Annotated in this window: 38 protein-coding genes, 18 tRNA genes and 2 pseudogenes; 16 read left to right on the plus strand and 42 right to left on the minus strand. The window is 39.0% G+C overall.

Annotated features, from left to right (window positions below; all coding sequences use genetic code 11):
* Positions 1-183, plus strand: a pseudogene (locus tag QL998_RS10865) (ISAs1 family transposase); the annotation flags it as partial.
* Positions 184-793: 610 nt separating this feature from the next.
* On the opposite strand, the gene QL998_RS10870 reads toward QL998_RS10865, so the two are convergent.
* The 7 genes from QL998_RS10870 to dnaQ form a co-directional block, all read right to left on the minus strand.
* Positions 794-870 (minus strand) — tRNA-Asp (locus QL998_RS10870).
* Between the two features lie 54 nt (positions 871-924).
* A tRNA-Asp gene (locus QL998_RS10875) sits at positions 925-1,001 on the minus strand.
* 37 nt (positions 1,002-1,038) lie between these two features.
* Positions 1,039-1,115: transfer RNA gene (locus QL998_RS10880), tRNA-Asp, on the minus strand.
* A 38-nt stretch (positions 1,116-1,153) separates the two neighbouring features.
* Positions 1,154-1,230: transfer RNA gene (locus QL998_RS10885), tRNA-Asp, on the minus strand.
* Positions 1,231-1,261: 31 nt separating this feature from the next.
* Positions 1,262-1,338: transfer RNA gene (locus QL998_RS10890), tRNA-Asp, on the minus strand.
* 97 nt (positions 1,339-1,435) lie between these two features.
* Positions 1,436-2,806 carry a TIGR03503 family protein gene (locus QL998_RS10895; protein ID WP_290192676.1) on the minus strand — a complete coding sequence of 457 codons (1,371 nt, stop codon included), beginning with the start codon at positions 2,804-2,806 and terminating at the stop codon, positions 1,436-1,438.
* Between the two features lie 9 nt (positions 2,807-2,815).
* Positions 2,816-3,529, minus strand: coding sequence for a DNA polymerase III subunit epsilon (dnaQ, locus tag QL998_RS10900; protein ID WP_076924405.1), 714 nt, complete (start codon positions 3,527-3,529; stop codon positions 2,816-2,818).
* Between the two features lie 68 nt (positions 3,530-3,597).
* Here dnaQ and rnhA point away from each other — a divergent pair, with 68 nt between their 5' ends.
* Positions 3,598-4,062 (plus strand): ribonuclease HI, encoded by a 465-nt coding sequence (gene rnhA, locus QL998_RS10905; RefSeq protein ID WP_007378210.1) that lies wholly within the window; start codon positions 3,598-3,600, stop codon positions 4,060-4,062.
* Positions 4,063-4,216: 154 nt separating this feature from the next.
* Here the strand turns inward: rnhA and QL998_RS10910 are convergent, their stop codons facing one another.
* Positions 4,217-5,002: a class I SAM-dependent methyltransferase gene (locus tag QL998_RS10910; RefSeq protein WP_290192677.1), complete on the minus strand. Its 786-nt coding sequence runs from the start codon at positions 5,000-5,002 to the stop codon at positions 4,217-4,219.
* Positions 5,003-5,055: 53 nt separating this feature from the next.
* Here QL998_RS10910 and gloB point away from each other — a divergent pair, with 53 nt between their 5' ends.
* The gene (gloB, locus tag QL998_RS10915; RefSeq protein ID WP_290192678.1) at positions 5,056-5,829 is read left to right on the plus strand and encodes a hydroxyacylglutathione hydrolase; all 774 of its coding nucleotides are present in this window, start codon (positions 5,056-5,058) and stop codon (positions 5,827-5,829) included.
* A 155-nt stretch (positions 5,830-5,984) separates the two neighbouring features.
* Positions 5,985-7,565: a LysM peptidoglycan-binding domain-containing protein gene (locus tag QL998_RS10920; protein WP_290192679.1), complete on the plus strand. Its 1,581-nt coding sequence runs from the start codon at positions 5,985-5,987 to the stop codon at positions 7,563-7,565.
* Between the two features lie 154 nt (positions 7,566-7,719).
* Here QL998_RS10920 and QL998_RS10925 read toward each other — a convergent pair.
* The 10 genes and pseudogenes from QL998_RS10925 to QL998_RS10970 form a co-directional block, all read right to left on the minus strand.
* Positions 7,720-10,753, minus strand: a pseudogene (locus QL998_RS10925) (TonB-dependent receptor).
* A gap of 440 nt (positions 10,754-11,193) precedes the next feature.
* Positions 11,194-12,156 carry a class 1 fructose-bisphosphatase gene (locus tag QL998_RS10930; RefSeq protein WP_290192680.1) on the minus strand — a complete coding sequence of 321 codons (963 nt, stop codon included), beginning with the start codon at positions 12,154-12,156 and terminating at the stop codon, positions 11,194-11,196.
* The gene (fbaA, locus tag QL998_RS10935; protein WP_290192681.1) at positions 12,153-13,235 is read right to left on the minus strand and encodes a class II fructose-bisphosphate aldolase; all 1,083 of its coding nucleotides are present in this window, start codon (positions 13,233-13,235) and stop codon (positions 12,153-12,155) included. Before fbaA ends, QL998_RS10930 begins: the two co-directional genes overlap by 4 nt.
* A 14-nt stretch (positions 13,236-13,249) precedes the next feature.
* Positions 13,250-13,867: a bifunctional 4-hydroxy-2-oxoglutarate aldolase/2-dehydro-3-deoxy-phosphogluconate aldolase gene (gene eda, locus QL998_RS10940; RefSeq protein WP_290192682.1), complete on the minus strand. Its 618-nt coding sequence runs from the start codon at positions 13,865-13,867 to the stop codon at positions 13,250-13,252.
* A gap of 230 nt (positions 13,868-14,097) precedes the next feature.
* Positions 14,098-15,030, minus strand: coding sequence for a sugar kinase (locus tag QL998_RS10945; RefSeq protein ID WP_290192683.1), 933 nt, complete (start codon positions 15,028-15,030; stop codon positions 14,098-14,100).
* Between the two features lie 74 nt (positions 15,031-15,104).
* The gene (locus tag QL998_RS10950) at positions 15,105-16,412 is read right to left on the minus strand and encodes an MFS transporter (protein WP_007585328.1); all 1,308 of its coding nucleotides are present in this window, start codon (positions 16,410-16,412) and stop codon (positions 15,105-15,107) included.
* Between the two features lie 2 nt (positions 16,413-16,414).
* On the minus strand, positions 16,415-16,759 hold the full coding sequence (locus QL998_RS10955; RefSeq protein ID WP_002962963.1) for a cupin domain-containing protein: 345 nt from the start codon (positions 16,757-16,759) through the stop codon (positions 16,415-16,417).
* Positions 16,760-16,764: 5 nt separating this feature from the next.
* On the minus strand, positions 16,765-18,981 hold the full coding sequence (locus tag QL998_RS10960; protein ID WP_290192684.1) for a heparinase II/III family protein: 2,217 nt from the start codon (positions 18,979-18,981) through the stop codon (positions 16,765-16,767).
* Between the two features lie 5 nt (positions 18,982-18,986).
* Positions 18,987-21,245, minus strand: coding sequence for a polysaccharide lyase 6 family protein (locus tag QL998_RS10965; RefSeq protein ID WP_290192685.1), 2,259 nt, complete (start codon positions 21,243-21,245; stop codon positions 18,987-18,989).
* 148 nt (positions 21,246-21,393) lie between these two features.
* Complete coding sequence (locus QL998_RS10970) at positions 21,394-22,272, minus strand: NAD(P)-dependent oxidoreductase (protein ID WP_290192686.1); 879 nt, start codon at positions 22,270-22,272, stop codon at positions 21,394-21,396.
* Between the two features lie 647 nt (positions 22,273-22,919).
* On the opposite strand from QL998_RS10970, the gene gloA reads away from it, so the two are divergent.
* The gene (gloA, locus tag QL998_RS10975) at positions 22,920-23,321 is read left to right on the plus strand and encodes a lactoylglutathione lyase (RefSeq protein WP_024594782.1); all 402 of its coding nucleotides are present in this window, start codon (positions 22,920-22,922) and stop codon (positions 23,319-23,321) included.
* A 283-nt stretch (positions 23,322-23,604) separates the two neighbouring features.
* Here the strand turns inward: gloA and QL998_RS10980 are convergent, their stop codons facing one another.
* The 7 genes from QL998_RS10980 to QL998_RS11010 form a co-directional block, all read right to left on the minus strand.
* Complete coding sequence (locus QL998_RS10980; protein ID WP_010555328.1) at positions 23,605-23,871, minus strand: DksA/TraR family C4-type zinc finger protein; 267 nt, start codon at positions 23,869-23,871, stop codon at positions 23,605-23,607.
* Between the two features lie 322 nt (positions 23,872-24,193).
* Positions 24,194-24,269 (minus strand) — tRNA-Glu (locus QL998_RS10985).
* A 90-nt stretch (positions 24,270-24,359) separates the two neighbouring features.
* A tRNA-Glu gene (locus QL998_RS10990) sits at positions 24,360-24,435 on the minus strand.
* A 90-nt stretch (positions 24,436-24,525) separates the two neighbouring features.
* A tRNA-Glu gene (locus QL998_RS10995) sits at positions 24,526-24,601 on the minus strand.
* Positions 24,602-24,694: 93 nt separating this feature from the next.
* Positions 24,695-24,770, minus strand: a tRNA-Glu gene (locus QL998_RS11000).
* A gap of 144 nt (positions 24,771-24,914) precedes the next feature.
* A tRNA-Glu gene (locus tag QL998_RS11005) sits at positions 24,915-24,990 on the minus strand.
* 37 nt (positions 24,991-25,027) lie between these two features.
* Positions 25,028-25,103 (minus strand) — tRNA-Ala (locus QL998_RS11010).
* A 1,260-nt stretch (positions 25,104-26,363) separates the two neighbouring features.
* Here QL998_RS11010 and QL998_RS11015 point away from each other — a divergent pair.
* The 8 genes from QL998_RS11015 to QL998_RS11050 all read left to right on the plus strand — a co-directional run bounded on the left by QL998_RS11015 (position 26,364) and on the right by QL998_RS11050 (position 29,639).
* Positions 26,364-26,439: transfer RNA gene (locus QL998_RS11015), tRNA-Val, on the plus strand.
* 153 nt (positions 26,440-26,592) lie between these two features.
* Positions 26,593-26,668 (plus strand) — tRNA-Val (locus tag QL998_RS11020).
* Between the two features lie 161 nt (positions 26,669-26,829).
* Positions 26,830-26,905, plus strand: a tRNA-Val gene (locus tag QL998_RS11025).
* Between the two features lie 153 nt (positions 26,906-27,058).
* Positions 27,059-27,134: transfer RNA gene (locus QL998_RS11030), tRNA-Val, on the plus strand.
* 48 nt (positions 27,135-27,182) lie between these two features.
* Positions 27,183-27,258: transfer RNA gene (locus QL998_RS11035), tRNA-Val, on the plus strand.
* 32 nt (positions 27,259-27,290) lie between these two features.
* Positions 27,291-27,366 (plus strand) — tRNA-Val (locus QL998_RS11040).
* A 61-nt stretch (positions 27,367-27,427) separates the two neighbouring features.
* Positions 27,428-27,503, plus strand: a tRNA-Val gene (locus QL998_RS11045).
* Between the two features lie 489 nt (positions 27,504-27,992).
* The gene (locus QL998_RS11050) at positions 27,993-29,639 is read left to right on the plus strand and encodes a tetratricopeptide repeat-containing response regulator (protein WP_290192687.1); all 1,647 of its coding nucleotides are present in this window, start codon (positions 27,993-27,995) and stop codon (positions 29,637-29,639) included.
* A 4-nt stretch (positions 29,640-29,643) separates the two neighbouring features.
* On the opposite strand, the gene msrB is transcribed toward QL998_RS11050, so the two are convergent.
* The 10 genes from msrB to QL998_RS11100 all read right to left on the minus strand — a co-directional run bounded on the left by msrB (position 29,644) and on the right by QL998_RS11100 (position 41,534).
* Positions 29,644-30,084: a peptide-methionine (R)-S-oxide reductase MsrB gene (gene msrB / locus QL998_RS11055; RefSeq protein ID WP_024600689.1), complete on the minus strand. Its 441-nt coding sequence runs from the start codon at positions 30,082-30,084 to the stop codon at positions 29,644-29,646.
* Between the two features lie 145 nt (positions 30,085-30,229).
* Complete coding sequence (locus tag QL998_RS11060) at positions 30,230-30,670, minus strand: hypothetical protein (protein WP_024600688.1); 441 nt, start codon at positions 30,668-30,670, stop codon at positions 30,230-30,232.
* 2 nt (positions 30,671-30,672) lie between these two features.
* Complete coding sequence (locus QL998_RS11065; RefSeq protein WP_076924847.1) at positions 30,673-31,191, minus strand: DUF2919 domain-containing protein; 519 nt, start codon at positions 31,189-31,191, stop codon at positions 30,673-30,675.
* Between the two features lie 10 nt (positions 31,192-31,201).
* The gene (gene ligA, locus QL998_RS11070; RefSeq protein WP_290192688.1) at positions 31,202-33,220 is read right to left on the minus strand and encodes an NAD-dependent DNA ligase LigA; all 2,019 of its coding nucleotides are present in this window, start codon (positions 33,218-33,220) and stop codon (positions 31,202-31,204) included.
* A gap of 80 nt (positions 33,221-33,300) precedes the next feature.
* Positions 33,301-34,068 (minus strand): cell division protein ZipA, encoded by a 768-nt coding sequence (gene zipA / locus QL998_RS11075; protein ID WP_182196770.1) that lies wholly within the window; start codon positions 34,066-34,068, stop codon positions 33,301-33,303.
* 74 nt (positions 34,069-34,142) lie between these two features.
* Positions 34,143-37,544, minus strand: coding sequence for an AAA family ATPase (locus QL998_RS11080; RefSeq protein ID WP_290192689.1), 3,402 nt, complete (start codon positions 37,542-37,544; stop codon positions 34,143-34,145).
* A gap of 68 nt (positions 37,545-37,612) precedes the next feature.
* The gene (locus QL998_RS11085) at positions 37,613-38,344 is read right to left on the minus strand and encodes an RNA methyltransferase (protein WP_290192690.1); all 732 of its coding nucleotides are present in this window, start codon (positions 38,342-38,344) and stop codon (positions 37,613-37,615) included.
* 76 nt (positions 38,345-38,420) lie between these two features.
* On the minus strand, positions 38,421-40,457 hold the full coding sequence (locus tag QL998_RS11090) for an FUSC family protein (RefSeq protein WP_182196762.1): 2,037 nt from the start codon (positions 40,455-40,457) through the stop codon (positions 38,421-38,423).
* A gap of 10 nt (positions 40,458-40,467) precedes the next feature.
* Positions 40,468-41,325 carry an HlyD family secretion protein gene (locus QL998_RS11095; protein ID WP_182196759.1) on the minus strand — a complete coding sequence of 286 codons (858 nt, stop codon included), beginning with the start codon at positions 41,323-41,325 and terminating at the stop codon, positions 40,468-40,470.
* A 5-nt stretch (positions 41,326-41,330) separates the two neighbouring features.
* Positions 41,331-41,534: a DUF1656 domain-containing protein gene (locus tag QL998_RS11100; RefSeq protein ID WP_024600681.1), complete on the minus strand. Its 204-nt coding sequence runs from the start codon at positions 41,532-41,534 to the stop codon at positions 41,331-41,333.
* A 234-nt stretch (positions 41,535-41,768) separates the two neighbouring features.
* Here QL998_RS11100 and QL998_RS11105 point away from each other — a divergent pair, with 234 nt between their 5' ends.
* The 3 genes from QL998_RS11105 to QL998_RS11115 are packed head-to-tail and all read left to right on the plus strand — an operon-like array spanning position 41,769 to position 44,295.
* Positions 41,769-42,878 carry a YjgN family protein gene (locus tag QL998_RS11105; protein WP_182196757.1) on the plus strand — a complete coding sequence of 370 codons (1,110 nt, stop codon included), beginning with the start codon at positions 41,769-41,771 and terminating at the stop codon, positions 42,876-42,878.
* A gap of 9 nt (positions 42,879-42,887) precedes the next feature.
* Positions 42,888-43,910: a M48 family metallopeptidase gene (locus QL998_RS11110; protein ID WP_182196754.1), complete on the plus strand. Its 1,023-nt coding sequence runs from the start codon at positions 42,888-42,890 to the stop codon at positions 43,908-43,910.
* Positions 43,897-44,295 carry a DoxX-like family protein gene (locus tag QL998_RS11115; protein WP_182196752.1) on the plus strand — a complete coding sequence of 133 codons (399 nt, stop codon included), beginning with the start codon at positions 43,897-43,899 and terminating at the stop codon, positions 44,293-44,295. Before QL998_RS11110 ends, QL998_RS11115 begins: the two co-directional genes overlap by 14 nt.
* Before the next feature lie 53 nt (positions 44,296-44,348).
* Here QL998_RS11115 and speB read toward each other — a convergent pair whose 3' ends face one another.
* The 7 genes from speB to QL998_RS11150 all read right to left on the minus strand — a co-directional run bounded on the left by speB (position 44,349) and on the right by QL998_RS11150 (position 51,867).
* Complete coding sequence (gene speB, locus QL998_RS11120; protein WP_007583987.1) at positions 44,349-45,272, minus strand: agmatinase; 924 nt, start codon at positions 45,270-45,272, stop codon at positions 44,349-44,351.
* Between the two features lie 3 nt (positions 45,273-45,275).
* The gene (gene speA, locus QL998_RS11125; RefSeq protein ID WP_290192691.1) at positions 45,276-47,189 is read right to left on the minus strand and encodes a biosynthetic arginine decarboxylase; all 1,914 of its coding nucleotides are present in this window, start codon (positions 47,187-47,189) and stop codon (positions 45,276-45,278) included.
* 257 nt (positions 47,190-47,446) lie between these two features.
* The gene (locus QL998_RS11130) at positions 47,447-47,794 is read right to left on the minus strand and encodes a hypothetical protein (RefSeq protein ID WP_290192692.1); all 348 of its coding nucleotides are present in this window, start codon (positions 47,792-47,794) and stop codon (positions 47,447-47,449) included.
* Positions 47,795-47,996: 202 nt separating this feature from the next.
* Positions 47,997-48,329 carry a YnfA family protein gene (locus QL998_RS11135; RefSeq protein ID WP_197185880.1) on the minus strand — a complete coding sequence of 111 codons (333 nt, stop codon included), beginning with the start codon at positions 48,327-48,329 and terminating at the stop codon, positions 47,997-47,999.
* 62 nt (positions 48,330-48,391) lie between these two features.
* Positions 48,392-49,261, minus strand: coding sequence for an MYG1 family protein (locus QL998_RS11140; RefSeq protein ID WP_076924838.1), 870 nt, complete (start codon positions 49,259-49,261; stop codon positions 48,392-48,394).
* A 280-nt stretch (positions 49,262-49,541) separates the two neighbouring features.
* A complete protein-coding gene (locus QL998_RS11145; RefSeq protein WP_290192693.1) occupies positions 49,542-50,003 on the minus strand; it encodes a GNAT family N-acetyltransferase in 462 nt (153 codons plus the stop codon).
* A 187-nt stretch (positions 50,004-50,190) separates the two neighbouring features.
* Positions 50,191-51,867 carry an EAL domain-containing protein gene (locus QL998_RS11150; protein ID WP_290192694.1) on the minus strand — a complete coding sequence of 559 codons (1,677 nt, stop codon included), beginning with the start codon at positions 51,865-51,867 and terminating at the stop codon, positions 50,191-50,193.
* Positions 51,868-52,150 lie beyond the last annotated feature (283 nt).

Here is a 52,150-nt window from a genome sequence, read left to right on the forward strand (position 1 = left end):
GATGAATCGAGAATACGCAAACTTCAAGGGCCATTAATGTTTAATGTAATGCGAAAGATAGCCATGGCGCTTTTTAAACAAGATGCATCTAAGTCAGCAAGTATGGCGAGGAAAAAGAAAATGGCAGAGCTAGACGATGATTACCGCTCAACCCTGCTAGAGTCTGGGATTAAAATGCGCTAGCCGTGCTTGATGGAGTAGTTTATCGTTAGATTGTTTAAATAATTATACAGTTTGGTATAACAGGCAGCTCTGACATCTAACCAACCCTAAAAGCTCTGTATTGATTAAATACCCTTAATTCATCTCTATGCTCATGCAAAAACTTAAACCCTGTCAAGAGCTCTACAAGTACAACACTATAAAGTTAATGACTATACCAATTAGCAATAATACTTAGAGCCTGCCTAGCAGTGTTAAAAATCTCTGGTATACGACTGCATGGATGCAGGAGATAGAGCAATGCAGGATCATTTGCCGAAAACAACTAAATAACGAATTATTCCTTATTATCGACATGCTTTTCTTACATCAAAATAGATTACTTAATTAAGCGAATTGGGGTTAAACCTGGCGTTAAGCTAACTGCGGTAAAAGTTACGAGAAGAGAGATACAGCGCAATGCAGAAGCATTTACCCAGAGCATCGGCAGATTGATATAGGTATTGATACGGATAATAAGGAATATTAGCAGGTTCGTGCAAGGAATGTGTTTGATAGCTGATAGCCAAAGAATGTTTACTAAATTATTTAATCAAGGATTTTATAAGCTTGTTATTGAGGAAATAACAAGTGGCGGAGTGGACGGGACTCGAACCCGCGACCCCCGGCGTGACAGGCCGGTATTCTAACCAACTGAACTACCACTCCGCAGTGGTATGTGCATGGGGTAATGCACTTACTAATTTTAATCATGATATCAAATGGCGGAGTGGACGGGACTCGAACCCGCGACCCCCGGCGTGACAGGCCGGTATTCTAACCAACTGAACTACCACTCCGCAGAGATATCATTATACTTGTTATTACTTAATTTGTTGGCGGAGTGGACGGGACTCGAACCCGCGACCCCCGGCGTGACAGGCCGGTATTCTAACCAACTGAACTACCACTCCAGCATACAAATTTTGTAATATAACATTATTTAAATAGTTGGCGGAGTGGACGGGACTCGAACCCGCGACCCCCGGCGTGACAGGCCGGTATTCTAACCAACTGAACTACCACTCCAGCGCATATTTAATCTGTTATTTTTTCTTATTGGCGGAGTGGACGGGACTCGAACCCGCGACCCCCGGCGTGACAGGCCGGTATTCTAACCAACTGAACTACCACTCCATATTTTCGTTGCTGTTTAGGTCTCCCTGACAGCGGCGTGAATAATACGAACCAACCCCTATTTCGTCAAGGGCTTTTTTGTTTTTTTATAGGTTTTTTAGTCATCTGTCATCGAAAGGTTTAAAATTTCACCTGATCTGTCATTTTTTGAGCCATTTTTACCGACTTGATTTTTTTCTGTGTCGGCAACATCACCTTCACTTGTTTTCTTTTTCTGTAAAAAAGGCAGCTTCACTTTAAATTTAATCGGTTTTTTCTGAACAAATATACGAATTAACAACCAACCGAGTAATAAAATAAGCGTATTGCAGCCTACAATTAAACTAATAATTGTAGATGTGGCCATTTTTTCTTCAACGGGTTCATTCTCAATCATTTCATCTGGGGTAATAATCGTTGCAGGATCAATTTCGGGCACCGCTTCTATAGGTCGTTCTATCTCAAATTTGTACGTTGGTAGCGTTGCCATAAATTCGCGGCCATTAATATTAGTCCCAAAAACTGACAGCTCAACGCTATATCTACCCCAATCATAATTTTTAACACTAAGTTGTCGTGAATCTTTAGCAGCAGCATCTATGGTAAACATTTGCTCTTCGTTATTGGGATAGTAGATTTTTCCCTGGATGATGACTGTTTCTGGCTTAACAATACTTGGGTCTATATTTATAGTTAACAGATGCTCGTCTGTGTCTTGCTCTGCTAACGCGACTTCGGTTACAAAAGGCGGCTCGTGCACTTCTATTGTATTTTGCACGATGCGTCGCTGCAGCAGTGGTGTTGCCACGTAAAGTTCTGGAGTCCATTCACCCGCAGGGAAATCTAAAGTAAACTCGCCCGTAAATACACCATCTTTAGGGCGCTCATCAAATCCACGTCCATCGTCTTTAAATTCCGCTACTTCTTGAATGCCTGCGCCAAAGTTAGCAAAGTTTTCATTGTTAGTACTTACAAAGTCGACATTAAGGCTCACAACATCTCTAAATAGGTTTGTATTAATTGGCTCACCGTCATTTAGTATTTTGCCAGTGATTTTTATTGTCTCCCCTCTAAACAACATTGAAGGAAGAGGCTCTGCCTCAAGAGATATCTCGCCTAATACGACTATTCGGCTGTCGGGCAAAATACTGCCTATGACTTGCCAAGGACCTGCCATAGGTTTTTTTATGGTTACTAAATCGTAGCTGAGTTCGTCAAACCAATCTAAGTTAGGGTTTTTAACAGAGTCAGCAGCAAAGTACTTACTGCCATCGGGCCTCACTAAAATAACAGCAGGTGCACCTGATTTTCTAAAAAAAAGCAGTGTTATTTCATCTATTTTGCTATCTATGCGAAAACGATTATCAAGTAAAGGGATCTCATTTTGATGCCCATCGCGCTTGAGCACTTCTACTTGTTTTACGCCATATGCATTGCCAGTAAATAAAGTAGCTGCACATAACGCTGTTACAAAATACATCGTTTTCATTAAATCGCCTTATTCAGCGCGCCAGATACATTGGCCGCCTTCTTTATTTACAAGATCCAATCGTGCCTCGTGTGCGCTTTGCTCAGCGTCACTTGCTCGCAGAACAACTAATGGGGCTCTATCACTATTTAAACGCTTTATACCGCCCTTCTGTTGCTCGCTGCCGTCATCTTTGTTTTGATTCAAATTCAACTTTGTTTGACCGCCCGTCATGGCAAGGTAAACATCGGCTAAAATCTCAGAATCCAGTAGCGCGCCGTGAAGCGTTCGTTTACCGTTATCTACATCGTAACGACGACATAATGCATCAAGGTTGTTCTTTTGACCTGGATGCAAGTCACGCGCCATTTTAAGCGTGTCGAGAACTTGACAAAAAGTATCTGTTTTAGGATAACCCTGATTAAGCAACGCAAATTCGTTATCCATGTGGCCAATATCGAACGGCGCGTTATGAATAACTAACTCAGCCCCTTCAATATAGTCGAAAAACTCTTGGGCAATTTGATGAAACAACGGTTTATCACGTAAAAATTCGTTAGTGATACCGTGAACGTCTATCGCTTCTTCTTCACTTGGCCGTTGTGGATTTATATAAACGTGAAAGTTATTGCCTGTTAAACGGCGATTTACTAACTCCACACACCCAATTTCTATAATACGGTGCCCTTGTTTAGGGTCTATGCCGGTGGTTTCTGTATCTAAAACTATTTGTCTACGTGCCATATCGAATTTAGCCTGATTCTGGTATCTTTCTATAATCACTTTATTGTACATAAGATCAAGGTAAAACAGTGCAAAAAACCGTAGAGATTTACACCGATGGCTCATGTTTAGGTAATCCAGGCCCCGGCGGTTATGGTATTTTTATGATTTATAACGGCCACGAAAAAGAAATGAGCCAAGGTTATAAACTCACAACAAATAACCGAATGGAAATGCTCGCGGCTATTGTAGCCCTAGAATCACTCACTCGAGAATGCGAAGTAAATCTAACAACCGATAGCCAATATGTTAAGCAAGGTATTGAATCGTGGATCACTAACTGGAAAAAACGTGGCTGGTTAACATCAGCTAAAAAGCCGGTTAAAAACGTCGATTTATGGAAACGCCTAGATAAAGCCTGTAGCGAGCACAATGTAACCTGGAAATGGGTTAAAGGGCATAGCGGCCATAAGTACAACGAAATAGTTGACGATTTGGCGCGCGATGCCGCTGGTAGCAAAGATTTACTAGAAGATGTAGGCTACCAGCCTTAATTAGCTGTTGTTACACCAATTTTATTAAAAACATGTTCATTCTATCGCATTAAATAACTCACTAACTGCGTTAAAAATGATTCATATAGAACAACTATATGTCACAATTTTCGCCTTGTTAATGTGCTATTTTCTTAGCGCTATAATAGATCACTTATTTAATGTAATTGGTATTATTTTCTTGGTCGCACGTTTTGTAATGCTGCTTTGACGTTTGTCTAAGCCCTGCCCCTTTTACTGGTGCAAACTGCGGCCTAGCATGCCACTTAGGTTTTATTGGCGTAAGTGGCGCAACTCTTTTTCGTGCCACCAGCATATAAACACTGCCCATTGGTTTTAAATACTGCTTCGCAAAAGTACGCCAAAACTCAAACCTTGATAGCCTATTACCTCTTGCCAGTGATGAATAAATAAAACGTTCATCACTTACAATTTCAAAACCAAGTAAGTTTAGCCAATCTTTAACCCGTGCGGGTGTAAAAAAGCGCCCTGTCCACGGTAATTTCTGACCACTAAAAGGCAACATTTGTGCAAGTCCGCACAAACTAAATGGATTAAAGCCAGTCACTACTATATAACCACCCGGAATAAGCGTGCGATGTGCTTCTCGTAAAATGTGATGTGGGTCTGAATGATACTCTAAGCAATGGCTTAGTATGCAGGCATCAATACTGTGCTCGTAAAATGGTAATTCGTCTATGTCAGCGACTACCCCGGTGTAAGGCCCAGGCTCTGCAACACACACTTGGTGTTTAATCGTACTTATACTTGTGTTTAATTCGCCACTTAAATTACCTAGCTTAAGCATATGATAGCCAAACATACGCGGCAGCCACTGCTCCATCTTACGTTCAATATCTGCACGCAAATAATCCCCATGAGGAAACTGCTGCCACGACAGTGGTTTGGGTCCTTCTTGAAAACTAAGGGCTGGTTTCATTTTTTGAGCTCGTTATACTATGCGATAAGTGTCACTTTATAGAGCAATTTACCATGGTGCAAGTCAAAGCAATTAAAGCCTTTTCTGATAATTACATTTGGTGTTTAACTACCGATAATAGTAACCAAGCATGGGTAGTCGACCCTGGCCAAGCACAGAGCGTATTAGCGTATCTAGCTGAGCACAAACTAACGCTTGATGGTATTTTAATTACGCATCATCACTACGACCACACTGATGGCGTAGCTGCATTAGTTGACGCCTATCCAGATATATCGGTTTATGGCCCCGCAAATAGTCCATTTAAAGGCATTACTCACTCACTTACTGATGGTCAAAGCATCAGTGTGCTTAATATTTACTTTAATATTTTGGCAACTCCTGGGCACACGCTTGATCATATTTGCTATACAAATGATGAACTTGCTTTTACAGGCGATACATTGTTTAGCGGTGGATGTGGGCGCTTATTTGAAGGCACGCCAAAGCAAATGTGGGAATCGTTTAATAAACTAAGAGAGCTGCCTGCAAGCTGTAGTGTGTATTGCACCCACGAATACACGCAAGCTAATCTTGCCTTTGCCAAAGCGGTTGAACCACGTAACCCAGAACTACTCGCGTACAGTAAAAAAGTAGATGAATTACGCAGTAATAACCAAATCTCCCTACCCACTTCTATTGGACAGGAGCTAAAAATAAATCCATTTATGCGTAGCGATTTGCCAACCATTACAGAGTTAGTGCCAGAAAAATTCATCTCGGTTACAAAAAACAATGAACCTTGGGGAAACTTTGCTAGTCTGAGACAGTTCAAAGACAATTTTTAATGCACAAACTAATACTTTAATATTTATTTTATTAGAATCATTAACTTAAGATATAGTGATGATTCTATTTCTGCGTTTTAAAAAGTCATTAAGTGGCAATGTTAACTCATAACAGGTAGTATTCGCCGAGTTTTTTACCCGATGTATTGGTATTTATGAATAAATCTCCCCTATTAGTAGCCTTGGCGTTAGCGCTAAGTGGTTGTCAAACTGTGGCAACTCTAGACTCAGACTCTCAAGTCGCCACGCAAGCAAACCAACAACTCGAAGGCGCAAGTCCTAACGACATTAACAATGCATTGATGGTAAACGCACAATATCAGCAAGTTGACCCTGATGAGCAAGAAGCTCCCGTATTTGATGATGTATGGGAGCGAATTCGCTACCAACTTTCTATCGAAATACCGCAAAACCGCCCTGTTGTTACTGAACGTAATTATTACGCTCGCCACCAAGCCTATTTAGATCGTATTTCTAAACGTGCAGAACCTTACTTACACTTTATTGTTGAGGAAGTAGAAAAGCGCGAAATGCCAATCGAAATTGCACTACTTCCTATTGTAGAAAGCGCATTTGACCCATTTGGATACTCTAATCGCAGTGCGTCGGGCATTTGGCAGTTTATGCCTGCAACTGGTGAGCGATTCGATTTAAAACAAAACTGGTGGTACGACGGTCGTCGCGACATCGTGCAATCGACTCGCGCAGCACTTGACTACTTATCGTATTTACATAAAACACTTGAAGGCGATTGGCTTAACGCGATTGCTGCTTATAATTCAGGTGAAGGGCGCTTGATGCGCGCTATTAAAAAGAATCGTAAAAAGCATTTACCTACCGATTTTTGGTCTCTTGATTTACCAAGTGAAACAACAGCCTACGTACCAAAGTTATTAGCACTTGCCGATTTATTAAAACGCTCAGATGATTTTAACGTTACATGGCAACCAGTAATTAATGCACAAGTGGTTGAAGTGGTTGATGTTGGCTCGCAAATAGATTTAGCGCTTGCTGCTGATATGGCTGATATGACGCTTACTGAGCTATACAGATTAAACCCTGGTTTTAATCGCTGGGCAACTGATCCTAATGGCCCTCATTCTTTATTATTGCCTGCTGATAAAGCAGAGGAATTTAGTCAAAAACTAGCAAACACTGATGTTAAAAACAGATTACGCTGGCAGCGTTATATTGTGGCTCGAGGCGACAGCTTATCGGTAATTGCCAAAAAGTTTACAACAAGCTCAAGCGCAATCCGATCGCTTAATAAACTCAAATCAAATACGATTAAAGTAGGCCAAGAGTTATTAGTCCCGCTTACTGATGGCGCTATAAATAGCGAACATTTACCAAAGCAGATGCGTTTAGCTGCTAATAAAGCAACTCGCACAAAGCTTTCGCACACAGTTAAAAGTGGCGACACGTTATGGGACATTAGCCGCGAATATGACGTAACTATGGATGAGCTGGCTAAATGGAATAAGCTAAAGAAAAACTCTGTACTGCGCCTAAATCAAAAACTAACTGTGTATAAGTCAGCTAATAAACCACAAGCAACGGCAAGCACCAACCGTACTATTACATACAAAGTACGCCGAGGTGACTCACTTGCACGTATTGCGTCTAAATTTAATCTAAGCGTTAACGAAATTATTAAGTGGAATAACTTAGCCGGTCAAAAATACTTACAACCTGGCCAAAAGCTAAAGCTTAAAGTAGATGTCAGAAGTAGTTAATACCAATTTTATTAAAAAACATAATCACCCTATCGCATAAAATAGATTCCAAATAGCTCACTTATTTAATGCAATTGGTATAATTCACTACTTAATACACACTAAAAAGGAGCGCATGCGCTCCTTTTTAGTGTGTATTAAGCTAAAACAACAGTCACAGCTTGTAGCTTAAACCTAAGAATAAGCGTGGGCCGTAGTCATTCACCTCACCAAGGTTACCTTCAACAAAGAAATCTTGTGATTTAGGTGCGCTGAACAAATTAATTGCTTCTGCTTTAACTCTGAAGTGCTCATCGATTTTGTATGATGCGCGCATTTCCCACACACCTACGCCATCAACATAACGAAGGTCGAGTACCATTTGTAGTATATGGTTGGAAATACTCACTACGATATTTGTAAATAACAGCAGTATCAAATCCACCAATTTGGTAGTACAGCTGGCTGCTAAATACATGCTTTGAGAAACCAGGTACTGAAGCCGACTCAATAATACCGTCAGTTAACTGTGTAGTATTACCATCTACGTCAGTCTCAAACGTATCGCCGTATAAGCTATCTTGGAACTCAAAATCAGTGTCTGCATAGTTGTAACCAAATTTCATACCGATGCCATTATCCCAGCGGTAAGAAAATGAAGCTTCAAGACCTAATATTTCACTGTCCTCGTCTGATGTAACAGAGTTAGTAATTGGTAATGAAACTGTTTCACCACCAACAGTAAAATCTTCAATTACTGTTTGCTGCTGAAAGCCGCCGTTGAACTGTTTGTAGTATAAGCTTAACGCTAAGATTGAATCTTCGTTAGGGTACCATTCAAATGCAGCATCGTAGTTCCACGACATAAGCGGTTGAGTATCTGGGTTACCAGAACCATTTACACCCACTAATAAATCGCTGATTGAAGTTGCTGTACCTTCTGTATCTTCTTGGAATGTACGGCTGTAACCTAAATCAGATGGATCTGCGCGTGACATACCACGGTATATACCAGCTCGGAATAAAATATCTTCACTGTAATCAATAACTAGGTTAAAACTTGGTAAATACTTAGTGTAGTCACCACCGCTTTTTATTTTATCCAATGAACCATTATCAGATTCAACCAGAGAAAGTACACCGGTATCACTTGTTACAACATCAAAGCTATTTCTAAAACCAATCGAAGTTACTTCTGTGTCTACAATACGAAGACCAAAGTTACCGCGAATGAATTTACCAAACATTTCAGTATCGTAATTAGCCATTAAGTACACTGATGTTGTTTTTTCTGTTACATCAATTGTACCTGCATTTTCATATTCAACTTCTGGGTAAGCAAACACACCATCAGCGTTAGAACCAGCTACAGCTTGTGAGAAACATACGTTGTCGTATGTAGCCCATGATGAACCTGTACCGCTATCTACAACGTTACCGTCACTATCAACATTTGTTACAATATCGCCATCAGATACACTCGATAAAAAGCCTGATTCTGGAAAGTCGATTTGACAACCTTGTAATACGTCAAGCGCTTCAGTACCAGAGTCTAGTGTAAATTCGTTTCTTGAACCGTTACCTTGGCTACCACCATACTGTAGGAACGTCATTTCAGATGTTCTAATACCACCTTGTACACTGGTGAAAACGTTACCATCTAGCGCATAGTCAAAATCTAATCGCGCTGAGATAACTTCGTTTTCACGAACATTTTCACGGTCAAGTCGCGTTCTTAGGCTATCTGTAAAGTTTGAAATATCCGTTACATCAAAATCTGTCAGTGTGAAATGAGGGATCTCATCACCCATATCCCAAGAAAAGAAATTACGACCTGATGTTCTACCGCGGTTAGATATTTGAAGTTCTTCACGTTCAGTTTTTGAATATGCTAAATCTAGGTCAACAGTTAATCTATCAGTAACTGTATGTTCTATATTTATGCCGTAACCTTGGTAGTTTTCTTCACGAGAAAATTGCTCACCCGCTGATTCAATGCGCTCTTCACCTTCCCAGTGCAAAATACCGCCTACATCGTTAGTAACAAGTGTTGGACCTGTTACACCTGGTGTGGCACGTTTTTGTAAAAAGATTAAATCGTGGCGTGCTTCTTGTTGTGTTCTATCTGAAATTTGCGCATCAAAGTTAACATCCCAATCAGCTGAAGGTTGGTATTGCAGTGCAAAAAACATTGCATCACGCTCATCTGATGTCTCGTTTTGACGGTAGCTTCGGCTACTACCAGTCCAAGCATACGGAGTACCATCACTTACTGCTTTGCCCGTTTCAGGATCAATTTCTGTATCGTAACCTTGGTTGCTACTGCCACTAACTTGGTCTTCACAGTCGCCTGCGCTGCTACGGTAAAAACCTTCATTAGTATTATTTGGATCGTTTAAACAGGCCCATAATGAAGAACCTGATGGGCTAGAGCTTCTGTATTCAGCTTCTGGTTGGCTAATATCTTGGCGCTGTACACCAAAAGACACACCAACGGCTTGGCCGTTATCAAATTCAAACTGGTCAACATAACTAAACGTGCCACGGTAACCAGCGTCACTTTGAAGTGAGTTATCTACATTACCTTCATCAGGGTTGTAGTTTAATTTAACCTCTGCAGATACACGTTGTTTGCCAAAATCAAGTGGAGTTATAGTTTCAAGTGCAATAACACCTGCAACACCACCTTCAATCATTGAGGCATCTTGCGTTTTATATATCGCTACTTTTTTTACAAGTTCAGAAGGAAACTGCGAAAAGTTAACTGAGCGGTCACCACTACCATTAGTCGCTTCACGACCATTAATGTGTGTTGCGCTTAAAAATGGACCAAGACCACGAATAGTGATTTCTGTTGCACCACCGTTTTCACGGTGAGATGCAGCACCTGTAATTGATTCCAGTGCTTCACCGATAGACAGTGCTGGTAAATCACCAATATCTTCAGATGACAGGCCATCAACTACCGTTGTTGCTTCACGTTTAATTGCTATTTGGTCTTGTATCGTTCTACGTGTACCTGTAACACTAATTATTTCAACGTCTTCTTCAACTTCTGTCGCTTTTCCCTGATCTTCCTGTGCGCTTGCTGTAAATACGCAAGAACTTGCCATACCTGCGATGACCGCTGTTCTTACCCATTTTGCAACTGGGCGCATTGCAAACTGCCCTGTTGTAGAATTATTGTTATCTCGTGACTTCAACGACATTTGAATTCTCCGCTGGTTGTTGTTGTGTGATTTTAGTGTGTTAGCTTGTTATGCTGATGTATATTTTATGTGACCTTTGACATTAATATACTTAAACCCAGCACGATGATCAACCAATTTTAGATTTAAATATTACCAATAGGTATACCAATTATCACTTGAAATTATTACCGCGGTGTCAGATAGGTTTAAAGCGAAGAATACTAATAATTGAGAACAAGGAATGATTAGTAAAATTAAATCAAATAAACTAGGTACTCGGAGCTAATAACACCCAAGTTTGAAGGATTAATTAATGCTGTTACTTAATAGGTATTTAAGAAATTAGATTCTGATACCGATTGAGTAAGGGAAGTGGATATTAGGAATGCGTTAGATAAATTGTTAAAAAGTAGGGGTTATTATCTTGCCCCTACTTTATTTATATACTAAGTGATGCTTTATAAAATAGCGTTATTATAAAACTCTACAGGCTCATTTGAGCCCAAAACAACAGGCACACGTTGATGCAAGCTAGTTGGCGCAATATCTAAAATACGCGTTCCTCTAGAGGTTGCTTTACCACCTGCGTTTTCAACTAAAAGTGCTAACGGGTTTGCTTCATAAAGCAGTCTTATTTTTCCGTTATCGTTACCACTGCGTTTATCTTGCGGATACAAAAATAACCCGCCTCGGCATAATATACGATGAACGTCGCCTACCATCGCTGCATTCCAACGCATTGAGCTTTTTTCAAAGCTTTCACAAGTGTAAAGCAATTTATCAAAATACACTTGTGTCGGTTCGTCCCAATAACGGTAGTTAGCCATATTAACGGCAAATTCACGACTTTGCTCAGGCACATTCAATTGCTTATTTGTCAGTAGATAACCGCCATGTGTTGAGTCTAATGTATAGCAACGTGTTGGACCGCCAGTACTCATTACAAGTAATGATGAAGGGCCGTATAACACATAGCCTGCACATACTTGATTTACACCAGGCTGACTAAATTGCTCGTCGCTGTCGAAGGCAACATCATCACGGGCTAAGTAAATAGTAAATATAGTGCCTATTTGACCATTAACATCGATATTAGAAGAGCCATCTAATGGGTCAAAGGCAACAATAAACTTACCTTCAGGATGACCACCTACTGCATGATCTTCTTCTTCTGATGCAACTGAGCGTACGCTGCTATCGTCAAGTAGTATGTCTTTAAGTAGTTGGTTTGCGATTACATCCAACTTTTTTTGAACTTCACCCTGAACATTTTCGTTAAGGGTTGAGCCTAAAACACCGGCTAATTCACCCTGACTTACTCGAAAAGCAATTTCTTTACTAGTCGCTAAAATTGTGCGAATAAGTAAAATAAGATCGGTATCTACACCGTCTTCTTTCAATACTGTATTTAATCTTTTCATGCGCTATACCTATTTACACAATTTAGATCGTCAAAGCATTGCTCTAGTCTTGCAACCATACTTTGCTCTGAATGACGCAGCCATACGCGAGGGTCGTAATATTTTTTGTTTGGCTTATCTTCCCCATCAGGGTTACCAATTTGCTCTTGTAGGTATGCTTGGTTATCTTTGTAGTAGTCTAAAATACCTGTCCAACACGCCCACTGCGTATCGGTATCAATATTCATCTTAACTACGCCATAGGTTAAAGACTCTGCAATTTTATTGTACTCAGAACCACTACCACCATGAAACACAAAATTAATTGAGTTGCTTGGTAGATTAAATTTCTCTGATACGTAAGCTTGTGAATCTCTTAAAATAGTTGGTGTAAGAACAACGTTACCCGGCTTATATACACCGTGAACATTGCCAAAAGACGCTGCAATTATAAAGTTAGGGCTAATACGGCTCAAACGTTCGTAAGCAAATGCAACATCTTCAGGCTGAGTATATAAAGAAGAGCTATCTAAGTGTGAGTTATCAACACCGTCTTCTTCGCCGCCCGTGCAACCAAGTTCAATTTCTAGAGTCATACCTATTTTTGCCATACGCGTTAAATAACGTTCACAAATTTCAATATTTTCTTCTAAAGACTCTTCTGAAAGATCAATCATATGCGAGCTAAACAGTGGTTTGCCCGTCAGTTCAAAGTGTCTTTCACCTTCATCAAGCAAACCATCAATCCAAGGAAGTAGCTTTTTAGCTGCATGATCAGTATGAAGCATTACTGCCACTTCATAATGTGCTGCCACTGAATGTACATATCTTGCAGCACTTACCGCCCCAAGCACTGCTGATTGTTGCTCTGGTAAAGATAAGCTTTTACCACAAAAAAATTGAGCTCCACCATTAGAAAGCTGAATAATAACGGGCGAGTTTTTCTTTTTAGCAGCTTCTAGCGTCGCATTTATAGATGTTGTACTAACAACATTTACCGCTGGCAAAGCATATTGATTAGTACGCGCATGCTCATACACAGCACTTACTTCATCGCCAACGATTACGCCTGGCAGTATTGTTGGGGCTAAATAATTCATTTATGCAATCCTTTCTATTTTAAAGCCTGGATACAAGAATCGGTAATTGCTTGCCAGTTTTCTTGCTCAACCCATTCTTTCTTCGCTATCCAAGTACCGCCAACGGCGAATACATTATTTAAAGAAAGATAGTCCATTTTGTTACTTTCGCTAACACCGCCTGTAGGGCAAAAGCTGACTGCTCTAAATACTGACGATACAGCTGATACAAAAGGTGCTCCTCCGGCAAGCGATGCCGGGAATAATTTTTGCTCTTCAAAGCCATATTCAAGCGCCATTAAAATATCACCTGTGTTTGATACACCAGGAAGTACCGGTACATTACATTTAGCAAGTGCGGCAAGTAATACAGGAGACACAGCTGGCGTTACAATAAAGTCAGAACCCGCTTCTAGTGCTTGATCTAAAATTTCAGTATTTATTACCGTACCCGCACCTACTTTTAGCTCAGGCACTTGTGCCTTAATAGCTTTTAATGCTTCTAAAGAAGCTTCTGTTCTTAGCACTACTTCAACTAAAGTAAGGCCGGCGTTAGCCATAGCTTTCGCTATTTGAACACCTTGCTCTGGCGTATCAGCTTGAATTATAGGTAGCAGTGTTTGTCCTGACATAAGTTCAGAAAAGCGAGTCATAACGTTGTTCCTTTATAAAAAAGTAATGCGGCCGAGGTATGGCGGCCGTTAATGTTAAATTATTTTGTTATACCAATTGCATTAAATTAATGAGCTATTATAGCGACAAGAAAATAGCTCAATAACAAGGCTAAAATTATGATACATAGTTGTTCTATATAAATAATTTTTAACGTAGTTAGTGAGTTATTTAATACGCTAAGGTGATCATGTTTTTAATAAAATTGGTATCAGATCCCAGCTTTAACCATTGCTAGCTGAAATATATCTTTTGGAGCAATAGCGCCTGGCTGTTGTATAACAGCACCTGCTGCTTTTGCAGCAAGTTGTACAGCACTTGAAATTGATTTATCAGATAAACGAGCACCTAAATAAACACCGTTAAAAGCATCGCCTGCTGATGTAGTATCTACAACATTTGTTACCGGTATTATAGTGTGGCTTTGAAGGGTCTCGCCCTCTTTTGTCACTACCGATTCAGGGCCATTTTTAACAACAATTTCTTCTATTTGGTAAGGTTTTAAATATTCAACAACCGCTTCTACGCTATGTACGTCATAAAGTGTTGTTAAATCTTCAACGCCAGGTAGGGTAATATCTGCAAGCGTAAAGGCTAAATGATATTGCTCTTTAGTTTCCTCTACACTATTCCACAAACGCGCTCTGTAGTTAGGATCAAAAACTATTTTAACTCCAGCATCTTTGAGCTGCTTTACAACTTTCCAAAATTGCTCACGTGCACTTTCTTCAATTATTGCTAATGAAATTCCTGAAAAGAAAAACATATCACCTTGGCTAAGCTGCTCAAGTGCATCAGCATCTAAAAAATCAACAACCTTTTTAGCTGCAGAATCATTGCGCCAATAAATAAAGCTACGCTCACCATGCTCATCGGTTTCTATGTAATACATGCCAGGTACTTTGGTATCGTGAGCAAATACGAGCTGTGTATTTATTTCTTCACTTTCAAAGCGTTCTAGCATTTTTTTACTTAAATTATCTTGACCTAAAGCCGTAACAACCGAAGTAGTAACCTGTGGGAAGCAACGCTTTAAATACACTGCAGAATTATAAACATCGCCTGCAAATGATTGGTGTAGTGTTGCCGCGCTCATAGTCCTAAGCTCGACCATGCATTCACCGATAAAGTAAATATTTTTCATCTTGGAAGTTACCCTATGTAGTTAACTGCTATGCGCTTATACAAAACATGTTGGCATAGCAGTTATTATCTAGATTATTGAGGCTTTTTAAGAGGTTCTATTTTTGGAATTAAAATCCAAACAGCTGCCATTGCTATAATGGCTAAAGAAGCACCAATAACAAATGCTGGTGTATAGTTACCATCAGCAGTAAGAATAGGCACAAGCGATGTAAGGCCTACAGCACCAAGTTTTGCCGCCATACCAGAAAAACCTGATAATGTACCTACAGCTTTTTTGCCTAACAAATCACTTGGTAGTGTTTGCACATTACCAATTGCAGTTTGAAAACCAAATAAAATAACAGCCATAATTAGTACCGCTGTCGTTGGTCCGCCAGGGTTAGCCATTGCAAGTAACGCTGGTAGCATAATTAAACAGCCCAGCGTAATAGTTAACTTACGTGTTTTATCAGTGTTCCATCCGGCTTTAAGTCGATTTTGTGCCAGTAAGCCACCAAACCATGCACCAAACATAGCGCCAACATAAGGAACCCAACCGTATATACCAATAGACTTAACATCCATGCCGTATACTTCGTTTAGGTAAATAGGTATCCAAAAAACAAATAACCACCAAATAGGGTCAATCGCAGCAGAGGCAATAATTACACCCCAGCTTTGCTTGCGAGAGAGTAACTCGGCAGTAGACGGGTTATATTCTTCTTCATCTTCGCCAGTCACATCGCCATTATCATCAACACGTCTTTGACCTGTTAAGATATATTCACGTTCTTCGGCAGTAAGCCAAGGGTGAGAGCTAGGCGGCGCTTTAACTAAAATTAACCAAGGCACTAACCAAAGAAAACCTAATACACCAACAAAAACAAACACCATTTGCCAGCTAAAGTAGATAGTTAAGTATGCAATTAAAGGAATCGCAATAATACCGCCGATAGCAGCGCCAGAGTTAAAAATACCCTGTGCTAATGCACGCTCTTTAGTTGGAAACCATTCAGCATTACCTTTAGCTGCGCCCGGCCAGTTACCAGCTTCGGCTACACCTAAGATTGCGCGAAAAATACTAAGGCTAAGTACACCTTGTGCAAATGCATGGGCAACGGTTGCAATAGACCAAACACCTATCGATAAAACAAAACCGAAGCGGGTACCCACCCAGTCAAATATTTTACCAAATATGGCCTGACCAAATGCATAAGCAAATACAAACACAATTGAAATATTAGCGTATATTTGTTTGCGTTCTAATGCTGATTCATCAGGGAATAAATCTTCAACAATATCAGGCCAAAGCACGCTAAGTGCTTGACGGTCGATATAGTTAATAATGGTAGCTAGCGCAATTAGCGCTATAACCCACCAACGTAAGCCTTTAAGTTGCATAATTAATCCTCAAGAAAGTCTTCACGCGCTGGGCTAAAGGTATCAATCAGGATTCCGCCTGTTGGGCAGGTAGCTCCATGATCAGCAAATGGTGGGATTAAGCAGCTATCACCCGGTTTTAAGATTTTAGTTACGCCATCAATGTTAAAGTGAAATTCACCTTCAACAACATACGTTACTTGAGAATGTCTGTGAGCATGGTTATAACCAATAGCCCCTTTCTCAAACCAAATTTTAACAGCCATTAGCTCTTCGTTATAACCTAGCATTTGACGTTTTAGACCATTTCCTAAATCTTCAATTTCAGTCTCGTTGCCAAATGAAAAGTTTGCGCTTTGCTTTTGCATCCTATTTACTCCTGATTATTGTTCATCATATAAACGGCTAATCGGCCATTTAAAGTGAACTCTTTATTTTGATAATTGAATGTGTTTTTAGCTGATGTTGGTGCTTTATTAATAGCCACTAAATATGACTTGCCTTTAATATCAAGTTCAACAAGTGTTAAATCGCCCTGCTGACTATATTCAAGCTTTGTAACTCTACTAACAGCTTCTAAGGTATATTCTTTACTTGGATTATATTCACCGTGAGGCTCTAATACTGATATAAATTTATGATGCTTTTGACCCTCAACGCGACGAATAAAACCGTTTTCGTTGCGTAAATTAAAATCAGGGTCATTTGCGCCTATTTGGGTAAACAAGAAAGACTCACCACCTTTAACTAAACTCGTTTGCGTATAAAAACGACCATTCTCGTTTAACCACGTTACTTTAGCTAAACCACTTTGAGGTTGCGCTTGAGCTTTAAGCCATAGATGCTGGTAGCCATTTTTAGTACCTAATGCAGCGAGTTGTGTTGCATTCGCTTTTAGCTCAAAGCTGGTATCTATAAGCTGACCTTTATAATGCAAAGGCAAGTCAAGCTGATGCGCTTTATTTGCTGCAACATCAAATATATCAAGTGCAACTGTGCTTTGTAGTTCAGGTAAGTTAATAAGTGCAAGCGTACGTTCAAGATCAACGCCTTTATAAGCTGTGCTTATTTCGCCACTTGAAACCGTGCCATATTCATTTGTTTCAAAGAAGTTAAGCGTTGGGTAGTTATTATTACCTACTTCAACATTTGCATTAAAATGTGTTGTTTCGTCAACCACTACCGTATTGTGCGCAACAGTGTGTTTAGCGTAAGTTTCGTTTTCAAGTAAATAACGACCGCCGTATTTAGCTTCTACATTTAAAAAACGTGCTGCGCCATAATCAGATACAATTTCATTACCGTGGTCGTAAAACTGCCATGTTAGTTTATCAAAATGACCATGACCTAAACCTTGTGCAGCAGGTTTAAATAGTAGAGCTTGATCGCCACCTACCTGCGTTCTCATTACCACTAGAGCACCTTGTTTACCGTCATTACCATCGCCGAAAGCAACTGATTTAAACGAATAAGGTTTTGCCATGTTGTTATCAAGTGCTTGAGCTACTTTTAGTCCATCACCAGAGAGGATTATTTGGTCTTGTTGCTTAGCAATATCTAAATAACCTGCATCGTTGGTTAAACCGTATGCCGCAGTTACACCATTTACTAACTCAATGGTATCGATACCTTTACTTTTTATTGCATCGTTAATTGGGAAGAACAAACCGTTGTAGCTAAGTTGAATCGTCGTATCAATCGCTTTTAATAATATGCCATCGCGATATTCAAAGATTTTTCGTTGTGGTTCGTTGTTTTCAATCGCTTTAGCAAACGTTACAAATGGTAATAGTGCAAAGCGTTGATAGTAAGGACCTTCGTTATAGTAACCTTGTGGTGAAAACAGCATCTCTAGCTGCTTAATAAAGCCACCTTTACCCGACTTTTCTAAATCGTATAATGATTTTTCTACCCACTCAGGTTCACCTAATACATACCCTGCCATGCCAACACCCGCTGTTGCCCATGTTCCATGGTTATGTACTTTATTAAATGTAGAAGGCTGGCCCACTGATGTGAACAACGAAACAGGACGTAGTAAGTCATTTTCAATTTTTTTAATGTTATCGGCATTTAAAGAATCATGAATTAGATCATATGCTTGTATTGTGTACACAAGCCACATTGCTTCATTTAGGCTTTGCCAAAAAAACTTACCTGGATTTTGCGAATCCATTTTACGTTTTGGATGCAGACCAAGCGTTGGGTATAATTTTGCATACTCAAGCAACATATCACGTACATAATTTGCGTATTTATCATCTTGGCTTAATTGATAAATAATGCCCGCATTGTACATAAGTTGGTAATTTTTCTTGTGGCGTTCATGTGTATAACCACCACCGCCGTCTTTTGGAACTGGCACAGTGATAGGCTGTGCAATTTGCTCGTCAACTTGTGCTTTTAGCGATTCAAACGCGTTAGCAAACTTTGTGCTACCGTTGCTACTAATTGCTTGGCGCATTTGCTTAACATCATCAGTAGTAATTACTAAGTTTGGGTGCGCTGCATGCGCACCCAATGATGTAAGTAATGTAAGTGCAGCTACAGCAGCTATTTTAAAACCTGTTTGGCATTTTAATAAGTGCATAGTATTTACCCTGCCTTATTTAAAATGTTGTTATTTTTTAATACTGCCGTATGCGGGCCTTTAACTCTTAGTTCTTTAACACTTGGTGCTTTAGTTTCATCAAATGTATTGTTTGAGATTTCAGTTTTAGGCTCGCCTACTGTGTGCTCTACAACAATAGGAGCAGTTTTAACAAATTTATTATCTTTGATACTAGTAACCTGAACACCGTGAACATAAATGCTCGCTTGCTCTTTATTACGCTTACCAAAGCCAATATTATTAAGCGTGTTACTCGTCATTTCGAAATGAGGACCAAATGTACTTTCATCTGAACCACCACGGTAAAGCTTAACTATGCCGCCTTCTACATCGTTAAATGTATTATTATTTACAATGACGTATTCCGCGTTATAAACACCTAAGTCTTCAATTTCAGTATTTAGACGTAAAATGTCACCTGTTACTGTATTAAAGGTATTACCTGTAAGAATAATTTCATCAGCCATTGCACCTTTACCAGTGATAAAGAAATGGAATGAATGATTAATATCTAAAGCATTCAACTCAGAGTTAGTCATTACAAAGCGATAATTATCAACCATACCCCATTTTTGCGTACGAACAATGCTGTTCCCTATTGCATCTGGCGCGTTTTCACCTGAAATTGATAAGCCATCTAGTTTTAAGCTGCCGCCATCATGTATTTCAAATAATGTAGAGCGTTGAAAAGTAAGTTTAGACTTGCCGCTTTGCTTCGCTTTAATTGTCAACGTTTTATCAATTTTAACCAGTTTAGAAACATCATACTGGCCAGGCGCTAGTTCTAGAACATCGCCCGACTCTGCATTATCAATAGCGTCTAGTAATGCACTTACATCAGCTTTAACAGAATGTGTTTTACCAGAATCAAAATCAACTAAGGCAGGTACTTTTGCATACCAGCTAACACCGGTATCTTCTTTTTTCAGCACTTTTAAATCGCGCTTTGCACCTACATTTAAACTTTTAGATGTTGGGTAAAGTAGACCATTACTTGCTTTTTTAAGTGTGATTTTTTCTTTCTTTACACCGTACATTAACTCAGAAATCACTTTTGTATCAGCAATGTTGTTACTTAGTACCAACCCACTTACATCATCAAATGTTGTAAATGGCTGTTCGCCATCTTGATTTATGATTAAGTTGTTTTTCATTACGCTATTTTTTGGGGCTGCGCTACGCTCAACATCGCTACCTGCAGCAAGTTGAATATGACGCACATTTATAAATGTGTTGTTTTCAATCGTCGCATTTTCTACTTGGTGATAACGATTAATAGATGAATTTGGAACGCCGTTCATCACAGTAAAACCACTGCCAAAACGATAGCCTGTTAGGCCTTGTAGGTAGTTATTTCTTACAATTTGATCTTTATTGATAACACGGATACCACCTGTGTGATCAACACCATTACCAATGAAGATATTTTCTTCTATAAGATTGCCGTTACCATGGCGCAGCGTTAATGTACCGCGCGCTTCATAAAATACGTTATTACGAAGGATGTTTTTACCTGACTTAACCGAAACAATTTCTACTTCACCATTGGTACGTTCAAAGTAATTATTTTCAACCAATGTATGCGAATCAGTTAGTGAGTAATGGCTTGTGCCAATACGTAGGGTTTCACCACCGTTAGAACCAAAAGTAGGACGGTAGCCAAAATAGTTGTTGTCTATGCGGTGATAGTTTTCCTGACTTGCTTGAGTGTTTAAACGAACAGCAACTGTCACACCTTTATTTCGTTTGCCAACTAAATGACTATGATCAAAGCGGTTATGTTGTCCATATAATGCAACCCAATAATCAGACTCTCGTTTGTCTGGATTACTGTAATTATCGATTACTGTTTGAGTAACTCGTGAATTGTAGGCTAATTCATTTTTATTTTTACGAAACTCTATTACAGCTGAGCTCGGTGTGTAGCCGTCTTTAAATACTAAACCTGAGGCTTCAAGGTATTTACCTGCAAGTCTTAGGTTCGATTGACCCGATAAAATTACTTTACCGTTAGTTTCAGCAGTCAATAAAATAGGAGAGTTTTTTGTACCTTGGCCTTCAAGTAGGATTTCGAAGTCAGACCAAGTACCATTTTTAAGTACTACTTTGTCGCCAGCAACTAGATTAGCTGCGATATCATTAAAAGCTTGTTTACTTTCTACAAAATAATCTTTGGCCGATATTTGTGTGGATATGCAACCGATGAGAACTAGACTAAGCTTTATTGTGTTAATCAAACGCATAGTTAACTCTTTTTCGTTGTGACTGAAAGTAGTGCTTCATCAGAATTTAAAAAAGCTGACATTGCACAAAGACTTTAGTCAATTGGTGTCATGTGTGTTAAAGCGCCTTAAGCCAAAAGCTTAAAGCGCTCAATAAGGTCGAGAAGTATTACTTTTCTAGCTTTTTGAAGTAATCAAAAATTTCAGGAACGTTACCTTGACCCATACCAGCGTCAAACGCTGCTTGTAGGTTAGCTGATGAACCTTCAGCGATTTTTGATTCAGTACCTAGGTCTTCTACCATTTGTAGGAAGTAGCCTAAATCTTTGTTTGCATTAGCAATCGAGAAACCAAGGTCGCTAACATTATCAACTGCATAGTTTTTACAAAATTGCATAAACGGTGAATTAGATGGACCAGTCGACATGATGTCAAAAAGTTGTTGACGGTCAACACCAGCAAGCTCTGCAACTGCAAATGCTTGTGACATAGCACATACTGTAGTCATGCCCATGAAGTTGTTGATAAGCTTAGTTGTATGACCTGCACCTAGCTCGCCAAGATGGAAAACGTTTTCACCTTGATCTTCTAGTACTGGTTTAACTTTATTGAATGTATCAATATAGCCTGCAGCCATGATGTTTAAAAGGCCGTCTTTAGCATGTGCTGGTGTACGACCAAGAGGAGCATCAATCATGCCTGCGCCTTTAGCTGCTAAATCAGCACCAATTTTTTTAGTAGATGATGGAATAGAAGTACCAAAATCAACTAGTACTGCACCTTGTTTAATACCCGCTAGGATACCGTCTTCTGCATAAATGATTTTTTCTACAACGGCAGAAGTTGTAAGACAAAACATAACAATATCTGAACCTTCAGCTAGCTCTTTAGCAGTGCTTGCTGTTTTTGCGCCTCTAGCGACACATGCTGCAACCGCATCTTTGCTAAGGTCCATAACAATTAGCTCATAGCCTTTGTTTTGTAAATTTTCGGCCATGTTGCCGCCCATTAAGCCTAAGCCGATGAAACCGATGACTGGTTTTGACATGAATAACTCCTAAATATGTGGCGCATACTTTTATAAGAACAAGTAAAATCTACTTTAAAATACGCTGTGTCTTTGTTTCAATTTGTAGAGTAACTTTAAGCTTGAGTTATTTATAAATTAACCTGTGCAAAACGTAACTCTGATTAATTACCAATACATTGTATTCACTCAAACCAAGCAACTTACCAATTGGCATGCAAAAACTGTATTACCACACGCCTTTCTTGTCAACCAATAAGTTAACCAAGTAAATCCCATATTTTTACAAATTACATACAAATTAATTTAATATCAATTAAAAACAAAGAGTTAGATATCACAAACCTAATCAGACATAGGTTAACTTTTGTTGAACAATTAGTAGCTTTTTTTATACTAATAGGTTGACCAATAATTGAGTGTTCTTTATTTAAATATGCAAAATTCAATAAAATGGTTCATTAATTGGTAATTTACAATTGATGTTATTGGTAAAATTATAAAGACCATACGCCAACAGCTTCCAACTCTAAATGGTATTGAGGTTGTGATTTGTACGTAACGCCTACATATATAGCTAATACATATAACCCCCCTAAAACGCGCTTAATAATAGCGCTTAATTAAAAATACCCTAAACTTTGAATAAATAACTAAAGGAACTAAAAATGCGTTTATTACATACTATGCTTCGTGTAGCCGATTTGGATAAATCAATTGCTTTTTATACTGAAATATTAGGTATGAAAGAATTACGCAGAGCTGATAACAGTGAATACAGATACACTCTTGCCTTTGTTGGATATGGCGACGAAGCAGATAACACAGTATTAGAGCTAACTTATAACTGGGACGAGGATAGCTACGACCTAGGTAATGGATATGGTCATATTGCTATTGAGTTTGATGATATTTACAAAGCATGTGCAGATATTAAAGCAGCTGGTGGCAATGTAAGCCGTGAACCAGGGCCTGTAAAAGGCGGTACTACTGAAATTGCTTTTGTAAAAGACCCAGATGGCTATGCAATTGAGTTAATTCAGAAAAAAGAAGACATGAGTAAATTTTAAATTACTTAACAACCAATTCAAGTAATAACAATTTGCTTAATGACAATCTGCTTATATATGGGGTCTATTTAACGTTAAGAAAATTACGCTAGAACTAGGCAAAAATTTTTGTATCTAGTTGTTCTAAATAAAAATTTTTAACGACGTTATAGTGCAATTTAATTCGTTAAATTGATTAAAGATTTATGCTGGTTGGTATAACTATGGAGGGGTTTAATTTTATATATTGTTCAAATATTTATGCAGGTTGGTATTAAATAAAAAGGTGCTTTTCAGCACCTTTTTAACGCAACTGACTATCTTTACTGCCACGTCTATTAAACGATTTAGCGCTAGCACCATTACCTTCTATTGCAGCTTGGCATACAACACAGTAGCGCACTCCTGGTAACGCGAGCCTTCGTGCTTGTGGGATTTTCTCATCGCACTCATCACATAACTCTGCACTTGCGCCAGATATTAAATTGCTTCTTGCATACTGTACGGCATCATTAACACTCGCATCAATTTGATCTTGAATTGCACCGTCTCGTGCCCATCCACTTGCCATAAATCCTCCTAATAAAGTTGGATGTTTAAATTTATGCTACCAAATCGAATCTTTATAAGTACTGAATGTTTTTGGATTTTTGGATTTTTGGATTTTTGGATTTTTGGATTTTTGGATTTTTGGATTTTTGGATTTTTGGATTTTTGGATTTTTGGATTTTTGGATTTTTGGATTTTTGGATTTTTGGATTTTATCTTAATAACACTACACTTCCCTATTAAAAAACAAGTAATTGGCGTCCTCAAGAGATTAGTACTCTTGATAACGTCGTGTATAGAGAGTGCGGTGTCACACTGCTTTATACAGTACTTAAAATAGTAAGTGGCGTCCCCAAGGGGATTCGAACCCCTGTTACCGCCGTGAAAGGGCGGTGTCCTAGGCCTCTAGACGATGGGGACACATAAATGTGTCACTAGGACAACTGAATTTTTAGACTCGTTTCAGACGAGCTTTCTTAATAACACTACACCCACTATAAAAATAGTAAGTGGCGTCCCCAAGGGGATTCGAACCCCTGTTACCGCCGTGAAAGGGCGGTGTCCTAGGCCTCTAGACGATGGGGACACATAAATGTGTCACTAGGACAACTGAATTTTTAGACTCGTTTCAGGCGAGCTTTCTTAATAACACTACACCCACTATAAAAATAGTAAGTGGCGTCCCCAAGGGGATTCGAACCCCTGTTACCGCCGTGAAAGGGCGGTGTCCTAGGCCTCTAGACGATGGGGACACATAAATGTGTCACTAGGACAACTGAATTTTTAGACTCGTTTCAGGCGAGCTTTCTTAATAACACTTCACTTCCCTATTAAAAATAAGTAAGTGGCGTCCCCAAGGGGATTCGAACCCCTGTTACCGCCGTGAAAGGGCGGTGTCCTAGGCCTCTAGACGATGGGGACACATAAATGTGTCACTAGGACAATTGATAAGTTTAACTCACATCATGAGCTTTAAGGTAATTGCGTTTAATACAAGTAAAGACTCGAGCTTTAATTGTGACGCTATTTTCTCGGTAAAACCGCCTTTAACTAATAAAAGCTAAGTGGCGTCCCCAAGGGGATTCGAACCCCTGTTACCGCCGTGAAAGGGCGGTGTCCTAGGCCTCTAGACGATGGGGACACAGAAAACTGCTACCCTAGGACAAAACACTAATTTTTGGTGGAGCCATGCGGGATCGAACCGCAGACCTCTTCACTGCCAGCGAAGCGCTCTCCCAGCTGAGCTATGGCCCCAACTTAATCAATACCCGTCGTGGTAAACACATCGTGTATCGCTTAGTGCGGGGCGCATTCTATGCACCACCCAAAATAAAGTCAACAGTTTTTTACCTAGCTTTATTTAAATGGTTTAATTTTCAACAAACTGGCTATCAAGCGTGCTAAAAAATACAATTTGAATAATATTCTAGCCCTACTGCTTATAATAACATCACTATATCGCAGCGAATACTCAACAACACCCTACTCCCCCTAATTAATACAACGAAACTACATCAAAGCAAAGATATACATTTATATGCAAATTAAACTTATCTAAAAACTACCAATTAAGGCCCCGCCAATCGCCTTAATCTTTTAAAAGTTATAATTACTTATAATAACCAAAGTTTAAATGTGGGTTTGAGAGTGCCCACAGCCTTCACTCGCTTAATAACAAGCGTAGCTCGTACTGAGAAAAGTCGGTTATTGTTTGAAGAACATTTTTTAAAGAGCATTGTAGCTTCGTAATTCTATGTACAAAACTTTAGCTATGTGTGATTTATTTAGAGCATGTTGACCTTTGTGGATTGAAATTTGTTCAATCTAGGGGCGATTTAATCGCGGCGCGAGGTTTGTAACCTAGTGGGCTAAGTAAAAACCGAGCAACAAAGAGTAATTATCCCTGGGCAGAATCCTTCGGGCAGCGCATGTCTGGTCTTTATTCAGCGTTATCGCCTATCTATGGGGAGTAACCAGACGACATCGGCTCTGCCTTGTCTAAACACCTAACATACTGCTGCAAATTTAACCTCGATAGATCAACACGCCCTAGTCTTAACCCGAAAGGCTGTTAGTGAGGAGTGCGTCTTTCGAATTGGCTAGGTTGGCTTATAAAAAATAAAACAAGTACAAAAATAAAGTTTAGAGTATTGTAAGTATCATTCGTTTGGGGAAGTTTAAATTAAATTCATTTTTAAAGGCCAACTCTATTAGCTAAATAACTCGCCCTAATATTAATCCATCTGGATTATAATCCTAAAAACGACTCCAATAAAAAAACAATGAGTATCGTAAAACTAAATTTAAGATTAATAGAGTTATAATTCCTGCTCACTTTTAGGTGCTTAATTGAACTGCCACCTTGAATTTGATGATAAAATAGACTTCCAAAGTATCCTATTGTTTATAAAATCTTCACTCAGTACATTTTTATCATTCAAGTGTTGACACATTTCCAACTCTATCTATAATAGCGCCCCACAACAACGCAGCAATGTGATGTTGTTTAGATGTGGGTGATTAGCTCAGTTGGGAGAGCATCGCCCTTACAAGGCGAGGGTCACTGGTTCAAGTCCAGTATCACCCACCACTTTTTAATTAAAGTGTTCACATCTAAATTCTATATGGGTCGTTAGCTCAGTTAGAAAAAAGAGAGCATCACCGCTACTTACAAGCAACGGCGAAGTTCACTGGTTAAAGTCCAGTACTATTTATTTTAATAGTAGCGTTTTAATTTATATGTGGGTGATTAGCTCAGTTGGGAGAGCATCGCCCTTACAAGGCGAGGGTCACTGGTTCAAGTCCAGTATCACCCACCACATATAAAACCTATTACTATATTAATAGTCGTGTTTTAAAATTGTAATATGGGTCGTTAGCTCAGTTACAAGAAAAGAGAGCATCACCGCCTTTTATAAAAGATGGCGAAGTTCACTGGTTAAAGTCCAGTACTATCTATATCGGTAGTAGCATGTAATATGGGTCGTTAGCTCAGTTGGGAGAGCATCGCCCTTACAAGGCGAGGGTCACTGGTTCAAGTCCAGTACGACCCACCATTTTTTAAATGGTGCATATTACAAAAAAATCTAAATGGGTCTTTAGCTCAGTTAGAAAAAAGAGAGCATCACCGCTATTTACAAGTAACGGCGAGGTTCACTGGTTAAAGTCCAGTACTATTTATTTTAATAGTAGCGTTTTAATTTATATGTGGGTGATTAGCTCAGTTGGGAGAGCATCGCCCTTACAAGGCGAGGGTCACTGGTTCAAGTCCAGTATCACCCACCACATATAAACCTATTATTATATCAATAGTCGCGTTTTAAAATTTAATATGGGTCGTTAGCTCAGTTGGGAGAGCATCGCCCTTACAAGGCGAGGGTCACTGGTTCAAGTCCAGTACGACCCACCATTCCTAGAATGGTGCATATTAAAATGTAATTTGGGTGATTAGCTCAGTTGGGAGAGCATCGCCCTTACAAGGCGAGGGTCACTGGTTCAAGTCCAGTATCACCCACCAAATAACATCAAGCGGTTAATTGATAATAAAGAATTAAATAACAGGCATACCTATTATATGTGGGTGATTAGCTCAGTTGGGAGAGCATCGCCCTTACAAGGCGAGGGTCACTGGTTCAAGTCCAGTATCACCCACCACATATAAATACCATTAAACTACTTCTCTAGTAATAACTCTTCCTTCTCATATTAAACACATTTACAAACTTTATAAAAACTCAATATATAAATCGCATTTAATAAAGAGCATCCCCACTCTTTACAAATAATGGCGAGGGTCACTGGTATCAAGCCAAGTAATCACCCACCACATATAAATACCATCAGACAACTTCTCTAGTAATAACTTTTTCCCATATTAAATACGTTTAACTCCTCTTTTTACCTTAAATACATTTCATATTTTTATTAAAATCTAAATTACCATATCAAAGCACTCATCAAATATAGCGTTTCCATTTTACTTATTTAGTTTTTAATTATGCTATTCGGCTCATTACTTTCGAAGTTAGATAAACGTATTAGGCAAAGTTAAGTACCTAATAAATACAGCTATCATTTAAATTCCCTTGTAAGCAGTTAAACTGTTGATTATAGTCTGTGTTAAATACAATTACGCTTAAGCCAATGCCAACTAAGATTTATTCAAAAGCCAAAATACTTATAGTCGAGGAGCAACCACTTGCCCAAAGCTATATGAAACAATCGTTAGAAAGGCTTGGCTTTCGGCAGTTGCGCTTTGCCGATCATGCAAACTCTGCAAAAGATCAGTGTTTAAGTGAAGAGTTTGATCTAATAGTTTGTTCATTTAACTTAAATAAACACCAAGATGGCTACCAACTTTATGAAGAGCTACGTGTAAAACATCTTATAAAAAGCTCGACTGGCTTTATCTTCATCTCAGCAGAAACAAGTGGTTCACTAGTTCATAGTGTTCTTGAACTCCAACCTGATGACTTTTTAGTTAAACCTTTTACAGTGCAAGAGCTCAAAATACGCATTGAACGAATTTTAAAGCGTAAAAACGACTTACAAACAGTGTATTCATTAATTGATGATGGTAACGATTCAAAAGCTATTAAATTTATTGATACCGCTCTAGATAAAAAAAACAGTAATTACAGCCCTATATTACTTCGCCTAAAAGGTGATGCCTTACTTCGTTTAAAACGAGCTCAGGATGCAAAAGACTTTTTTAAGTCTGTTCTCGACATTCAAAAATTTGCTTGGGCAAAAGTAGGCTTAGTAGAGGCACTTATAGCGAATAACGAACATATTTTGGCGCAGCGAATGCTCAAAACAATGTTAGAGCGCCAAGAAACTCGTTTAGTAGCCTTGGATTTGTTGGGCCGATTAGAAATAAAGCTAAATCAGTTTGAGCTAGCACAAGAGTTTTTGAGCCAAGCCGCGGAAATTGCACCGCGAAATATCACACGTCAAAAATCGCTAAGTAATGTCTCGCTAATTAATCACGACTATGAAAAAAGCTATTTAACTCAAAAAGATATTGCCACCTTCGCAAAGCACTCCATACACGACCACCCCGATGTATATTTAAATGCAGCACGTGCAGGTATCGACTTTGCGCTAACGACTGATCAAACCGATCAAATTCAACGAATTTCTAGGCAAACTAATCAATACATTAATGATTTAAAAAAACAGTTTCCTAATAATACAAACCAAGCTCAAATTGATGTACTTAATGCACGGCTTCATTATTTAAAAGATGAGCACCAAAAAGCGAAAAAGCTAATTGAACAGCTTGATGATGACGATACTCATATCCGATCGGTTGATGGCGCACTTGATAAGGCAAAAGCATTTCATGAACTGGGGTTTCATCAAAAGGCGCAAACCTTATTTACACAAATAATTACCCACTGTGAAAGACACCCTGCAGTTAGCGACACAACCTACTTGCGTTATATTCAGCAGCAACAAAGTGAGCGACGCGATATTAAAATGGGGCCGAAAGAGCTTAATAACCATGCAGTTAATCAATTTAATAAAGGCCAATTAAATACTGCGCTAGAAGCTTTTACACAAGCGTTTAGAGTCATGCCTCGTAATCAAAGTATCGCACTTAATTTATTACAGTGCCTATTTGATTCAACCAAGCAATCAGGTAGTTCATTTAATATGGAACTTGCGAAAAGATGCTACGTCCTTCTTGATAAAGCTAAATTACAAGCAGATCAGACGCAGCGTTTAGATAAGATTTTGCACATAGCAAAAGAAATGAATTTAGATATTCAAAGCGCTAGTAAATAAAATATTAGAGCTTTTTCATTGATGCGGCATTAACGCAATAACGTAAACCCGTTGGTAATGGACCATCTGGAAAAATATGGCCTAAGTGCGAATCGCACACGTTACAAACCACCTCTATGCGCTCCATACCATGGCTTGTATCGCTTACATAGCCAATCGCTTCAATTGTCGCAGGTTGCGTAAATGACGGCCAACCAGTACCGCTATCAAACTTCTCATCAGCATCAAACAATAGATTATCACAGCAAATACACACATACTTACCAGGCTCAAGTAATGTACAACTACCCGAGCTATCTGGGCGCTCTGTTCCCTTTTTACGTGTTACGTAATATTCATCTTCTGATAATTGCATCCGCCACTGCTCGTCAGTTTTGACTACTTTTTTACTTGGGGTAGGATTGCCGTTGGTGGCAAAGTTAATAACATCATTCCACTTCAACATAATAGCCTCATTGAATAGTTGATTAACCATACTTAATAAATTTATAAAAAGTACGGTTAATTATTACGTTATTTAATACTCTAAAGATCAGCTAAAGAGTGTTGACCGTTTAAGGCTGAAATTACCCAGCCGTAAATAAATCTCCTTAGCTAAAGGTAATATTTTGCTTTTCTGAGTCGGTAAGTATTCGTTTAATAAAACTATCTAGTTCTGCTTTTTTTGCAGGTAAACTAACACTTATTTGGCGCTCGTTATTACTGTAAATTATTAGCTCGTCATCCTTTGTCGTTATGCGTTCAATACTCTCAATAAATAACCAATCTGGACCGTGCTTTTTATCAAAAAACCCCATCAAACTAAAAAGTAATAGGTGTTGGGCGTCTCGCTGAATAAAATCCTCTAACCTGTTCCTTGATTTAAATAAAGGCGTTAGCCTATAAACGCTTGAGCAAAAAACAAATACCCACAACCCAAATAGCGCTTTAAACCACATAAACTCTAAAAAATCAGTGCTAATCATTAAAATAATAAGCACTAAGCCTATTAGCGATATAGCTATCGCTATTTTTTTATTTACAGCGTCCACAACTAATCCTTTTTAAGTCGCTTTTTTTCTTCTGATGCTTTTTCTGTCGGCTCAGGCCAATCATTAAAGAAAACAGTTAAATAGCGGCTTTTCATCAAATACCACAGCACCCATAAAACAATCATCATTTGTACTGCTAAAAAAGATGAAAACCGATAATGACTATGTGCAGCTTGAATACTTAACCATGTTAAATCAACAACGGCACATAAAATAAGGGGCCAACGCATATGTCGCCATATTTTTGCTAACCTGTCGCTCGCACTGTGTGAATCTCGTGGCCTGCGTAAGCAAAATAAAATAGTCGGTATTATCGCAACGCTTCCAATTGCTATTGCGATAAAAAAATCATTTTTATTTTTAAAAAATAAAGACATTAAATCCAGTTCAGGTCTGCGGCTTAAAGCCGCTATAACCCAAATAAAATAGCCACGTAAAAGCACAATCACACTTAAATGAAATGCAATAGGCGTACGATAACTTCCGTACTTATCCCAGTATTCTGGCCCATATCGGCTCATTATCGTTTTCCTAACCGTTATGCTTTATAAGCAACTCAATTAATTCATCTTCAGTTAGTATGTCTATGCCTAGGTCTTGTGCTTTTGTGAGTTTTGAACCTGCTTTTTCACCCGCCACTAACGCATCTGTTTTAGCCGATACGCTACCAGACACCTTAGCGCCCAATTGTTGTAATCGTGCTTTTGCATCATTGCGATTAAGTGTATTAAGCGTACCTGTAAGCACATATGTAAGCCCAGCGAGCGGTTGTTCTTCCTCAGAAGGTGCGCTCAACGCTGGCCAGTTTACGCCTTGATCTATCAGCGCATTAACAACCGCTAAATTATGCTCCTCATCGAAAAAACCACGAACATGAGCAGCTACTATTTCGCCCACATCACTTACTTGCGTTAAACTGTCAATGCTGGCCTTTATTACATTTTCAAGGGTTAGAAAGTGATTAGCTAAATTTTGTGCCGTCGCCTCGCCCGCCTCACGAATACCCAATGAATATAAAAACTTAGCAAGCGTAGTGCCTTTAGCCTCTTCAAGTGCTGTTACTAAGTTTTTAGCTGACTTAGGTCCCATACGTTCAAGCGACTCAAAATGCCCTTGCTTTAAAATAAACAAATCCGCAGGTGTTTTTATAAGTTCTCTATCTACTAGCTGATCAACAATTTTATCGCCAAGACCGTCTATATCAAGCGCTTTGCGCGAAGCAAAGTGCTTAATAGCTTGCTTTCGCTGTGCAGGACATACAAGCCCACCCGTACACCGGGCTACAGCTTCGCCTTCAACCTTTTCAACATGAGAATCACAGATTGGGCAAGTCGTCGGGAATTCAATGTCTCTGGCATCATCAGGGCGACGCTCAAGTACAACTTGTGTTATTTGCGGGATCACATCCCCAGCGCGGCGAATAATAACTGTATCACCTACTTTGACGCCCAAACGTGCAACTTCATCACTGTTATGAAGCGTTGCATTTGATACGGTAACGCCACCCACAAAAACAGGCTTCAAACGTGCAACCGGTGTAATGGCGCCAGTACGACCGACTTGAAAATCAACATCAAGTAATTGGGTTATTTCCTCTTGCGCCGGGAACTTATATGCAATGGCCCAACGAGGAGCACGTGCTACAAAGCCTAAACGCTCTTGTAAGGTCTTTTGATTGATTTTTATTACTACACCATCAATTTCATATTTAAGCTCACTGCGACGCGTTAAAATATCGCTGTAGTACGCAAGCGCGGCTTTTGGACCTTCAACTAATTTTGTTTCTGGGCACAAAGGTAGCCCCCAATCAGTCAGTTTTTCTAATTGCTGATAATGATCCTCAGGAATATTGCCATCAGCCACAAGCCCGGTACTGTAGGCATAAAACATGAGTGGGCGTTTAGCGGTAATTTTAGAGTCGAGTTGGCGTAAACTACCTGCCGCTGCGTTACGCGGATTAACAAATACTTTTTCACCGCGTTTTTCTGCTTCAGTATTTAGTTTGTCAAAGCCAGCGCTGTCCATAAATACTTCACCGCGCACTTCTAGCTCTTTCGGGTAATCGCCACGCAGCTTAAGTGGTACATTACGAATTGTTTTTACATTTTGAGTAATGTTTTCACCAGTAAAACCATCACCTCGTGTCGCTGCTTGTACAAGCACACCATCGCGATAAATAATTGAGACAGCCAAACCATCAAGTTTTGGCTCACAACAAAAAGTAAGCTCATCGGTACTCATTAAGCGCTCTTTAATACGGCGATTAAACGCAGTAAATTCTTCTTCACTAAAGGCGTTATCAAGTGAGAGCATGGGTACTTGGTGAGCTACTTGCTCAAACTTACTAAGTGCTGCACCACCTACTTTTTGTGTCGGTGAGTCGGCGGTTAAAAATTCAGGGTGCTCGGTTTCTAGTGCGCTTAGTTCGCGTAATAACCTATCGTATTCAGAATCAGGAATACTGGGGGCGTCGAGCACATAATAGTTATAGTTGTGTTGCTCTAATATAGTACGAAGATGATTAACTTGCTCACTAATGCTGCTAGACATTTAAACCTCAATAAACATAAAAAAAGCCACTTTGACGATTCACCGTCCAGTGGCTTATAAAAATATAATGTGTGCGTTATTTACGCTGAAAAAGAACGGACCTGCTCAACATATTGTCTTACGCGATCTACGGTCATTTCATTTCGCTCAGCATCTAAAATTTGTGCACCAAATTCATCCGCTAACTTTTTAGCTGCGCTGTGCAACATATTAAATGCAGCTAGGCCATCGCCGTCGCACGGTAACGTCATAAATAAGCTTACTCCAGCGGTACTAAATTGTTCCATATTATCAATATCAAACGTACCTGGGTTGTACATATTTACTAATCTAAATAAAACAGGGCCTTGGCCAGCAGGATCTAAGTGGCGATTAAAAAAGCCTTCCTCTGAATATTTAAAACCTAAAGTATTAACTGCTGGCAATAATTTACTACCCTGCATGCTAAGCTCTTCTGGCATTTGAATATGTACGATAACAAAGTCAGACATTTGAGCTGGTGCATTTTCAGCGCTTTGCTCTTTTTCTTCTTGGTCATCCACTATTTCTAGGTCATCTTCAATCGGCACTTCTGGCACGCTTGTATCAATTTGCGGCTCATTTGCATCAAAGTTAAGCTCACCAAATTGTGGCTCATCACGTTCGTTTTGCATTGGCTCTGTTGGCTCAGCCTCAGTACGAAACGGTTTAAATGAAGCTGATGTGCTTTCTTGTAATGGCTCAACCCGTTCGTTATCAGATACTTCTGGGCGGTCTTTTTTTCTAACAGACCACAATCCATGTATTAATAAACCACCAATGACAACTACACTGATAATGATTAAAACCCATCTTAATTGTTCGGCCATCCCCTCACCTTTTATTATTTGATATGCCTAAAACCTGTATATTAATCAAAAACTAATATACTTGTTATAAAAATTTATGCATGTGCAAGTTGCACAGCTTGCTCTATATCTACAGCAACCATTCGCGATACGCCAGGTTCTGCCATAGTAACACCTGTTAATCTACCTGCCATTTCCATCGCAATTTTATTATGACTAATATAAATAAACTGCACTGATTGTGACATTTCTTCAACCAAACGGCAAAAACGCACAACGTTGGCATCATCCAATGGTGCATCTACTTCGTCCAGCATACAGAAAGGAGCTGGATTGAGCCTGAATATAGAAAACACTAATGATAATGCGGTCAGCGCTTTTTCTCCACCACTTAACAAATGAATTGTTGAATTTTTCTTACCAGGTGGTCGTGCCATTATACTAACACCACTTTCGAGTAAATCGTCACTGGTTAATTCTAAATACGCACTACCACCACCAAAAACTTTAGGAAATAGTTCAGCGAAGTCTTCGTTAACTTGATCGAACGTCGCTTTAAAGCGTGTTTTGGTTTCAATATCAATTTTACGAATTGCACCTTCAAGGGTACTTAACGCTTTTGTTAAATCATCTAATTGATTATCAAGATAATCACTACGAGCTTTGGCTAAATCAAACTCTTCTATTGCCGCTAAGTTTACTGCACCTAATTTATTTAACTGATTAGTGAATCCGGTTAACTGATTTTGCGCCGCACTTAAATTCAATGAATCTGGTAATTCATCAAGTATTGCTTTTAAGCTTTGTTTCAATTCTTCTAATGGCTCGAGCGCAACTTGCGCTTTTATTAGCAAGCTTTGCTCTTCAATTGTTAACTTTTGATGCTGCTCTTGCAAGCCCGCCAGCTCGCTTTGCGAACTTTTAAGGCTTGCCTGTTTGGTATTTAAGCTTTCTTTAGCCTGAGCTAATTCTTTTTGTAGTAATATCAGCGCCTGCTCACCTTTTTGATGTTGCGCTAAAAGCTGCGTTATTTTATCGTCCAGTTCTTGCTCTGGTATAAGCAGCTCTTCTATTTCATTAAGTAGTTCTTGCGCACCTTCAGATGCACTAATGTGCTCCTGCTCTGCATGGCTCAATTTGGTTTGGCTTAACTGCCATTCACTGCGTGCCTTTTGCTCTGAGAGCGTTGCCTTATGCGCTTGCGTTTTATATTGCTCAAGCATGCTTAATGCTTCGCTATAACTTTTATCACTTTGTGAGCGCAGGCTATTTGCAGTGTCTACCTCATCCGTTAAGTTGAGTTGCTGCTCATTTAACACTTCAAATTGCTCTGTTTGCTCATCAAGCACGGTATTTAATTGCAAAAGCACAGTAGTTAATTGCTGTTTTTGTTGCTGTAGCTTTCCTAGTTGCAGCTTAAAGTGCGCTACTTGCTGTTTAAGCATATCACTGCGAGTACCGGCTACTGCTATGTTTTGCGCAAGCTCATGTATGGCTTCTTTAAGCTCGTTTTGGTCGTTAATTAACTTTACTTGCTCGGCTGTATGTTCATCACGAGTACGCGTTACTTGTTTTAGCTCATCCTCGGTATTGGTTAACTGCTGAGCTTTATCCTGCAATTGTTTATGTTTTAAAAGCAATGAGTTTTCTGCACTTCGATCAGCACTTACATGCCAGTTACGACCATATAAAGCACCGTTTTTATCCATAACGGCTGTATAAAAAGCATCGTTTAAGAGCGTTAAATCACCGCTCTCGCTATAAGCAATACGCGTTAAATGTTCTGGATAAACACCGCTTGTTATGAGTGCCGCTAAGCTATTTTCAGCAATGTGCTTACCACTCATTGGCCACACACTATTATCAGCTTGCTGCTCACTTACATTTAAGTGCTCTAGCGATTTAAGTGCTTGCTCTATTAAGGGCTCAAAGCCTTCTTTAACACTTAGCTGATTAAACAAACCATGAGTACTTTCACTTTCTTCATCAAGCCCTAATGTACTTTTAAGCCCCGTTATACTGGCTTTTAACTCGTTTATTGTTTGAGTAAGCGTCGAATATTGCTTCTGTGAGTTATTAACAAGCTCATTTTGTAATTCAAGCTTAGCACTGCACTGCGTGTGCGCTGTTTGTTTAGCGGCAAGTTCTTGAGTTAATGTTTGTGTTTGCTGTTTTTGCTCTGTTAATTGTTGCTCTACATCACTACTTTGTAAGTCAGTAAGCTGCGCATTTGACTGATCAATTTGCTCGTTAACGTGGCTTATTTGCTGCTGAGTTTGTTTGATGTGACTGCTATGCAGTTGTGCATTATTCTTAAGTTGTTGCTGTTGCTCACACAAAGTTTGCCAGTGTGTATTGTGGCGCAGTTTCAGTGCTAATAAGTCCTCAAGCTCATGTGTTAACGTCCTAACTTGCTCTTCGCACATTAAAGCGTTTTCACTTGCTTCTTGCAGGGTTTCATTTAGTTGTTCACACACAATCTGCTGCTGCGTTTTAATCTCCGTACTATGAGTTTGGCGCTGCTGTAATTTAATTAAATTTTGTTTAAGCGTTTGAGTTTGTTGCTTTACATTTATTTGTTGTTGCTCAGCGCGGGTAAGCTCGGTGTGTATTACATGTTGCTGATGCTGTGCATCGCTTAATTTGTCTTGCTGAGCTTGTACTTGACCTTCTAAGCTTGCAAGTACATCGTCATGCCCTGAGTTAGCGGTTTTAAAAAACGAAACTTGGTCGTTCAGTTTTTTAATTTGAGTACTTTTTTCTAATTGCTGCTGGTGTAACTTTTGCCATTTTAAAACCGCAATTTGCCCTTTTAGCATGCGTTCTTGCGCTTTTAGCTCCCGGTATTTTTTTGCATCAACCGACTGCACAGCTAATTTATCTAACTGGCTTTGCAGCTCTTTACGCACATCAAGTAAACGCTCAAGGTTTTCGCGGGTGCTTTTAATACGTGTTTGGGTTTCGCGGCGGCGTTCTTTGTATTTAGAAACGCCGGCGGCTTCTTCTAAAAATACGCGTAATTCTTGTGGTTTACTTTCTATTAAGCGCGAGATCATCCCTTGCTCAATAATTGCGTAACTTCGCGGACCAAGACCGGTACCTAAAAATATATCGGTAATATCGCGCTTACGACATTTACTACCGTTTAAAAAATACAGTGACTGTCCGTCGCGCGTTACTAGACGCTTAATGGCAATTTGGTTTCGATCGGCAAATGTATTTGAAGGGCTACCTTTATCGTTATCAAAAACAAGCTCTACAGAGGCTTGCGATATGGCTTTTCGATTAGTTGAACCATTAAAAATAACGTCGGTCATGGCATCGCCACGCAGATTTTTAGCAGAGCTTTCACCTAGCACCCATCGCACTGCATCAATAACGTTAGATTTGCCACAGCCATTAGGGCCTACAACACATGTCATTTGATCAGGAAATGGAATTTTAGTGGGCTCTACAAACGATTTGAAGCCCGCTAATTTAATGGTGCTTAAGCGCATCTTATTGTTATTACCAATTTATTATTGTTATTGACTACAAACAATTTAACTCATAAATAGTTAAATTGTTAAGCTTGGCGTTTAAAGTTATCTAAAATAATACCGGTGGCCATTGCCACATTTAGCGACTCTGCACCGCCAAAAGCAGGTATGGTTATTTTGTCGCTCACTAATTTTGCACACTGCTCGCGTATTCCATGCGATTCACTGCCCATTAGTAAAACGCCTGAGCCCGTAAATTGGGTTTTATGTACGCTTTGTCCATCTAAAAAAGCACCGTAAACAGGTAACTTTAAAGAGCGTAAGTAATCAGGTAAATCTACTTGGCTTACCGATACCCTTACAAATGAGCCCATTGTGGCGCTAATTGTTTTAGGGTTGTAAGCGTCTGCGCTGTCGGTGCTAGTTACTATATGTTTAATCCCGTACCAATCAGCTACTCTAATTATTGTGCCTAAGTTACCAGGGTCTGATACGCCATCAAGCGCGAGTATTAAGCCATTGGCTTTAGGTAGCTCTGCATTTGGCATATCAACAATAGCAATGGCTGCATTATTGCTAACTAGCGTGCTGGCTTTGGTGAGGGTTTCTTCATCCGCTTCAACAAAATTAGCGTGCTGATACTCACCTTGGTACGCATTTATAAATTCGTTTGTAGCAAAAATATTAACCACATTTAATGGGCTGTTTAATAACTCAAGTACGTTTTTCTCACCCTGTACAAGGTATTGATTATATTGCTTTCGGTACTTTTTTTGGCCAAGTTGGCGAATAAGTTTGAGTTGGTTTTTTGAAATCATAACAGCCCCATAAAATTATCCAGCAAGTATAACAGATTTCGTTATAACATCTGAACTCGAAAAGCAGCGAATAGGGTTAATTAATCTTGCTGGCACTTCTTTCAAAGGTCAGGTTAATACGAATAAACATACCTTTAATTGCTTCTAATTGGTTTGAATCATCAACGGTTGCTGCTAATTCGTTATAAAGATCATCAGACGCTTGCTTAAAGTTTTCATCAAACTTGCCTTTGGTTGCCAACATAAATGCACTAGCCAACGTGCGTTGCCACTCATTTAAATATTTGAGTGTGGTACCACCAGCAAGGTTCTCGCAAATTGAGTTTAATCGTATTGAAGCATGCCCTAAGTTTAAACCTGTTAATGCAAGGTCAGTAATGGCCCGTGTGTGTGAGCCCTGATCATAATTAGTTAAGCGTATTAATCTATCTGCCATGCGGCGGTTATACCAAATAGTAGGAGTTTGATGAGTATTTATTTCGAGTAAATCTTTGTAAGTTGCTTTAAAAACACGATGAACAAGTAACTGAACACTGGGGCCGGTAAATAACTGAAAAATCCAAAATAAAATACTCACGCCAGCAAAAATAGCGATTGCAGAGCTTAATGTATAATCAATTGAAAACGCTAGGCTCATATCCGTGCTGGGTCTAACCAAAATAGTAAATGGAATACAAAACCCTAAGCCGTATGGCAATGTTTGTTGCTCAGCTAAAAGCAGTAAACCAAGAAAATACGGACCCGCTAATACAAGTAATAATATTTCTAGTTGCCCACCACTTTGCGACAGTAAATTTAGCGCATAAAAAACAGTCACAAAAGTAGCAACAATTATACCTGCCAATAAACGTTTTATTACCACCTGCAAAATAGCTAACGGTATTCGCGCTAACATTATCGAAAAAATCACCGGTAAAATCATTATTAATAATGCAGCTGAAGACCCTGTATTAACCCAAATAAATGCGCCGATAGAAAAGACCAAAGCAGTTCTGAACCCTACTATAATGCCAGCCAATGGGTCGCGATATGTAAGCATACTAGGTGCATTTAACAATGTTTTATCGCGTTGTTCTAAAGCTCTGTAAGCCCGCAGTAAAATTGTTAAATCGTTAGCCACTTCCATGCTCACATTGAGCATGTGAGATTCAAATGGCGAATCACACACCGTATTTGCTCTATAGTCGGTTAGCTCTTTGCGCAGGGCTTTAATCTGCTCGGCGCAGTAATCAAAATCGTCAGATTCTTTAATTTGTGCGAATACGTTTTTAAGTTTACTTATTAATTTGTCTAATGTAGGAGTAATGAGGTCTGAGTGGTTTCGTTGTAGGCGACCAATTATTTGAATTGAAGCCAGTAAAGAAAGTACTTTTTGCGACAATTGATTTGCCGCACGCGAGCGTCCGGGGCCTTTCGGTCCTTCGTACCTCACTGCGCTAGAGTCTTCGTTTATAGACCCTAACGTTGCCATAATGCCATCTATTTGGTGATGGCGATTTTCGTGCGATCCTTTAGAATCAAGTTCCGTTACTAAATAATCTAAAGTTTGATTTATAACCGACCGTGCTTGTGCTTGCAGTAAATGTTTAACTTTTACTGGCCAAAATAAATGGCTAACAATGCCCGCACAAATCGACCCAATCACTATTTCGCTTACTCGCGCCTGAGCAATATCAAATATACTTTGACTGCTCACCATTGCCGGTGTAACCATAACTAAAAGTACAATAATAGCGGCGGTAACCCCTGCCATAGCAAATGCATAAATAAAGTTTGCTTGGCGCACCATTGCCGATAACGCAGAGTTTACCCCTAACCATAAAGCAAGTGCACTTAACGCTAAATAAGGATAAAGAATTAACTGGGTTAAAAGCAGTATGCCAAATAAACCACCTATTATGGTGCCTATTATTTGGCATATTGCTTTTTCAATAACGAGTCCGCTTTGTGGGCGTAATTGCAAAAATATAGCTGATACTAGCGCCCAATAAGGTCTATCAAGATTAAGCGACATAGCAATAGTCAGCGCCATTACCATCGCAATAACGCCCTTAACAGCAAAAATAATTGCCTGTTTTTTAGGAAAAAACAAATTCCTCAATACATCACCCAAAGCATTCTCCCTATTGAGTATTTAGATGTATTGTGGCGGTCATTCCGGCGCTAAGTTGTATATCCTCTGGCACCGAATCTAGCTTTATATCAACAGGAATTCGCTGAGATAAACGCACCCAATTAAATGTTTGCTGCACCACGGGTAAAAGTTGTGTATTACTTTGTGTGTTTGTATTTGCAATAGCTTTACCCACACTAATCACATGGCCTAAAGCCTTGCCACCGCTTAACAGTGATATTTTAGCTTTTTGATTATCATGTATTAAAGGAATTTTAGTTTCTTCAAAGTAACCCGTAACGTAAAACGAGCCTGATTTTACAATGGCAAATACTGATGTGCCTTGAGCTACGTAATTACCTTGGCGTAAGTTTAAATTAATAATTTGCCCACTAACGGGGGCATACACTTTTGTTCTATCAAAGTTAAGTTGAGCTATAGCTTGATCTGTTTTTGCAAGTTCATAATTGGCTTTTGCTATTTTTGAATTAATGCGTGTTGACTCAAGCCCTTCTTCACTAATTGCTTGCTGAGTGTTTAAACCTTTTCGGCGCTCTAGTTTATGTTTTGCCAACTCCCAGGTGTATAAAGTATTTTCAGTAGTCGCTTTACTCCTATCAAGTGCCGCTTGGTAGCGTTTGTTGTCAACACTAAAAAGTAAGTCACCTTTTTTTATATTTTGACCATCTTTAATGTTTAGCCCAGTTACCCATCCCGACACATCGGGCGAAACGGTGACTACTTCAGCTCGAATACGGCCGTCTCGAGTCCAAGGAGTATGCATGTAATCAGTCCATACCCATCGTCCAGCAAATACAGCGGCTATAACAACGATTATGGTTAAAAGTGTACGTAGATATTTTGTCATCTAATTTATCTTCCACTGAGTAGGTAAACGGTTAAGGCCAAATAACAAATAAATAAAGACACCTCAAACCAAGCCACCTTCCAAATACGGTCGTGCCAATCTAAACGATGTAATATAAAACGTGTAATGGCTGTTAAAATAAAAGCGATAGGAAAGTAAATAATCAAAGGGCTAAACTCTACCCCGCCTAAAACAACAGCTTGCAGCATAATAAAAGTCCATACGTGTTTAAAAACGGTTAAAAGTAGAGTGCGATAAAGCAGATAACTGATTATATTAATTTTGTGCTTAATTTAAAATTAATAGCCACACAGTTTTAAGCCTACTGGTATTACTTATAGTCTTTCAATCAGCCACTTGCAAAACTGTGGTGTAATTATAAACATTGAATTTTGCACCAAATTTAGGTAAATTAACAAAAAAACAACATGGATATAATTTTAATGGAATCAATACACCCTACTCCCCCTAAAACAAACCCTCCAGTAAATGAACCCGCTGGACCAATTTTTAGCGGTAAAGTGCAATTTAGCGGTAAAGGTGGTGAGTTTTTTGGCATTTGGATTGTAAATATATTACTTAGTGTTATTACTCTCGGCATATACTCAGCGTGGGCTAAAGTACGTACACACCGATACTTCTACGGCCATACTCGTATAGATGGACATAGCTTTGACTATCTAGCAACGCCAATACAAATTTTAAAAGGCCGGATTTTAGCGGTTATTGTGTTTTTTATTTACACATTCTCTATCAGCTTTATGCCTATACTAGGCCTGTTTATTGCGATTGGTTTTATCTTTTTAATGCCATGGATTATTAACCAAGGTTTACGTTTTAATCTACGTATGACGCGCCATCGTAATGTTCGCTTTGCTTTTAAAGGCAGTTATGGCGAAGCTTTTGTTAACTTTATACTTTTACCTATTGCCAGCGTATTTACACTTTATTTATTAATGCCTTATGTTATAAAACGTATTGATAGCTATATCCATAGCAACATTAGTTACGGTGACAAACCACTTACTGTAAATCTAAAAGGCGAAACCTATTACCTAACAGCGCTTATTTGCTTTGTAGTGAGCTCTATCACTATGGTGGTATTTATGGGGATTTTAGGATTATTTGGCCTCAATTTAATAGATATTGAAAATCAACAAAATTTAGAAAACTCTGCAGCTATGGTTATGCTTCCTATATTTATGACTATTGCCTACGTGCTGATGATTGCTATTGTTTCAGCTGTATGGCACGCCGCTATTCGTAATCACATTTTTGATAACAGCCATTTTGAAGGCGTTGCTACATTTAAATCAGAGCTAAAACCAATTCCTTTCGCAGTTTTATTACTCACTAATATGTTGGCTATTGTATTCTCTTTAGGGCTTGCATACCCATGGACAAAAGTACGCACATCAAAAATGCTTGCAGATGTAACTAACGTCACTATTTATCCTGGTGCATTGAATCTGATTGATACCGAGCAGGATCAGCAATCATCATTTGCTGAAGAAGCTGCAAACGTATTCGATATTGACCTTTCTTTAACTTAAGAGCTCACCATGCATGTAAAGGGGCATTTTTTTCCCAAAGCATCGAGTAATTATCATGTGTGTGTGGCAACTATTAGCGACACACACATTGAAATTATTGACGATGAATATGTTATTGCTCGCCACGCAATCACAAGTCTTAACTTAAGTTCGGGAATGGCTGGACTTGCTGACGAACTAGACTTCGAAGATGGCAGTCGTTTTATTCCACTTGATGTAAATTACAGATGGCCATTTAAAGAAAATAACCATCACGTAATGGAACGCCTCGAAAAAAGTAAATGGACCATTTTAGCCGCTGTCATATTTACACCATTGTTTATGTGGTTAGTGCTTTATAAAGCCGTACCGGCCATTGCTGTTTACAGTGTTGATACCCTGCCACGTAATGTTGTAGAGCAAATGGGTGAGCAGAGCTTTACATTAATTAAAAAGATTGCGCTTGACCCAAGTGAGCTGCCCGCAGAGCAGCAAGCTAAAGTACAAGCGCATTTCAAAAGTATGCTTAAGGCGTTATCGCTTGATCAATCGGTTTATAGATTATCATTTTATAAGTCAGACAGCTTTGGCGCTAATGCATTTGCACTGCCCCATGGTCGTATCGTGGTCACCGATGAGTTAGCTAATCTACTTGCCGATAAACCCAATGCGCTAAAAGCGGTATTGCTACACGAAATGGGTCATGTAGTGCATCAACATAGCGTACGTATTACAGCACAATCTGCCGCAAGTACGATTGTATTAGCGGTTGTATTTGGTGATTTAGAGGGTGTTGCAGAGGTTGCGCTAGGTACCGGTGCATCGTTTGCTCAGCAAGGGTTTTCACGTGATATGGAACGCGAAGCCGACAGCTTTGCACTTACCCAATTAGAATCATTGGGGTATTCGAGCAATGACTTTGCTGATGCAATAGAAGCCCTGCAAGAAAGCCATACCAGCGAAAACGAACACCTAGAAAAAGTGAATAACTTATTAGAATATTTATCTAGCCATCCAAGTGCACAAGAGCGTATTAACAATGCTAGGAAATAATCGTGGTTATATTCAACTTGCTCGCTACATAGTGAGTTTAAGTTGGATATACCACGGTTTTTTTCCAAAGCTTTATCACGTAGCGCCACTTGAAAAGTTAATGACGGGCAGTGCTGGCTTTTCAGCAGAAGTGTCTGACTTAATTACACGTTCGGCGGGTGTTGGCGAAATTATATTTGGACTGTGTTTATTTGTGTTTTATAAAAATAAACATCTAGTCACTTTAAATATATTAGTGCTTATTGGGCTTTTACTCGCTGTAGTTGTTATGCAGCCACAATTACTTATTGAAGCATTTAACCCTGTTACTACTAACTTGCCTCTTATTGGGCTAAGCGTTATTTGGTTAAAAGAGATTAAGCTGTTGAATAATCGATATCTCTAAATAAAAAAGGTATGCAAATGCATACCCTTTTTTGTAGTACTTAATTTGTAAAATTAGTACTTATTTTTATGCGTCCATAAATGCAATAATTCACTGGCAATTGTTGCTGCGGCAATGGCGGTAAGCTCGCTTTGGTCATACGAAGGTGATACCTCTACCACATCCATACCCACCATATTTATACCTTTTAGCGCACGCAGTACTTTAAGTACTTTATCTGATGTTAAACCACCACACACAGGAGTGCCTGTACCAGGCGCAAACGCAGGGTCTAAACAATCTATATCAAACGTTAAGTAAACAGGTAGGTCACCTACTCGTTCAAGTATTTGCGCTGCAATATCATTTGCATGTAAATCGTTGGCTTGCATTGCATCAATCACAGCAAATTCATGTTTGCTTTGATCAAAGTCGGTACGAATACCTATTTGTATACTGTGCTCAACATCTATCAGCCCTTCCATTGGTGCATGATAAAACATAGTGCCATGATCAAATCGCGATCCATTGCTGTAGGTATCGGTGTGCGCATCAAAATGTACTAACGCCATTTTGCCATGTATTTTTGCATGAGCACGTAATAGCGGAAGCGTCACAAAGTGATCCCCCCCTAAACCTAATAGCGTTTTACCTTGACGAAGTATTTGCTCAGCAGCCATTTCTAATTGCGCAGTAAAATACTCAGGGTCGCCAACAGGGTAAGTAAAGTCCCCTGCATCGGCCACTTTTAAGCGCTCAAACAACGGAAACGTCCACGGGTATTTAGTGTCTTCCCATGCTAAATGAACCGATGCACGACGAATTGCATCAGGGCCTAAGCGCGCACCTGGACGGCCCGATGTCGCTAAATCAAATGGTAAGCCTAAAACCACTACGTCTGCATCAATTGCATTAATGTTTTGCACCATAGGACGACGTAAAAACGTCATCCCATTTGAGTACAATGAGTGATCTGCGTGACCAAACAAAGTTGACATTGCTTATAACTCTTCTAAATAAGTGTAGCCGTCAAGGCCGCTTTGCAACTCGTCTAAAACGCTTTGCTGTTCGTGTTTTTCAATTTTAGTGCTTACTAACTGCTCGTATGATTGCTGAAAACTTTCAACATCTAAATGTACATAGCGCATCATATCGGCAACAGTGTCACCTTGGTTTATTTCGGTAATACTTGCAACGCCTTGCTCATCCATATTAACAATGGCGCTGTGCGTATCGCCAAACAAGTTATGCATATCACCTAAAATTTCTTGATAAGCACCCACCAAGAAAAAGCCCATTAAATAAGGCTTGTCAGCACTAAACTCTGGTACAGGTAATGTGCTTTCAATACCTTGTCCATCTACGTAATGCTCAAGTGCACCGTCTGAGTCACAGGTTATATCAAGTAATACAGCACGTTTTTTTGGTGCTTCAGTTAAGCCACTTAATGGCAGTACCGGAAACACTTGATCAATGCCCCATGCGTCTGGAAGCGATTGAAATAACGAGAAGTTTACAAAGAACTTATCGGCTAAACGTACGTTTAACTCGTCAATAATAGGACGATGAAAACGGTTTTTATTATCCATGTGCTTGTTAAGTTCATAACAAATACGAATATTAATTTGCTCAGCCCATGCACGTTGCGATAAATCAAGTAAACCTAGTGCAAATTGGTTATGCGCTTCAGCTAAATCACCTTGGCTGTCGTGATAAATCTCAATTAATGCACGGTCATCCGTTAAATCAGTTAACTGTACAAACGATGCCCACATGTTTTTTAATAACAGGGGTGCATCTGCTGCTGGCGCTACTAACTCTTCTGGCATGTAACTTTCAGTACCAATAACATTAGAAATAAGCACAGCATGATGCGCCGTAAGCGCACGACCTGACTCAGAAATAATAGTCGGCATTGGCTGCTCATATTGCTTACATGTATCACCAATGGTGTACACAATGTTATTTGCGTACTCAGCTAAGCTGTAATTCATAGAGTTATGCGATTGGCTACGTGTGCCGTCGTAATCAACAGCTAAGCCACCACCTACATCAAGGCAATCAATTTCTGCGCCTAATTTGCGTAACTCACAGTAAAAACGCGCAGCTTCGCTTACACCTAAACGTACGTCACGAATGTTCGCCATTTGCGACCCTAAGTGAAAATGTACTAGCTGTAATAAATCAAGTTGGCCTGCGTCTTTTAAACGATTAACTACATGCAAAACTTGCGATGCAGATAAACCAAATTTTGATTTTTCGCCGCCACTCGCTTGCCATTTACCTTTACCTTGCGACGCTAAACGTACGCGAATACCAATGCGCGGTTTTACGTTAAGCTCTTTTGCTTGGCTAAGCACCATATCTAGCTCAGAAAGCTTTTCAAGTACGATATACACTTTATGACCTAGCTTTTCGCCAATAAGTGCTAAACGTACGTATTCTTTATCTTTGTAGCCATTACATACAATTACGGCGCTGGTTTTTTCAGCCAATGCTAATACTGTAAGTAGTTCAGGCTTGCTGCCGGCTTCTAAACCAAGTTGCTTTTTTTCTACTTGTGCTTGGCTTGCTACTATTTCTTCAACTACTTCACGTTGTTGATTTACTTTTATTGGGTAAACTAATAGGTAGTCTTTAGGGTAACCATAGTTTTCAATCGCAGTATTAAATGCGCCGCATAAGCTGTGTACACGATGGTGTAAAATTTGCGGAAAACGAACTAAAGCAGGTAAGCTTAAGCCTTTATCTTGTAGTTGCTTTGCGATATCTGTTAATGCAATGGTTTGCTCTGGGGCATGAGCCTTGGGCGCAACATACACATCACCTTGATCATTAATACCAAAAAAACCTTGGCTCCAATGACGAACATTGTAGCTCGTACGAGCTTGTTCTAGTGATGTTGTTTCTTTCATTTATCTTTCTCTTTTATTTGATGAATGCCAATAGTGAGTATCGGCTGATTGCGCGCATTAAAAGAAAAATAGGGATTCAAGTCCAACAAGTATTTTTACTCGTAACGAGTAATTTTTAAGATTACAAATACCCATTTTATTACACAGCCAACGAGCCCTTAATTAATAAGGCTTAGCTGCTAATTAACTTTATAATTTAGCAGTATATAGTGGACTATGCAGGTGAGTTTCACTTCCAGAACTATATAAGTTTTTGTTTAATTGATTACTACTTTGGTTATTGAGTCTGCTTTTGAAGATGTAGATCCAAGTTTGCGCCATGCTTCGTACTTTTCACTTTTGAGCCATGTAATACCTATGTACTCTTCCCAATTAACAAAATCGAGAGTTTTATAGCGCTCATCTGCGCAGCCACCAGCGCCAAATGCAACTCTGCAAAGCGTTAATGTAAGATACGTGCCATCGTATTTAAGGCGTTTATTGCTTTGGTTTTCTGGGCTACTAGACAATAACCGAGTTGGTATATTTAAAACAATGCTTGCTGTTTTTATACTGCCTTCACGAGCAACCTTGTAAATAAAATTCATTGTTATTAATAACAACATCAGGCGTTAATGGCTCCCACCAAGGCGTAGGTAGCGAGGTAGTAACATTGGTTTTTAAAGGATTTTTGCTACAAGCAGCTATCAAAACAAGGCAGCCAAAGAGTAAAAGCAGTGATTTGTAAATATTCATAATTGCCTTCCTATCTCTGCAGTTTAATTTATTTGAGTATAGGATATTTTAACAAAAGGAAATTGGACGAGATTAAACACTTTTAGGTGCAAAAATAATAATGGCCATACCAAGTAAAGCAACAGCTCCACCAATAACATCCCACATAGTGAGCTTTACGCCATCAACAACCCATAACCACAATAGCGCAACGCAAATATATACGCCGCCATAAGCTGCATATACACGACCAGCTGCATCAGGGTGAAGAGATAATAGCCAAGCAAATAAACCTAAACTTAAAGCCGCAGGAATTAAAAGTAATATACTTTTATCCTCTTTAAGCCAAAGATAAGGAAGGTAACAGCCAATAATTTCGGCAAGAGCGGTTATGACAAATAGCGCGATAGTTTTTACTTCAAACATAACGTTCTCACGTAATTTAATTAGCTAAGTAACATACAAATGTTGTTACTTAGCTATTTTACTTATTCAGCTAATGCCATTGCGGCAAGCTTCATTGTACTCTCAAACGATTTGGTACCCGCTATAAACAAACCATTGTGACAGAATACGGCATCATCAATACCTGTTTCATCTACAAACGCTTCATCAGATAAGCCTGACCACGCTTTAGGAAGTGATTTTCTATCCTCAAACGATCCTGGCTCAACTGGCACAGTCTGTAATATCCATTGCCCAGAATGCGATGGGTAAACCATGTATAGTGCATCGCTTGATAAAATATGCACTGTTTTTTTCCACGGAGTGTATTTTTCAAGCACTATAACTCTGGCATCTTCTGCACTTTCAATTGCTTTGGCAACAATCTCTTTTGCATTTACACTTCCGTGAGCTGATGCGATAAAACGAATGAGCATGCGAGCTGCAAATTCAACAGCTTCATCAAAGCAGGTATCAAAGTTACTTTCTTCTTCCCATGTAGGATTAAACATTGAGATTGTTTGGCTCAAGCTTATTCCTTTTGACACACCTTCAACATGACCACAATCAATGGCGTCAATTGTTGAAACTAAGCCCGAATCAACTCTATCAGCAACGGCTTGGTTATCATCACACAGCGCTAAGCCATATTTTTTCCACACTAAGCCAAATGATGAAAAAGGAATGCCATTTTCTCGTTCGCCTGCACCACCACGTTGATGATGATCGAAGCGATTAGTTTCGGGGTCGTATTCGCCACCTACATCAATTACAAAGTCGGCACCCTCTATAAGCGCTTTATCGCGAGTACGTACCAGTTTAAACGTTGGCAAAACATGTTTAAGTACCGCAATACTAAAAACGTCATCTGCATGAAAATTACCATTGTGGGTTACTACTGTTATTTCGCTCATTTGTTTATTGCTACTTTTAGAAAAGATAAAAATTCTCGCTTTGTAAGTTAGTCACTAATTATCGAGGCAGATTTTATACGAAGACAGATGTGAAAAACAGTGAAGTATTTTTTGCATCACTATAAAAGACTTTCTTAAAGTGATTAGCGTGGTTATGCCGTTTATTGCAAAGCAATAATAAGTAGCTTCTTAAAACTACTCTAAATTAGAATAAAACGAATGATCATGGACCTGATATTTACGACATATTGAGGTTTAACATGTCGTAGCGTTAAAAAGCTTATTGGCTAAGCCCTAACTCCATAAATACACTTTGTGGATTATCTATATATGAGCCAAAACTGCTACAGCGTTTAAAGCCTAAATTTTCATATAAATTGATTGATTTTATTTGTTTTGGACCTGTTTCTAAACGTATTAACGGGATCTGCTTCTCGCCAGCTTGATGTAATAAAATCTGCATAATACGTCTTGATAGCCCTTTACCACGATGACTTGGTTTTACGTATAAACGTCTTATTTCGCCATAAGGCTGAGTATCAAATTTCTCTACGATCGCACCACAGGCAATAATACCTTCATCAGTTTTTAAACCAATAGCATACACATTAGGTAAGGTTAATTCGTCTAACTCCAGAGACTGCGCGGTAGCAACAGGATATAAAGAGTTTATAAGTCGGTCTATATCATCAAATACATTGACTACATCGGGGTCATTAGGGTTCAAATCGACTAACTGCATAAAGCTTCCATTCATTGTTATAAGTTGATTAAGCTTTAAATAATATATTTAAGCGGGCGTAGCTTAGCACTGTTTAACAAAAAAATCTTTAGGGGAGACTGCATTGTGAAATTTCATCAATAAGAGCAATAAATAATCCAGTACAAAAATGAGCAGTTAGATTATTGCTCTTAAATTGCGTTGAGCTTTAAGTAATTAGATCGTGAGGCTTATTTTTAGCGTTATGCCATTTTAAATAGCGCTCGTTATCCATTGGTTTTGCGATTAAGTAACCTTGCATCGAATCAATATTCATTTTTTTAAGTAAATTGTACTGCTCAGCGGTTTCTACACCTTCTGCCACTACCGCTAAGTTTAAGCTTTTTCCTAAGCTGATAATTGTTTGCGCGATATTAAAACCAATGTCATTGTCTAAAATTTTATCAATGAAGCTCTTATCTATTTTTAGTTCTTTAACAGGAAACGCACTTAAATAAGCTAAGCAAGAATACCCAGTTCCAAAATCATCAATCGAAAACAAAAAGCCTGCAGCAATAAGCTCTTTCATTTGTTTAATTGTATATTCTATATCGTTTGAAATCATCGACTCAGTTATTTCTAACTTAATTTGTGATGCTCGAATATCAAATTTATTAATAATGTTGAACAACTCACCTTTTAAATTTGATGAATTGAACTGACTTTGACTAATATTAATTGAAACACTAAACGAGTTGTCAATTATAGCGTTTGCTTTAAGTTCATTAATTAAAATACATATATCATGCAAAACAATATTTTGTAGTTTTTGAATAAAACCGTATTGCTCAGCTATAGGTATAAATTCGTTTGCCGCTATCAGCCCTCTTTGAGGATGGTTCCACCTAATGAGTGCTTCAGCACCAACAACGTTACCTTGCGTATTTACTTGTGGCTGAAAGTAAGCACAAAACTCATTAGACGCAATTGCCCTCACTATATCGGTTTCTAGTTCTGCTTGCTTTTCGAGCAGTGTTTGCAAGGCTGGATCGTAAAAGCTACTGCTATTCCCCCCCTTATTTTTAGAATGATACATAGCTGTATTTGCAAATTTTAATATATTTCCAGCCTGTGCATTTACGCTATCAATTAGGCAAATACCTATGCTACAACTTACTTGGAATGCAAGGTTTCCCAATTCGAATTTATCATGAAAAGCCCTTTGAATTTCTTGAGCAACTGATTTACATTCTAGGATTGCTTGCTTTGTGTCTTGCCCTATGTGTTTAAGTAAAATAATAAATTCATCACCACCTGCTCTGGCTAGTGTATCTGAGCCTTTTATTATTGCACTTAACCTTTTTGATAGCTCCACAAGTACTTCATCCCCGGCACTGTGCCCAAGTGAATCATTAATACGCTTGAAGTTATCTAGGTCTAAAAACAATAACGCCCCTATATTTTTATTGCGCTTGATACTCTCTACACACGCGCTTAATCTGTCACTAAGCATTCTTCTATTTGGAAGTTTAGTTAATGGATCGTAAAAGGCGAGTTTGTGGACTTCTTGCTCAGCTTTTTTCTTTATTGAAATATCTCTGGCCATCCATACTACGTGCCTTTTTGTAGGACTATTGGGGTGGTAATGATCTAATGCAGCAGCCCTGCCTTCAAAAACTATATTGCCCTTTGGTACAGCTAATTCATATTCAAAAATTTGCGTCTCGTTAGTCGAGAGTGTTTTTTCAATAACGTCAATTATCATCTGCGCATCTTTTTGAGGAAGCAGGTCTTTAACATTTTGACCAATAAGATCCGTCGACGAATCAAGCAGCAACTCATTAGAGGTACCATAAACATCGGTATATGTGCCATCTTCACTTAAAATGAGGATGAGATCGGGCATTACTTTGGTGAAGGCTTTAAATTTTTCATTACTGTGCTGTAAATTAACGACAAGCTGTTTTGCCTTCGCAAATTCGTTACTTTTCTCAAGAGCGATACTTGAAAAGTGTACAAAAAAATCTATTAATTCTAAATCTTGCTCTGATGGGGTTTTAGGCTAAAGTATCCCCAGAATTAGCCTTTACATATCAATGAACTAACAGTATTAAAAAATGTGGGTAGTGAGGGAACATTCATGGTGTTTTGTGATCTTATGAATCGCTTAAAAACAACAGAACTAAACA

The organism is Pseudoalteromonas sp. APC 3691, assembly GCF_030408135.1.
Taxonomy (GTDB): Bacteria; Pseudomonadota; Gammaproteobacteria; order Enterobacterales; family Alteromonadaceae; genus Pseudoalteromonas.

Excerpts from the sequence above, each read along its gene's own strand:
- QL998_RS11110 (WP_182196754.1), top strand. The coding sequence starts at position 42,888 with ATGCATGTAAAGGGGCATTTTTTTCCCAAAGCATCGAGTAATTATCAT.
- QL998_RS11105 (WP_182196757.1), top strand. The coding sequence starts at position 41,769 with ATGGAATCAATACACCCTACTCCCCCTAAAACAAACCCTCCAGTAAAT.
- eda (WP_290192682.1), bottom strand. The coding sequence starts at position 13,867 with ATGACTCGCTTTTCTGAACTTATGTCAGGACAAACACTGCTACCTATA.
- QL998_RS11095 (WP_182196759.1), bottom strand. The coding sequence starts at position 41,325 with ATGACAAAATATCTACGTACACTTTTAACCATAATCGTTGTTATAGCC.
- QL998_RS11115 (WP_182196752.1), top strand. The coding sequence starts at position 43,897 with ATGCTAGGAAATAATCGTGGTTATATTCAACTTGCTCGCTACATAGTG.
- QL998_RS11085 (WP_290192690.1), bottom strand. The coding sequence starts at position 38,344 with ATGATTTCAAAAAACCAACTCAAACTTATTCGCCAACTTGGCCAAAAA.
- dnaQ (WP_076924405.1), bottom strand. The coding sequence starts at position 3,529 with ATGGCACGTAGACAAATAGTTTTAGATACAGAAACCACCGGCATAGAC.
- speB (WP_007583987.1), bottom strand. The coding sequence starts at position 45,272 with ATGTCAACTTTGTTTGGTCACGCAGATCACTCATTGTACTCAAATGGG.
- QL998_RS11150 (WP_290192694.1), bottom strand. The coding sequence starts at position 51,867 with ATGCCCGATCTCATCCTCATTTTAAGTGAAGATGGCACATATACCGAT.
- speA (WP_290192691.1), bottom strand. The coding sequence starts at position 47,189 with ATGAAAGAAACAACATCACTAGAACAAGCTCGTACGAGCTACAATGTT.
- QL998_RS11145 (WP_290192693.1), bottom strand. The coding sequence starts at position 50,003 with ATGCAGTTAGTCGATTTGAACCCTAATGACCCCGATGTAGTCAATGTA.
- QL998_RS10970 (WP_290192686.1), bottom strand. The coding sequence starts at position 22,272 with ATGTCAAAACCAGTCATCGGTTTCATCGGCTTAGGCTTAATGGGCGGC.
- gloB (WP_290192678.1), top strand. The coding sequence starts at position 5,056 with ATGGTGCAAGTCAAAGCAATTAAAGCCTTTTCTGATAATTACATTTGG.
- QL998_RS10945 (WP_290192683.1), bottom strand. The coding sequence starts at position 15,030 with ATGAAAAATATTTACTTTATCGGTGAATGCATGGTCGAGCTTAGGACT.
- QL998_RS10955 (WP_002962963.1), bottom strand. The coding sequence starts at position 16,759 with ATGCAAAAGCAAAGCGCAAACTTTTCATTTGGCAACGAGACTGAAATT.
- QL998_RS10895 (WP_290192676.1), bottom strand. The coding sequence starts at position 2,806 with ATGAAAACGATGTATTTTGTAACAGCGTTATGTGCAGCTACTTTATTT.
- QL998_RS11080 (WP_290192689.1), bottom strand. The coding sequence starts at position 37,544 with ATGCGCTTAAGCACCATTAAATTAGCGGGCTTCAAATCGTTTGTAGAG.
- gloA (WP_024594782.1), top strand. The coding sequence starts at position 22,920 with ATGCGTTTATTACATACTATGCTTCGTGTAGCCGATTTGGATAAATCA.
- QL998_RS10930 (WP_290192680.1), bottom strand. The coding sequence starts at position 12,156 with ATGAAAAGATTAAATACAGTATTGAAAGAAGACGGTGTAGATACCGAT.
- QL998_RS10920 (WP_290192679.1), top strand. The coding sequence starts at position 5,985 with ATGAATAAATCTCCCCTATTAGTAGCCTTGGCGTTAGCGCTAAGTGGT.
- QL998_RS11065 (WP_076924847.1), bottom strand. The coding sequence starts at position 31,191 with ATGAGCCGATATGGGCCAGAATACTGGGATAAGTACGGAAGTTATCGT.
- QL998_RS11050 (WP_290192687.1), top strand. The coding sequence starts at position 27,993 with ATGCCAACTAAGATTTATTCAAAAGCCAAAATACTTATAGTCGAGGAG.
- QL998_RS11130 (WP_290192692.1), bottom strand. The coding sequence starts at position 47,794 with ATGTTGTTATTAATAACAATGAATTTTATTTACAAGGTTGCTCGTGAA.
- QL998_RS11135 (WP_197185880.1), bottom strand. The coding sequence starts at position 48,329 with ATGTTTGAAGTAAAAACTATCGCGCTATTTGTCATAACCGCTCTTGCC.
- msrB (WP_024600689.1), bottom strand. The coding sequence starts at position 30,084 with ATGTTGAAGTGGAATGATGTTATTAACTTTGCCACCAACGGCAATCCT.
- QL998_RS11140 (WP_076924838.1), bottom strand. The coding sequence starts at position 49,261 with ATGAGCGAAATAACAGTAGTAACCCACAATGGTAATTTTCATGCAGAT.
- ligA (WP_290192688.1), bottom strand. The coding sequence starts at position 33,220 with ATGTCTAGCAGCATTAGTGAGCAAGTTAATCATCTTCGTACTATATTA.
- QL998_RS10960 (WP_290192684.1), bottom strand. The coding sequence starts at position 18,981 with ATGCACTTATTAAAATGCCAAACAGGTTTTAAAATAGCTGCTGTAGCT.
- zipA (WP_182196770.1), bottom strand. The coding sequence starts at position 34,068 with ATGGCCGAACAATTAAGATGGGTTTTAATCATTATCAGTGTAGTTGTC.
- QL998_RS10980 (WP_010555328.1), bottom strand. The coding sequence starts at position 23,871 with ATGGCAAGTGGATGGGCACGAGACGGTGCAATTCAAGATCAAATTGAT.
- QL998_RS10910 (WP_290192677.1), bottom strand. The coding sequence starts at position 5,002 with ATGAAACCAGCCCTTAGTTTTCAAGAAGGACCCAAACCACTGTCGTGG.
- QL998_RS10950 (WP_007585328.1), bottom strand. The coding sequence starts at position 16,412 with ATGCAACTTAAAGGCTTACGTTGGTGGGTTATAGCGCTAATTGCGCTA.
- QL998_RS10965 (WP_290192685.1), bottom strand. The coding sequence starts at position 21,245 with ATGCGTTTGATTAACACAATAAAGCTTAGTCTAGTTCTCATCGGTTGC.
- QL998_RS11100 (WP_024600681.1), bottom strand. The coding sequence starts at position 41,534 with ATGCTGCAAGCTGTTGTTTTAGGCGGGGTAGAGTTTAGCCCTTTGATT.
- fbaA (WP_290192681.1), bottom strand. The coding sequence starts at position 13,235 with ATGAATTATTTAGCCCCAACAATACTGCCAGGCGTAATCGTTGGCGAT.